Annotated in this window: 51 protein-coding genes and 1 tRNA gene (1 of these 52 running past the window's edge); 28 read left to right on the top strand and 24 right to left on the bottom strand. The window is 66.7% G+C overall.

Going from position 1 to position 56,198, the window contains the following annotated elements; translation table 11 throughout:
- A protein-coding gene (locus CHB86_RS22970; protein ID WP_141134974.1) for a dienelactone hydrolase family protein crosses the window boundary here: on the top strand, window positions 1-343 show its final stretch. The gene continues 548 nt to the left of window position 1, outside the view; the window shows 343 of its 891 coding nt (coding positions 549-891); the start codon falls outside the window, past its left edge; its stop codon occupies window positions 341-343.
- A gap of 13 nt (window positions 344-356) precedes the next feature.
- On the opposite strand, the gene CHB86_RS22965 is transcribed toward CHB86_RS22970, so the two are convergent.
- A complete protein-coding gene (locus CHB86_RS22965) occupies window positions 357-1,220 on the bottom strand; it encodes a class I SAM-dependent methyltransferase (protein ID WP_141134973.1) in 864 nt (287 codons plus the stop codon).
- Between the two features lie 143 nt (window positions 1,221-1,363).
- Between CHB86_RS22965 and CHB86_RS22960 the strand changes: the two genes are divergently transcribed.
- Window positions 1,364-1,439: transfer RNA gene (locus tag CHB86_RS22960), tRNA-Trp, on the top strand.
- Between the two features lie 378 nt (window positions 1,440-1,817).
- On the opposite strand, the gene CHB86_RS22955 is transcribed toward CHB86_RS22960, so the two are convergent.
- Window positions 1,818-3,332: a hypothetical protein gene (locus tag CHB86_RS22955; protein ID WP_141134972.1), complete on the bottom strand. Its 1,515-nt coding sequence runs from the start codon at window positions 3,330-3,332 to the stop codon at window positions 1,818-1,820.
- Here CHB86_RS22955 and secE point away from each other — a divergent pair.
- From secE to rplA, 4 genes are all read left to right on the top strand, one after another.
- Window positions 3,325-3,516 (top strand): preprotein translocase subunit SecE, encoded by a 192-nt coding sequence (gene secE / locus CHB86_RS22950; protein ID WP_089235455.1) that lies wholly within the window; start codon window positions 3,325-3,327, stop codon window positions 3,514-3,516. The two genes, CHB86_RS22955 and secE, sit on opposite strands and share 8 nt — an antisense overlap.
- Window positions 3,517-3,733: 217 nt before the next feature.
- The gene (gene nusG, locus CHB86_RS22945) at window positions 3,734-4,267 is read left to right on the top strand and encodes a transcription termination/antitermination protein NusG (protein ID WP_089235454.1); all 534 of its coding nucleotides are present in this window, start codon (window positions 3,734-3,736) and stop codon (window positions 4,265-4,267) included.
- Window positions 4,268-4,430: 163 nt separating this feature from the next.
- Window positions 4,431-4,859, top strand: a complete 429-nt coding sequence (gene rplK, locus CHB86_RS22940) for a 50S ribosomal protein L11 (RefSeq protein WP_089235453.1) — start codon at window positions 4,431-4,433, stop codon at window positions 4,857-4,859.
- Window positions 4,860-4,862: 3 nt separating this feature from the next.
- Window positions 4,863-5,564: a 50S ribosomal protein L1 gene (gene rplA / locus CHB86_RS22935; RefSeq protein ID WP_089235452.1), complete on the top strand. Its 702-nt coding sequence runs from the start codon at window positions 4,863-4,865 to the stop codon at window positions 5,562-5,564.
- Window positions 5,565-5,622: 58 nt separating this feature from the next.
- Here the strand turns inward: rplA and CHB86_RS22930 are convergent, their stop codons facing one another.
- The gene (locus CHB86_RS22930; protein WP_089235451.1) at window positions 5,623-5,919 is read right to left on the bottom strand and encodes an antibiotic biosynthesis monooxygenase family protein; all 297 of its coding nucleotides are present in this window, start codon (window positions 5,917-5,919) and stop codon (window positions 5,623-5,625) included.
- Window positions 5,920-6,014: 95 nt separating this feature from the next.
- Window positions 6,015-6,389 (bottom strand): rhodanese-like domain-containing protein, encoded by a 375-nt coding sequence (locus CHB86_RS22925; RefSeq protein WP_089235450.1) that lies wholly within the window; start codon window positions 6,387-6,389, stop codon window positions 6,015-6,017.
- 154 nt (window positions 6,390-6,543) lie between these two features.
- Here CHB86_RS22925 and CHB86_RS22920 point away from each other — a divergent pair, with 154 nt between their 5' ends.
- From CHB86_RS22920 to rpoC, 7 genes are all read left to right on the top strand, one after another.
- Window positions 6,544-7,779, top strand: coding sequence for a lytic murein transglycosylase (locus tag CHB86_RS22920; protein ID WP_089235449.1), 1,236 nt, complete (start codon window positions 6,544-6,546; stop codon window positions 7,777-7,779).
- A 74-nt stretch (window positions 7,780-7,853) separates the two neighbouring features.
- Window positions 7,854-8,189, top strand: a complete 336-nt coding sequence (locus tag CHB86_RS22915) for a hypothetical protein (protein WP_176442994.1) — start codon at window positions 7,854-7,856, stop codon at window positions 8,187-8,189.
- 48 nt (window positions 8,190-8,237) lie between these two features.
- The gene (locus tag CHB86_RS22910) at window positions 8,238-8,942 is read left to right on the top strand and encodes a L,D-transpeptidase (protein WP_245838307.1); all 705 of its coding nucleotides are present in this window, start codon (window positions 8,238-8,240) and stop codon (window positions 8,940-8,942) included.
- Window positions 8,943-9,236: 294 nt separating this feature from the next.
- Window positions 9,237-9,755, top strand: a complete 519-nt coding sequence (rplJ, locus tag CHB86_RS22905; RefSeq protein WP_089235446.1) for a 50S ribosomal protein L10 — start codon at window positions 9,237-9,239, stop codon at window positions 9,753-9,755.
- A gap of 66 nt (window positions 9,756-9,821) precedes the next feature.
- The gene (rplL, locus tag CHB86_RS22900) at window positions 9,822-10,202 is read left to right on the top strand and encodes a 50S ribosomal protein L7/L12 (protein WP_089235445.1); all 381 of its coding nucleotides are present in this window, start codon (window positions 9,822-9,824) and stop codon (window positions 10,200-10,202) included.
- Window positions 10,203-10,439: 237 nt separating this feature from the next.
- Window positions 10,440-14,576, top strand: a complete 4,137-nt coding sequence (gene rpoB, locus CHB86_RS22895) for a DNA-directed RNA polymerase subunit beta (protein ID WP_089235444.1) — start codon at window positions 10,440-10,442, stop codon at window positions 14,574-14,576.
- Between the two features lie 73 nt (window positions 14,577-14,649).
- The gene (gene rpoC, locus CHB86_RS22890) at window positions 14,650-18,897 is read left to right on the top strand and encodes a DNA-directed RNA polymerase subunit beta' (RefSeq protein ID WP_089235443.1); all 4,248 of its coding nucleotides are present in this window, start codon (window positions 14,650-14,652) and stop codon (window positions 18,895-18,897) included.
- A 126-nt stretch (window positions 18,898-19,023) separates the two neighbouring features.
- Here rpoC and CHB86_RS22885 read toward each other — a convergent pair whose 3' ends face one another.
- Window positions 19,024-19,878: an SDR family oxidoreductase gene (locus tag CHB86_RS22885; protein WP_089235442.1), complete on the bottom strand. Its 855-nt coding sequence runs from the start codon at window positions 19,876-19,878 to the stop codon at window positions 19,024-19,026.
- A 19-nt stretch (window positions 19,879-19,897) separates the two neighbouring features.
- On the bottom strand, window positions 19,898-20,473 hold the full coding sequence (locus tag CHB86_RS22880; protein WP_245838305.1) for a TetR/AcrR family transcriptional regulator: 576 nt from the start codon (window positions 20,471-20,473) through the stop codon (window positions 19,898-19,900).
- Window positions 20,474-20,612: 139 nt separating this feature from the next.
- On the opposite strand from CHB86_RS22880, the gene CHB86_RS22875 reads away from it, so the two are divergent.
- Window positions 20,613-21,521: a DMT family transporter gene (locus CHB86_RS22875; protein WP_245838303.1), complete on the top strand. Its 909-nt coding sequence runs from the start codon at window positions 20,613-20,615 to the stop codon at window positions 21,519-21,521.
- A gap of 5 nt (window positions 21,522-21,526) precedes the next feature.
- Here CHB86_RS22875 and CHB86_RS22870 read toward each other — a convergent pair whose 3' ends face one another.
- Both CHB86_RS22870 and glyA read right to left on the bottom strand, forming a co-directional pair.
- Window positions 21,527-22,240 carry a glutathione S-transferase gene (locus tag CHB86_RS22870; RefSeq protein WP_089235441.1) on the bottom strand — a complete coding sequence of 238 codons (714 nt, stop codon included), beginning with the start codon at window positions 22,238-22,240 and terminating at the stop codon, window positions 21,527-21,529.
- A gap of 70 nt (window positions 22,241-22,310) precedes the next feature.
- Window positions 22,311-23,597: a serine hydroxymethyltransferase gene (gene glyA, locus CHB86_RS22865; RefSeq protein ID WP_089235440.1), complete on the bottom strand. Its 1,287-nt coding sequence runs from the start codon at window positions 23,595-23,597 to the stop codon at window positions 22,311-22,313.
- Between the two features lie 197 nt (window positions 23,598-23,794).
- On the opposite strand from glyA, the gene CHB86_RS22860 reads away from it, so the two are divergent.
- Entirely contained in the window at window positions 23,795-24,556 is a 762-nt protein-coding gene (locus CHB86_RS22860) for an NAD kinase (protein WP_089235439.1), read from the top strand.
- Here CHB86_RS22860 and CHB86_RS22855 read toward each other — a convergent pair.
- The 4 genes from CHB86_RS22855 to CHB86_RS22840 all read right to left on the bottom strand — a co-directional run bounded on the left by CHB86_RS22855 (window position 24,553) and on the right by CHB86_RS22840 (window position 31,534).
- Window positions 24,553-25,953, bottom strand: a complete 1,401-nt coding sequence (locus CHB86_RS22855; protein ID WP_089235438.1) for a sigma-54-dependent transcriptional regulator — start codon at window positions 25,951-25,953, stop codon at window positions 24,553-24,555. The two genes, CHB86_RS22860 and CHB86_RS22855, sit on opposite strands and share 4 nt — an antisense overlap.
- Window positions 25,950-26,888, bottom strand: a complete 939-nt coding sequence (locus CHB86_RS22850; protein ID WP_089235437.1) for a response regulator — start codon at window positions 26,886-26,888, stop codon at window positions 25,950-25,952. The genes CHB86_RS22855 and CHB86_RS22850 overlap by 4 nt, the downstream gene beginning before the upstream one ends.
- 278 nt (window positions 26,889-27,166) lie before the next feature.
- On the bottom strand, window positions 27,167-29,065 hold the full coding sequence (locus CHB86_RS22845) for a propionyl-CoA synthetase (protein WP_089235436.1): 1,899 nt from the start codon (window positions 29,063-29,065) through the stop codon (window positions 27,167-27,169).
- A gap of 180 nt (window positions 29,066-29,245) precedes the next feature.
- Window positions 29,246-31,534 carry an NADP-dependent malic enzyme gene (locus tag CHB86_RS22840; RefSeq protein WP_089235435.1) on the bottom strand — a complete coding sequence of 763 codons (2,289 nt, stop codon included), beginning with the start codon at window positions 31,532-31,534 and terminating at the stop codon, window positions 29,246-29,248.
- A gap of 174 nt (window positions 31,535-31,708) precedes the next feature.
- Here CHB86_RS22840 and CHB86_RS22835 point away from each other — a divergent pair, with 174 nt between their 5' ends.
- From CHB86_RS22835 to CHB86_RS22810, 6 genes are all read left to right on the top strand, one after another.
- Complete coding sequence (locus tag CHB86_RS22835; protein ID WP_089235434.1) at window positions 31,709-32,107, top strand: cytidine deaminase; 399 nt, start codon at window positions 31,709-31,711, stop codon at window positions 32,105-32,107.
- Window positions 32,108-32,111: 4 nt separating this feature from the next.
- Window positions 32,112-33,422, top strand: coding sequence for a thymidine phosphorylase (locus CHB86_RS22830; protein ID WP_089235433.1), 1,311 nt, complete (start codon window positions 32,112-32,114; stop codon window positions 33,420-33,422).
- Window positions 33,419-34,630 (top strand): phosphopentomutase, encoded by a 1,212-nt coding sequence (locus CHB86_RS22825; protein WP_089235432.1) that lies wholly within the window; start codon window positions 33,419-33,421, stop codon window positions 34,628-34,630. Before CHB86_RS22830 ends, CHB86_RS22825 begins: the two co-directional genes overlap by 4 nt.
- Complete coding sequence (locus CHB86_RS22820) at window positions 34,630-35,616, top strand: adenosine deaminase (RefSeq protein WP_089235431.1); 987 nt, start codon at window positions 34,630-34,632, stop codon at window positions 35,614-35,616. Before CHB86_RS22825 ends, CHB86_RS22820 begins: the two co-directional genes overlap by 1 nt.
- Window positions 35,609-36,241 (top strand): uracil phosphoribosyltransferase, encoded by a 633-nt coding sequence (gene upp / locus CHB86_RS22815; protein ID WP_089235430.1) that lies wholly within the window; start codon window positions 35,609-35,611, stop codon window positions 36,239-36,241. The genes CHB86_RS22820 and upp overlap by 8 nt, the downstream gene beginning before the upstream one ends.
- A gap of 94 nt (window positions 36,242-36,335) precedes the next feature.
- The gene (locus tag CHB86_RS22810; RefSeq protein WP_141134970.1) at window positions 36,336-37,382 is read left to right on the top strand and encodes an SPOR domain-containing protein; all 1,047 of its coding nucleotides are present in this window, start codon (window positions 36,336-36,338) and stop codon (window positions 37,380-37,382) included.
- A gap of 122 nt (window positions 37,383-37,504) precedes the next feature.
- On the opposite strand, the gene CHB86_RS22805 is transcribed toward CHB86_RS22810, so the two are convergent.
- The gene (locus tag CHB86_RS22805; protein ID WP_089235428.1) at window positions 37,505-38,521 is read right to left on the bottom strand and encodes a hypothetical protein; all 1,017 of its coding nucleotides are present in this window, start codon (window positions 38,519-38,521) and stop codon (window positions 37,505-37,507) included.
- Window positions 38,522-38,855: 334 nt separating this feature from the next.
- Here CHB86_RS22805 and CHB86_RS22800 point away from each other — a divergent pair, with 334 nt between their 5' ends.
- Complete coding sequence (locus CHB86_RS22800; protein ID WP_176442993.1) at window positions 38,856-39,536, top strand: Hint domain-containing protein; 681 nt, start codon at window positions 38,856-38,858, stop codon at window positions 39,534-39,536.
- Window positions 39,537-39,651: 115 nt separating this feature from the next.
- On the opposite strand, the gene CHB86_RS22795 is transcribed toward CHB86_RS22800, so the two are convergent.
- From CHB86_RS22795 to CHB86_RS22765, 7 genes are all read right to left on the bottom strand, one after another.
- The gene (locus CHB86_RS22795) at window positions 39,652-41,850 is read right to left on the bottom strand and encodes a 3-hydroxyacyl-CoA dehydrogenase NAD-binding domain-containing protein (protein ID WP_089235426.1); all 2,199 of its coding nucleotides are present in this window, start codon (window positions 41,848-41,850) and stop codon (window positions 39,652-39,654) included.
- A gap of 42 nt (window positions 41,851-41,892) precedes the next feature.
- Entirely contained in the window at window positions 41,893-43,104 is a 1,212-nt protein-coding gene (locus CHB86_RS22790) for an acetyl-CoA C-acetyltransferase (protein WP_089235425.1), read from the bottom strand.
- A gap of 15 nt (window positions 43,105-43,119) precedes the next feature.
- Entirely contained in the window at window positions 43,120-43,755 is a 636-nt protein-coding gene (locus CHB86_RS22785) for a glutathione S-transferase family protein (protein ID WP_089235424.1), read from the bottom strand.
- Window positions 43,756-44,017: 262 nt separating this feature from the next.
- Window positions 44,018-44,230: a hypothetical protein gene (locus CHB86_RS22780; protein ID WP_089235423.1), complete on the bottom strand. Its 213-nt coding sequence runs from the start codon at window positions 44,228-44,230 to the stop codon at window positions 44,018-44,020.
- Window positions 44,231-44,246: 16 nt separating this feature from the next.
- Complete coding sequence (locus CHB86_RS22775; RefSeq protein ID WP_089235422.1) at window positions 44,247-46,025, bottom strand: acyl-CoA dehydrogenase C-terminal domain-containing protein; 1,779 nt, start codon at window positions 46,023-46,025, stop codon at window positions 44,247-44,249.
- Window positions 46,026-46,058: 33 nt separating this feature from the next.
- A complete protein-coding gene (locus CHB86_RS22770) occupies window positions 46,059-46,457 on the bottom strand; it encodes a MerR family transcriptional regulator (protein WP_089235460.1) in 399 nt (132 codons plus the stop codon).
- 218 nt (window positions 46,458-46,675) lie between these two features.
- Window positions 46,676-47,014 (bottom strand): MerR family transcriptional regulator, encoded by a 339-nt coding sequence (locus CHB86_RS22765; RefSeq protein WP_386076064.1) that lies wholly within the window; start codon window positions 47,012-47,014, stop codon window positions 46,676-46,678.
- Between the two features lie 175 nt (window positions 47,015-47,189).
- Between CHB86_RS22765 and CHB86_RS22760 the strand changes: the two genes are divergently transcribed.
- The 3 genes from CHB86_RS22760 to CHB86_RS22750 are packed head-to-tail and all read left to right on the top strand — an operon-like array spanning window position 47,190 to window position 49,448.
- Window positions 47,190-47,618, top strand: a complete 429-nt coding sequence (locus CHB86_RS22760; RefSeq protein ID WP_089235459.1) for a PaaI family thioesterase — start codon at window positions 47,190-47,192, stop codon at window positions 47,616-47,618.
- Entirely contained in the window at window positions 47,615-48,124 is a 510-nt protein-coding gene (locus CHB86_RS22755; RefSeq protein WP_089235420.1) for a PaaI family thioesterase, read from the top strand. Before CHB86_RS22760 ends, CHB86_RS22755 begins: the two co-directional genes overlap by 4 nt.
- Window positions 48,117-49,448 (top strand): MATE family efflux transporter, encoded by a 1,332-nt coding sequence (locus tag CHB86_RS22750; protein ID WP_089235419.1) that lies wholly within the window; start codon window positions 48,117-48,119, stop codon window positions 49,446-49,448. Before CHB86_RS22755 ends, CHB86_RS22750 begins: the two co-directional genes overlap by 8 nt.
- A gap of 18 nt (window positions 49,449-49,466) precedes the next feature.
- Here CHB86_RS22750 and CHB86_RS22745 read toward each other — a convergent pair whose 3' ends face one another.
- The 3 genes from CHB86_RS22745 to CHB86_RS22735 all read right to left on the bottom strand — a co-directional run bounded on the left by CHB86_RS22745 (window position 49,467) and on the right by CHB86_RS22735 (window position 51,305).
- The gene (locus tag CHB86_RS22745; RefSeq protein WP_089235418.1) at window positions 49,467-49,796 is read right to left on the bottom strand and encodes a nuclear transport factor 2 family protein; all 330 of its coding nucleotides are present in this window, start codon (window positions 49,794-49,796) and stop codon (window positions 49,467-49,469) included.
- Window positions 49,797-49,929: 133 nt separating this feature from the next.
- Window positions 49,930-50,970 (bottom strand): quinone-dependent dihydroorotate dehydrogenase, encoded by a 1,041-nt coding sequence (locus CHB86_RS22740; RefSeq protein WP_089235417.1) that lies wholly within the window; start codon window positions 50,968-50,970, stop codon window positions 49,930-49,932.
- Window positions 50,967-51,305 carry a DUF952 domain-containing protein gene (locus CHB86_RS22735; protein ID WP_089235416.1) on the bottom strand — a complete coding sequence of 113 codons (339 nt, stop codon included), beginning with the start codon at window positions 51,303-51,305 and terminating at the stop codon, window positions 50,967-50,969. Before CHB86_RS22735 ends, CHB86_RS22740 begins: the two co-directional genes overlap by 4 nt.
- 147 nt (window positions 51,306-51,452) lie before the next feature.
- Here CHB86_RS22735 and CHB86_RS22730 point away from each other — a divergent pair, with 147 nt between their 5' ends.
- From CHB86_RS22730 to CHB86_RS22720, 3 genes are all read left to right on the top strand, one after another.
- Window positions 51,453-53,051, top strand: coding sequence for a bifunctional metallophosphatase/5'-nucleotidase (locus CHB86_RS22730; protein WP_089235415.1), 1,599 nt, complete (start codon window positions 51,453-51,455; stop codon window positions 53,049-53,051).
- 113 nt (window positions 53,052-53,164) lie between these two features.
- The gene (locus CHB86_RS22725) at window positions 53,165-54,250 is read left to right on the top strand and encodes a polyamine ABC transporter substrate-binding protein (protein ID WP_089235414.1); all 1,086 of its coding nucleotides are present in this window, start codon (window positions 53,165-53,167) and stop codon (window positions 54,248-54,250) included.
- 44 nt (window positions 54,251-54,294) lie between these two features.
- Window positions 54,295-54,960 (top strand): SOS response-associated peptidase, encoded by a 666-nt coding sequence (locus tag CHB86_RS22720; RefSeq protein WP_089235413.1) that lies wholly within the window; start codon window positions 54,295-54,297, stop codon window positions 54,958-54,960.
- A gap of 9 nt (window positions 54,961-54,969) precedes the next feature.
- Here CHB86_RS22720 and mgrA read toward each other — a convergent pair whose 3' ends face one another.
- Entirely contained in the window at window positions 54,970-56,001 is a 1,032-nt protein-coding gene (mgrA, locus tag CHB86_RS22715; protein ID WP_089235412.1) for an L-glyceraldehyde 3-phosphate reductase, read from the bottom strand.
- Between the last annotated feature and the right edge of the window lie 197 nt (window positions 56,002-56,198).

Genomic DNA, 56,198 nt, shown 5'->3' with positions numbered 1-56,198 from the left:
TTTCGCGGAACAAGGGCTGGACGGGATCGTCGGAGCCGTTCTGTTCTATCCCTATTGCGGCGCCGGCAGCCAGGTGGCGCGCTTCGGCTGGACGACCGATGTCGCGACGCTCTTCCTGCTGGTCGAGGGCGACACCATTGCGAACGAGACCTCCTGCGAAGACCTGGTCGCGCGTATGGCGACGCAGGGCAACGACGTGACGTCGCTGGTTCTGGATGGCGCAACCCACGGCTTCGACCAGGCGGAGAAGAGCGCGTTCAGCCTTCTGCAGTTCTCGCCTGAAGCCACTCTCGCGGCACAGCTGGCCGTCGAACGGTTCGTCGAGCGCGTATCGCCGCGGTGACCCTGCGTTGCTGTCAGGGGCGCTTGAACTGGAACGCCCGCCGCTTCCCGGGATTGGCGCGCAGCCCGAGGATCGTCTCGTCCAGCCGCGCCGCCAGCCCCCAGTCGGCATAGCGCTCGTGCGCCATCTCGAGGTAGCTCAGCAACACCTCGTCCGACAGGTCCGCCGTCCGGGCAGCGCACAGCTCCTCTCGTGTCGGCCTGCGGTGGCACAGGAAGACGAGTGTGTCGCGCGGCACATGTACGAGCGGCGTGAAAAAGGCAGCGAGTCGCTCCATCTGCACCGGCACCCAGGGCTGGCTCCAGTGGAGAAAGTCCTGCTGCACGAGCAGTGACCGCCCCGGCACGAGATGCGGCAGGAACGTTTCCGCCATGCGGTCCATCGTGTCGGCCGCCTTTGAGGCATCCATGACCAGCAGCTCGATCGGATCGCCGCCCCAATCCATTCCGTCAATTTCGCCGCGATGAAACCGGATCCGTTCGCCCCAGGGCGCGAGGAGGTCCTGTGCCAGGGGCAGGATATCCGTGCCCTCGAAGGGGGCGATTCCCTGCGGGTACAAGATCGACCGCTTCACGTCCTCGCCGGCGGTGAAACGGTCGAAGGCATGCACGCGCACATCGTGGCCGGACACATCCAGCCCCTCGGCGAGTCGCGCCGTGGAGCCACCCGCGAAACACCCCAGATCGACGATCTCGCCGGCGCCCTCCGCCCAGAACGCGGTCAGCCAGTAGTACAGACGCTGCTCCTCGCCGCTGAGCATCGTGGGCACGGCGCGCGCCTTTCCAAGCGCCCGATCCATCAGCATCGACCAAGGCCGATCGCTCAGGGCTTGCGTCGCGGGGTCGGAATCGGCGGAAGGGGATGTCGGTGTCTGCATGAAACGGCGTTACCAAAGGCCTTGCATCAAGGCCATGCCGGAGGCGGCACCCCGGCGATCAAGGACGGTCGGTCGGGAAACTGTCGGGCGCTGTGATATGCGCTTGACGCTCCCGGGCGGAATACCTAAGAAACGCAGGCCGTAGGGGTATAGCTCAGCTGGTAGAGCGACGGTCTCCAAAACCGTAGGTCGCGGGTTCGAACCCTGCTGCCCCTGCCACTTCCCACATATCGAAAGCCTTGTCCGCGATTTGGCGGGCTTTGGAAGCACCTGCTGCCATGCGTTTTGACGCGCGGAACGCCTGTCGCGGGCGGCCAACCTGGACCTGGGGAAGCTGAAAGGTCGGAAGGGGCGCACGGCCGGTGCGGCAGCTACAGGCCGTGCATTCCATTCTCGGGTGGCGCAAGGGCAAACGCGCCGAACACAACAGGGCACTCTCGAACGTGTGCCCACCAGAGCAGAAACCAATACCAGCGACAGCCAACTGCCTGTCAAAATCTTTAAAACCCCGGTGGACACAAGCTTCTTTTCCCACTTCCAAGTGGCGGAATGGTGGCAAGCGTTCGGAGAGTTAATGGGAATTCCGAGGCAGTCGCCTCATGCGTGTTCCGGCTCCCGTTGCGGTCGCTTCGCACGGTCTTTTTCCGCGGCGGAACGCACGTCAACGGCGTTGATACCCAAGCCCTTCGGGCCTTTGCGCCGACGCGGTCGCGGAGCGGGCTCCGGCGCCCGCTGGAGAGACTGACGCAACGGCACAATGTCAGACACCGCGGCCGGATCGTCGGTTTTCGCCACGATTTCGTCCGTCTCTTGCGCCGCGAAGACCTTGCGGTCCCCGAATAGACCGGCGCGCGTCACGGTGCGCCCCTCCTTCGCCGCACGGACCCCGTTGCAGATCATCCGCAGCACGGCCCAGACCACGGCCGCCACGACGAAGGCCGGCACAAGCGACATCAGGATCACCCTGGGTGGCGAGCCGGTCGCGGAGGCAATGCCGATGAAGGCGAGCAGGATCAGCACCAGGGGCGAGCGGAGCCAGTTGGCCGCACCGGCTGGCGCGGCGGCCTCGGAAGCGTCTGGCGCGTCTTCGAGCTCCGGCAGCATCGGAACGCGCGCCTCGGTGGCAACGCGGACCTGAGGCGCGCCGAAGTCGTCCAGATCCTCCGGCGCGACTTCGGGCACGACGTTCGCCCGGTGCACCGCGCGGCTCCGGTCGAAATTGGAGATTGCCGCGAACAGCAGAACCATGCTCACCGCGCCCACGACGGCCGTGAGTTGCATCGTCATCGCCGGATCGGCCGCCAGCGCGACCTCGCGCCCCTCGAGGTAGGGGTCGATGAAGATGAAGTCGGGCGCGGGTGTCAGCCCCGCCCCGTCCATGGCGGCGATGGCCAGCTGCCCGAGGTCCGGCGATGCCACCGCGCGCCCGTTGAACTGATAGACGTCGCGCTCGTATCCCTGCGCGATCCGGGTCTGCCACACCTCCTGCGCCGGATTCGACCTGGCGACCCAGCCACGGAAATTCTGTTCTAGAGCCGAGGGAATCAGGATCGCCGCCCGTGCGATGCCGGCGGTCTCGCCATCTGCACCATCGAACAGGACAAACATGAGGCGTTCGCCGCCTCGCCCACCGTCGCCCTTGACCAGGTGGGTGTTGAACACGGGATTGATCCAGCCGAGCACGTTGACCTCGTCGGCGAGGTGGATGTCGCGTTGCTTCTGGAAGTCGGCCAGAGCAACGGGCGCCGGCGCCTGCTGCACCAGCGCGGCCTTCTTTTCCTGCTCCACGCGCACCAGGTCGCTGTGCATCCACACGGCAAACGCGGCGACAATCAGAGACAGCAGCAGATACCCGTGCCAAGGCATCCGAAACGTCCCTCCGAACATGACAACCTCCATTCGCAACAATTCGGTCGATTTGCGCTCATTGGAGATTTGACGGAACATCATGGCACAAAGTGGGCAACGGGCCGGATCCGGAAAGATACCTGTCGAAACCGGCGGATCTTTGCCGGTCGCGTTTTCGGCAGCCGGCTTGAATTCGCTGCCCGGGGCGCGTATGTGCAGCGCTCGAAGCAGATATCGCGACAGCTCGGGAAGACAGATGGCCAACCCCCTCCAGTTCATGCAGCAGGTGCGCACCGAAGTCGGCAAGGTCGTCTGGCCGACCCGTCGGGAAGTCCTCCTGACCACCATGATGGTCTTTGCCCTGGCAACGCTGACCGCGATCTTCTTCTTCGTGGTCGACCTTCTGATCCGCACCGGCCTGACACAGGTGCTCCGGTTCTTCGGCTGAACCAGGCAGGCCGACCAGGAACCGGGCGGTCGATCCGCCCTTGAAAACGGACAGTCCCGGCGCTAAAGCAGCCGAACTCTCCCCAGCAGGCGTGCATCGATTCGGGTCGCACGCCGCTTTTCTTTTGGGATGGGCCATCCCGATGGTCCGGGGACAGAGACAACAGGAATTCGCCTGAGCCAGCGGGCCCGGGCACGAAGCAAGGACAAGGCACGGCATGGCGAAGCGTTGGTATTCGGTTAGCGTCCTCTCGAACTTCGAGAAGAAGATCGCCGAACAGATCCGTCACGACGTGGCCCAGGCCGGCCTCGAGGAAGAGATCGACGAGGTGCTGGTGCCGACCGAAGAGGTCATCGAGGTGCGCCGCGGCAAGAAGGTGACGGCCGAGCGCCGCTTCATGCCGGGCTACGTGCTGGTGCACATGGAGATGACCGACCGCGGCTACCACCTGATCAACTCGATCAACCGGGTCACCGGATTCCTCGGCCCGCAGGGCAAGCCGATGCCGATGCGCGATGCCGAGGTGAACCAGATCCTCAACCGAGTAGAGGAAGGCGTCGAGGCGCCGCGTTCGCTGATCACCTACGAGGTCGGCGAGCAGGTCAACGTGACCGACGGCCCGTTCGAGGGCTTCTCGGGCATGGTCGAGGACGTGGACGACGACAATCAGCGCCTGAAGGTGACGGTGTCGATCTTCGGCCGGGCGACCCCGGTCGAGCTGGAATTCACTCAGGTCTCCAAGGAAACCTGAGCGACCGGTGCGTGGCAGCACGCACCATGCGGCGGCAACGCCGTTCGTTCGTGGGGGGCGAGGACGCGCGCGTCCGGACCACACCACGCTAACCAGTGAGGCGCGACGCGTCGTGTCTCGGTAGGGTGCGCAACCTGCGCACCGATGAAGAAGGAGAGGCCAGATGGCCAAGAAACTCGCCGGCAAGATGAAATTGCAGGTGCCTGCCGGTCAGGCAAACCCGTCCCCGCCCGTGGGCCCCGCCCTCGGTCAGCGCGGCATCAACATCATGGAATTCTGCAAGGCGTTCAACGCCAAGACGCAGGACATGGATCCGGGCGCGCCCTGCCCGACCGTCATCACCTACTATCAGGACAAGTCCTTCACGATGGACATCAAGACGCCGCCGGCGTCGTACTTCCTGAAGAAGGCCGCGAAGCTGAAGTCGGGCGCCAACAACCCCGGCAAGCAGACCGCAGGGACCGTCACCGTGGCTCAGGTCAAGGAAATTGCCGAAGCCAAGATGAAGGACCTCAACGCCAACGACGTCGACGCTGCAATGCAGATCATCCTGGGCTCCGCCCGGTCGATGGGTATCGAGGTGAAAGGGTAAGTCATGGCCAAGCTTGGAAAACGCACCCGCGCCGCCCGTGAAGCATTCGCCGGCAAGGAAGACGTCAGCGTCGAGGAAGCCGTTGCGCTCGTGAAGGGCAACGCCAAGGCGAAGTTCGACGAGACCGTCGAGATCGCGATGAACCTGGGCGTCGACACCCGCCACGCCGACCAGATGGTCCGCGGCACCGTCGTTCTGCCGAACGGCACCGGCAAGAGCGTTCGCGTCGCCGTGTTCGCCCGTGGCGACAAGGCCGATGAAGCCAAGGCCGCCGGCGCCGACATCGTGGGCGCCGAAGACCTGATGGAAACCATCCAGGGCGGCACCATCGAGTTCGATCGCTGCATCGCGACCCCGGACATGATGCCGATCGTCGGCCGCCTGGGTAAGATCCTCGGCCCGCGCAACCTGATGCCGAACCCGAAGGTCGGCACCGTGACCCCCGACGTGGCAGCCGCCGTGCAGGCCGCCAAGGGCGGTGAGGTGCAGTTCCGCGCCGAAAAGGGTGGCGTGGTTCACGCCGGCGTCGGCAAGGCCTCCTTCGACGAGGCCAAGCTGGTCGAGAACGTCCGCGCTTTCTGCGACGCTGTGGCCAAGGCCAAGCCGTCGGGCGCCAAGGGCACCTACATGCAGAAGGTCTCGCTGAGCTCCACCATGGGCCCGGGCGTCACCATCGACGTGGCTTCCACCACCGCCCAGGCCTGATCAACGGCCTGAAGGAATTCGGAAAGGGCGCCTTCGGGCGCCCCTTCTCGTTGGGGCCTCAGGTTTCGACCAGATCGTAATGGTGGATGGTCCGCGATTCGACGATTTCCGCCTCGGCCGGATCGACATGCGCGGAGCGGTAATCCTCGCCCACGAAGGCCTTCAGCGCCGCGAGATCGCGCCAGACCATGACGAAACTGAACTCGCGCGGGCTTTCGGGGCGCGCCGCGCCGGGAAGAACGGTCAGGCAGCCGTCGGTCGATTTCATCAGCGGAATGGCCGTCTCGTGAAAGAAGCGGCTGAACTCCGCCTCCTTCCCCGGGCGCGTGACGACCTGAAAGATGCGCATGATCATGCAGGAGCCTCCCTTTTTGCAGGGTTTCCGCCGCATGACCGCCCCGCGCGGCGTCTCCGGCCGCGCGGGGCAATGTTACCATATCCGGGACCGCCTCAGCCCTCGGTCGGGCCGCCGGCCTCTTTCCAGGCGTTGAACCCGCCGACGTTCGACACGTGCTTGTAGCCCATGTCGAGCAGGGTCTTGCCGGTCAGGGCCGCCTGACCACCGGCCCCGCAGACCAGCACGATATCGGCGTCGTAGTGCAGCCGGGTCTCGTGGAACGGGGTGTTCGGGTCGGCGGCGAACTCGATCATGCCGCGCGGAACGCGCACGGCCCCGGCAATCGTGCCCGAATGCGCGATGTCGGAGGAATCCCGTACGTCGAGGAAGACGGACTTGCCTTCCGCATGGCGCGAGATCCCCTCTTCCGGCGTGATCTTCGGCACAACCGCATGTGCCTCTTCGAGGTAGTCGTTGGCGCTCTTCATGGCCCGTCCTTTCGCTGTTTCCAGCCCGTAAACTGGGCATGCGCGAGCGATCCGTCAACGCGGCTTTCCGCTGCCGCCGCTCACGACGCTTTGATCGGCCCCGGCGCTCCGGTATGGAGGGGGAAACAGAACCAAGACCGGGCGGAGCAGTCCCATGCAGATTTCCAGACGCACCATTTCCCTCAGCCTTCTCGCAACCTTCGTGTCGGCCTGTTCGGGCGGCGGGGTCTCCAGCAGCCGCGACACGTCCTCCAGCATGCCCGCGGTGCCAAACCCGGCATTCGATAGCTGGGTGGCGGGCTTCAGGCAGCGCGCGGCCGCGGGCGGGATATCTCAGGCGACGCTCGACCAGGCGTTCCGCAATGTCGGCTACCTGCCCGGCGTGATCGAGCGCGACCGCAACCAGACCGAGTTCACCCGCACCCTCGAGGATTACATGGCGATCGCCGCCTCCGACGAGCGGGTCAGCATGGGCAAGACGGCGCTGCGTCAGCACGGAAGCACCCTCGCGGCGATCGAATCGCGTTACGGGGTAGAGCGGCAGGTGGTGACCGCGATCTGGGGGCTCGAGAGCCGCTACGGCACCCGTCGGGGCGATATCCCGACCATCTCGGCGCTTTCGACCCTGGCCTACGACGGCCGCCGCGGTGCTTTCATGGAGAAGCAGCTGATGGCGGCGCTGCGGATTCTCCAGCGCGGCGATATCTCCGCCGACCGGATGGTCGGCAGCTGGGCCGGCGCCATGGGCCACACGCAGTTCATCCCGACTTCCTTCGAGGCCTTCGCGGTGGACTTCACCGGCGACGGGCGGCGGGACATCTGGTCGGACAATCCCGCCGACGCGCTCGCCTCGACCGCCGCCTACCTGCAGCGCAACGGCTGGCAAACGGGGCAACCTTGGGGCATGGAAGTGCGCCTGCCGGCCGGGTTCAGCACCGGCCTCGCCGGGCGCGGCAACGCCCGCAGCGCCGCCAGCTGGGCCGGCATGGGCGTGACCGACACCCGCGGCCGCCCGGTGCCGAACCACGGCAGCGCCTCGATCCTGATGCCCGACGGCGCCGCCGGACCCGCCTTCATCGTCTACCGGAACTTCAGCGTGATCCTGCGCTACAACAACGCCGAGAGCTATGCCCTTGGCGTGGGGCACCTGTCCGACCGCATCCTCGGCGGCGCGCCGATCCAGGCCGCCTTCCCGCCCGATGCGCAGGGCATGACGATCGACGACCGCAAGGAGCTGCAACGGCTGCTGACCGCCAAGGGCTTCGACACCCAGGGTACCGACGGCGTGATCGGCTCCAACACCGAGGCCGCGATCTCCGCATACCAGCGCAGCGTGGGGCTCCCGGTCACCGGCCAGCCCTCGATGGACCTTCTGCGGCGGCTGCGCTGACAGGGGAAGGCGCTCACGGCAAGTTGCACGCGGGCCGGCTCGACCGGGCCGCGGAGCTCTGGCAGGGTCGGGCCATGCGACCGTGGCGCCTGATATCCTTGCTCCTCCTCGTGCTGTGCCTGCTGCCGTGGGGCGCCTATAGCGGCGCGCACGCGGCCGGCGCGACAGCATTGCAGGAGCTGATGCCCGCCCCGACGGTCGACCCGACCCCGGAACGGGCATCGCCACCACCGCACGAATGCCGGATCGCCACGCTGCCCGGCGCCACCTGCGGACCGGACCTCGCCCTGGTGGCGGCCCTGACCAAGTGGCCCGCCACCGCTGGTGCGGCGCCCCTGCGACCGGCGCCCGGAACCCTGCGGCGCGGACTGCATCCGCCCGGTCTCCTCGATCCGCCCAGAGACGTCTGATCGCTGTTTCGTCCCTGGCGCCCGATCAACGAAGAATGGACCAATCCAATGTCAATGAACCGACGCAGCTTCCTGGCTGCCGGCGCCGCGGCCTCGCTCGCGGCCTGCACGCAACCGACCTCGGAGGTCGTCTCCCGCCAGCCCTCCCCGGTTTCGGAGCCCATCCCGCCGCTTCCGGCGTTTTACGGCGCGGTGGAGGGCGAGCCCTATCCCGTGCCCGCCGTGCCCGAAGGGATCGTCCCGCAGCGGCTCTGGCGGCAGGAGGTGGACAACCCCTACCCGCAGGAGCCCGAGGGCACGATCGTCGTGGACCCGGACGCGGGCTACCTGCACCTCGTGCTCTCACCGGAACGCGCCCTGCGCTACGGCGCCGGCACCGGCGCGGCCGCCTTCTCCTGGAGCGGCATCGCACGGTTGCAATATGCGCGGGAATGGCCCCGCTGGAAGGTCCCAGAGTCGATGGCCGAGCGCCGCCCCGAACTCGAACCCTACACCGTGGCCAACGGCGGCATGGATCCCGGGCCCGGCAACCCGCTGGGCGCGCGGGCGCTCTACCTGTTCCAGAACGGCCAGGACACGCTCTACCGCATTCACGGCGCCTGCGAACCCGAACACCTCGGCAAGGCGGTGTCCTCGGGCTGCATCCGCCTGCTGGACCAGGACGCGATCGACCTCTACAATCGTGCGAAGCACGGCACGCGGGTCTGGGTTCTTCCCTCCATGAAGCCCCAGAGGCTGGGCGCGCTCTATTGAGTGCGCGGCTTCCGGCCCGCGGCGGAACTTCCGCCCTTGGCAAGCGCCGTGTTTCCGACTAATTAAGCCTCTCGCTGATCAGCGTGCGATTCGTCGTGCGCTGATTTGCGTTTCGTCCAAGACGGTGGGTGGCACCCGTGCCTTAATACCCTGCCCGAGACGGGATACGACAAGATTGGCCAGAGGGTTTTCCTCGGGCGGTTTGGCGCAGACCCGTAAACGGACCTGAACGCCGGAGAAATCCGGCAAACATGAGCCGGGGGGTCAAAAGCCTCCCATACTTGGAGTGAAACTGTGGATAGAGCCCAGAAAGAGAAAGTGGTCGACGAACTCGGCCAGATCTTCGAAAGCTCTGGCGTCGTGGTGGTTGCCCGCTACGAAGGTCTCACGGTTGCCGAAATGCAGGATCTTCGTGCTCGCGCCCGCGACGCCGAAGCATCCGTTCGCGTCGCCAAGAACAGGCTCGCCAAGATCGCCCTCGACGGAAAGCCCTGCGCAAGCATCGGCGAGTATCTGACGGGCATGACCGTTCTCACCTTCTCGGAAGACCCCGTGGCTGCGGCCAAGGTTGCCGAGGACTTCGCCAAGGACAACTCGAAGTTCGAGATCCTCGGCGGTGCCATGGGAGAGAACGCCCTGGACCGTGCTGGTGTCACGGCCGTGTCGAAAATGCCGTCGCGCGAGGAGCTCATTGCCTCCATCGTCGGCTGCATCGGCGCGCCTGCATCCAACATTGCCGGGGCCATTGGCGCACCTGCTTCGAACATCGCGAGCATTCTCAGCACCATCGAGGAGCGCGGCGAAGCCGCCTGATCGCGAGACCTTCGTGGGGTTGCATTCCTCGCGTTGGAACACATCTAGGAAAACGGAAACAGTACAATGGCTGATCTGAAGAAACTTGCTGAAGAGATCGTGGGTCTGACCCTTCTCGAAGCCCAGGAACTGAAAACCATCCTCAAGGACGAGTACGGCATCGAGCCCGCCGCTGGCGGCGCTGTGATGATGGCCGGCCCGGCTGGCGACGCCGGTGGCGCTGCCGAGGAAGAGAAGACCGAATTCGACGTGATCCTGAAGTCCGCTGGCGACAAGAAGATCAACGTCATCAAGGAAGTCCGCGCCATCACCGGTCTTGGCCTGAAAGAAGCCAAGGAACTGGTCGAAGCTGGTGGCAAGGCCGTCAAGGAGCAGGTCTCCAAGGACGAAGCCGAGGACATCAAGAAGAAGCTCGAAGAGGCTGGCGCCGAAGTCGAGCTCAAGTAATCGGAATGTGATTCCGGTTGCGGGCCGGGTCCGGTTAATCCGGGCCCGGCCGAACCTGTCTTGGAGAGGCCCCGCGGCCAGCCCTCGGGGCCTCTCCAAGGCGCGGTTCAACAGGTTCGGGAGTTGCCGGTGGGACGGCAGCGGGAATGGAACCTGGCCCCCTTCATTCGTGAGCGGCACGCGGCCGAACCCCGACGGCCTGCGTGCTCCGCAACAGACGAAAGGTGCATAGACCACATGGCGCAGACCTTCCTCGGCCAGAAGCGACTCCGCAAATATTACGGCAAGATCCGGGAAGTCCTGGAAATGCCGAACCTCATCGAGGTTCAGAAATCCTCCTACGACCTGTTCCTGAAATCCGGCGACGGCGAGCAGCCGCGCGACGGCGAAGGCATCATGGGCGTCTTCCAGTCGGTCTTCCCGATCAAGGATTTCAACGAGACCGCCGTGCTTGAATTCGTCAAGTACGAGCTCGAGAAGCCCAAGTACGACGTCGAGGAGTGCATGCAGCGCGACATGACCTACAGCGCCCCGCTGAAGGTCACCCTGCGCCTCATCGTGTTCGATGTGGACGAGGATACCGGCGCCAAGTCGGTCAAGGACATCAAGGAGCAGGACGTCTTCATGGGCGACATGCCCCTGATGACCCCGAACGGCACCTTCATCGTCAACGGCACCGAGCGCGTCATCGTTTCCCAGATGCACCGCTCCCCCGGCGTGTTCTTCGACCACGACAAGGGCAAGACGCACAGCTCGGGCAAGCTGCTCTTCGCCTGCCGCATCATCCCCTACCGCGGCTCGTGGCTCGACTTCGAATTCGACGCCAAGGACATCGTCTTCGCCCGTATCGACCGTCGCCGGAAGCTGCCGGTCACGACCCTGCTCTATGCGCTCGGTCTGGACCAGGAAGGCATCTGCGACGCCTATTACGACACGGTTTCCTACAAGCTGGAAAAGGGCAAGGGCTGGGTCACCAAGTTCTTCCCCGAGCGCGTGCGCGGCACCCGTCCGACCTTCGACCTCGTCGATGCTGGCACCGGCGAAGTGATCTGCAAGGCCACCGAGAAGGTGACCCCGCGGGCGGTCAAGAAGATCCTCGAGGAAGGCAAGATCACCGAGCTGCTCGTGCCCTTCGACCAGATCGTCGGCCGTTTCGTCGCCAAGGACATCATCAACGAGGACACCGGCGCGATCTACGTCGAGGCCGGTGACGAGCTGACCTGGGAAGTCGACAAGGACGGCGACGTGACCGGCGGCACGCTCAAGGAGCTGCTGGACGCGGGCATCACCGACATCCCGGTTCTCGACATCGACAACGTCAACGTCGGCCCCTACATCCGCAACACCATGGCCGCGGACAAGAACATGAACCGCGACGGCGCGCTCATGGACATCTACCGCGTCATGCGTCCGGGCGAGCCGCCCACCGTCGAGGCCGCTTCGGCGCTGTTCGACACGCTGTTCTTCGACGGTGAGCGCTATGACCTTTCGGCCGTCGGCCGGGTCAAGATGAACATGCGCCTCGACCTCGATGCCGAGGACACCCAGCGGACCCTGCGCAAAGAAGACATCATCGCCTGCATCAAGGCGCTGGTCGAACTGCGCGACGGCAAGGGCGAAGTGGACGACATCGACCACCTCGGCAACCGCCGCGTCCGCTCCGTCGGCGAGCTGATGGAAAACCAGTACCGCGTCGGCCTGCTCCGCATGGAGCGCGCGATCAAGGAGCGCATGTCTTCGGTCGAGATCGACACGGTGATGCCGCAGGACCTGATCAACGCCAAGCCCGCCGCCGCCTCGGTGCGCGAGTTCTTCGGCTCGTCGCAGCTCAGCCAGTTCATGGACCAGACCAACCCGCTCTCCGAGGTCACGCACAAGCGTCGTCTCTCGGCGCTTGGCCCGGGCGGTCTGACCCGCGAGCGCGCCGGCTTCGAGGTCCGCGACGTGCACCCGACCCACTACGGCCGGATGTGCCCGATCGAGACGCCGGAAGGCCCGAACATCGGTCTGATCAACTCGCTGGCCACCTTCGCCCGCGTCAACAAGTACGGCTTCATCGAGACCCCCTACCGGGTGGTCAAGGACGGGCAGGTGACCGACGAGGTCCACTACATGTCCGCCACCGAGGAAATGCGCCACACGGTCGCCCAGGCCAACGCGCATCTCGACGACCAGGGCCGCTTCGAGAACGAGCTGGTGAACACCCGCCAGGCCGGTGAATACACCATGGCCCCGCGCGAAAGCGTCGACCTGATCGACGTGTCGCCCAAGCAGCTGGTCTCGGTCGCTGCCTCGCTGATCCCGTTCCTCGAGAACGACGACGCCAACCGCGCTCTGATGGGCTCGAACATGCAGCGTCAGGCGGTTCCGCTCCTGCAGGCCACCGCGCCTCTGGTCGGCACCGGCATCGAGGAAGTCGTGGCCCGGGATTCCGGTGCCGCGATCATGGCGAAGCGTGCCGGCATCATCGACCAGGTGGACGCACAGCGGATCGTTATCCGCGCCACGGAAGACCTCGAAGTGGGCGATCCGGGCGTGGACATCTACCGCCTGCGCAAGTTCCAGCGTTCGAACCAGAACACCTGCATCAACCAGCGTCCGCTGGTGAAGGTGGGCGACACCGTGGGCAAGGGCGAGGTTATCGCCGACGGCCCGTCGACTGACCTGGGCGAACTGGCGCTCGGCAAGAACGTGATCGTCGCGTTCATGCCGTGGAACGGCTACAACTACGAGGACTCGATCCTGATCTCCGAGCGCATCGCCCGCGATGACGTGTTCACGAGCATCCACATCGAGGAATTCGAAGTGGCCGCCCGCGACACCAAGCTCGGCCCGGAAGAGATCACCCGCGACATCCCGAACGTCGGCGAGGAAGCCCTGCGCAACCTCGACGAGGCCGGCATCGTCTACATCGGCGCCGAGGTCGGACCTGCGGACATCCTCGTGGGCAAGATCACGCCCAAGGGCGAAAGCCCGATGACCCCGGAAGAGAAGCTGCTGCGCGCGATCTTCGGCGAAAAGGCCTCCGACGTGCGCGACACGTCGCTCCGCCTGCCGCCGGGCGATTTCGGCACGGTGGTCGAGGTCCGCGTGTTCAACCGTCACGGCGTCGACAAGGACGAGCGTGCCCTGCAGATCGAGCGGGAAGAGGTCGAGCGCCTCGCCCGTGACCGCGACGACGAGATGGCGATCCTGGATCGTAACATCTACGCGCGTCTGAAGGACATGATCCTCGGCAAGACCGCGGTGAAGGGTCCGAAGGGCGTTCCGGCGAACTCGCAGATCACCGAAGAGCTGCTGGGCTCCCTGTCCAAGGGCCAGTGGTGGCAGCTGGCGCTGGCCGAAGAGGCCGACGCACAGATCGTCGAGGCGCTGAACGAGCAGTACGAGGCGCAGAAACGCGCGCTCGAGGCCCGTTTCGAGGACAAGGTCGAGAAAGTCCGCCGCGGCGACGACCTGCCGCCGGGCGTGATGAAGATGGTCAAGGTCTTCATCGCGGTGAAGCGCAAGCTTCAGCCGGGCGACAAGATGGCTGGCCGTCACGGCAACAAGGGTGTCATCTCCCGCGTTGTTCCGATGGAGGACATGCCGTTCCTCGCCGACGGGACCCCGGTCGACTTCGTGCTCAACCCGCTCGGCGTGCCGAGCCGGATGAACGTCGGTCAGATCCTCGAGACCCACATGGGCTGGGCCGCGCGCGGCCTCGGCATCAAGGTCGACGAGGCGCTGGACGAGTACCGCCGGTCGGGCGACCTGACCCCGGTGCGCGATGCGATGAAGATCGTCTATGGCGATGATGTCTATGAAGAGGGCATTGCCGACATGGACGAGGCTCGCCTCGTGGAAGCCGCCGGCAACGTCGTCAACGGTGTTCCGATCGCGACGCCGGTCTTCGACGGTGCCCGGGAAGAGGGCGTCAACGACGCACTTGCCCGTGCCGGCTTTGACCTGTCCGGTCAGTCCGATCTCTACGACGGCCGGACCGGCGAGAAGTTCAGCCGGCAGGTCACCGTGGGGGTCAAGTACCTGCTCAAGCTGCACCACCTGGTGGACGACAAGATCCACGCCCGCTCCACGGGCCCGTACTCGCTCGTCACCCAGCAGCCGCTCGGTGGTAAGGCGCAGTTCGGCGGTCAGCGTTTCGGGGAGATGGAGGTCTGGGCCCTGGAAGCCTATGGCGCCGCCTACACCCTGCAGGAGATGCTGACGGTCAAGTCGGACGACGTGGCGGGCCGGACCAAGGTCTACGAGAGCATCGTCAAGGGCGAGGACAACTTCGAGGCCGGCGTGCCGGAATCGTTCAACGTTCTCGTCAAGGAAGTGCGCGGCCTCGGCCTGAACATGGAACTCCTGGATGCCGAGGGCGAGGAATAGGGCCCCGGCCTGAAACGGGCGGCGTCACCGTCGCCCGGCTCCTCCCCTCCCGCACCATTTCAAGGATTTGAAGATGAACCAGGAACTGACCAACAACCCGTTCAACCCGCTCACCCCGCCGAAGGTCTTCGACGAGATCAAGGTGTCGCTGGCGAGCCCGGAACGGATTCTCAGCTGGTCCTACGGCGAGATCAAGAAGCCCGAGACCATCAACTACCGGACCTTCAAGCCCGAGCGCGACGGCCTGTTCTGCGCCCGGATCTTCGGCCCGATCAAGGACTACGAGTGCCTTTGCGGCAAGTACAAGCGCATGAAGTATCGCGGCGTCGTCTGCGAGAAATGCGGCGTGGAAGTCACGCTGCAGAAGGTGCGCCGTGAACGCATGGGCCACATCGAACTGGCCGCGCCCGTCGCGCACATCTGGTTCCTGAAGTCCCTGCCCTCCCGCATCGGCCTGATGCTGGACATGACCCTGCGCGACCTCGAGCGGATTCTCTACTTCGAGAACTACGTCGTGATCGAGCCGGGCCTCACGGACCTCACCTACGGTCAGCTGATGACCGAGGAAGAGTTCATGGACGCCCAGGACACCTACGGCATGGACGCCTTCACGGCGAACATCGGCGCCGAGGCGATCCGCGAGATGCTCTCCATGATCGACCTCGAAGCCACCGCCGAGCAGCTCCGCGAGGAGCTCAAGGAGGCGACCGGCGAGCTGAAGCCCAAGAAGATCATCAAGCGGCTGAAGATCGTCGAGAACTTCATCGAATCCGGCAACCGTCCGGAGTGGATGATCCTCACTGTCGTACCGGTCATTCCGCCCGAACTGCGCCCGCTGGTGCCGCTCGACGGCGGTCGCTTCGCCACGTCGGACCTCAACGACCTGTACCGCCGGGTGATCAACCGGAACAACCGCCTCAAGCGGCTTATCGAGCTGCGCGCGCCGGACATCATCATCCGTAACGAAAAGCGGATGCTGCAGGAATCGGTCGACGCGCTGTTCGACAACGGCCGCCGCGGCCGGGTCATCACCGGTGCCAACAAGCGTCCGCTCAAGTCGCTGTCCGACATGCTCAAGGGCAAGCAGGGCCGCTTCCGCCAGAACCTTCTGGGCAAGCGCGTCGACTTCTCGGGCCGTTCGGTCATCGTGACGGGCCCGGAACTCAAGCTGCACCAGTGCGGCCTGCCCAAGAAGATGGCGCTCGAGCTGTTCAAGCCGTTCATCTACTCGCGGCTGGAGGCCAAGGGCCTCTCCTCGACCGTGAAGCAGGCGAAGAAGCTGGTGGAGAAGGAGCGTCCGGAAGTCTGGGACATCCTCGACGAGGTGATCCGCGAGCACCCGGTTCTGCTGAACCGCGCGCCCACGCTGCACCGTCTCGGCATCCAGGCCTTCGAACCGGTCCTGATCGAAGGCAAGGCGATCCAGCTTCACCCGCTGGTCTGCTCGGCCTTCAACGCCGACTTCGACGGTGACCAGATGGCCGTGCACGTGCCGCTTTCGCTGGAAGCCCAGCTGGAAGCGCGCGTTCTGATGATGTCGACCAACAACGTGCTGTCGCCCGCCAACGGCGCGCCGATCATCGTGCCGTCGCAGGACATGATCCTCGGCCTCTACTATGTCTCGCTGATGCGCGAAGGCATGAAGGGCGAAGGCATGGTCTTTGGCGGCATCGAGGAAGTCGAGCACGCGCTGAACGCCGGCGAAGTGCACATGCACGCCAAGATCCAGTGCCGCGTGCCGCAGATCGACGAGCATGGCCAGGAAGTGCTGAAGCGCTACGAGACCACGCCCGGCCGGGTGCGGCTTGGCGCGCTGCTGCCGAAGAACGCCAAGGCGCCGTTCGAGCTGGTCAACAAGCTCCTGAAAAAGGGCGAAGTCCAGAAGGTCATCGACACCGTCTACCGCTACTGCGGCCAGAAGGAATCGGTCATCTTCTGCGATCAGATCATGTCCATGGGCTTCAAGGAGGCCTTCAAGGGCGGCATCTCCTTCGGCAAGGACGACATGGTCATCCCCGACAACAAGTGGGAGATCGTCGACAGCGTCAAGGAGCAGGTCAAGGACTTCGAACAGCAGTACATGGACGGCCTGATCACCCAGGGTGAGAAGTACAACAAGGTCGTCGATGCCTGGTCGAAGTGTAACGACCGCGTCACCGAAGCCATGATGTCCACCATCTCGGCCAAGCGGTTCGACGAGAACGGCGCCGAACTCGAGCCCAACTCGGTCTACATGATGGCCGACTCCAAGGCGCGGGGCTCGGTGACCCAGATGAAGCAGCTGGGCGCCATGCGCGGCCTGATGGCCAAGCCGTCCGGCGAGATCATCGAGACGCCGATCATCTCGAACTTCAAGGAAGGTCTGACCGTGCTGGAGTACTTCAACTCCACCCACGGCGCCCGGAAGGGTCTGTCGGACACCGCCCTGAAGACCGCGAACTCGGGCTACCTGACCCGCCGCCTGGTGGACGTCGCGCAGGACTGCATCGTGCGTCAGCACGATTGCGGCACCGAAAACGCGATCACCGCCGAAGCGGCCGTCAACGACGGTGAAGTGGTTGCCTCGCTCGGCGAGCGCATCCTCGGCCGCGTGGCCGCGGACGACATCCTGCGTCCGGGCACGGACGAGGTGATCGTGGCCAAGAACGAGCTGATCGACGAGCGCAAGGCCGACGAGATCGAGCAGTCCGGCCTGGCCAGCATCCGCATGCGGAGCCCGCTGACCTGCGAGGCCGAGGAAGGCGTCTGCGCCATGTGCTACGGGCGCGACCTTGCCCGCGGCACCATGGTCAACATCGGCGAAGCGGTGGGCATCATCGCCGCCCAGTCGATCGGCGAGCCCGGCACCCAGCTGACGATGCGGACCTTCCACATCGGCGGCGTTGCCCAGGGTGGCCAGCAGTCGTTCCAGGAGGCCAACCAGGACGGCATCATCGAGTTCCGGAACCCGAACCTTCTGGAAAACGAGGCCGGCGACCAGATCGTCATGGGCCGCAACATGCAGATCGCCATCATGGACGATCACGGCGTGGAGCGCGGCAGCTTCAAGATCGGCTACGGCACCAAGGTCTTCGTCAAGGACGGCGCCAAGGTCGCCCGCGGCGAGAAGCTCTACGAGTGGGACCCGTACACCCTGCCGATCATCGCCGAAAAGGCCGGTACCGCGAAGTTCGTGGACCTCATCTCCGGCATCTCGGTCCGCGAGGACACCGACGAAGCGACCGGCATGACCCAGAAGATCGTTTCCGACTGGCGTTCCGCGCCCAAGGGCAACGAACTGAAGCCGGAAATCATCATCGTCGATCCGGAAACCGGTGAGCCCGTGCGCAACGAGGCCGGCAACCCGGTGACCTACCCGATGTCGGTGGACGCGATCCTCTCGGTCGAGGAAGGCACGCAGGTCAAGGCCGGCGACGTCGTCGCGCGTATCCCGCGCGAAGGTGCGAAGACGAAGGACATCACCGGTGGTCTGCCGCGTGTGGCCGAACTCTTCGAGGCGCGTCGTCCGAAGGACCACGCGATCATCGCCGAGGCCGACGGCTACGTGAAGTTCGGGCGCGACTACAAGAACAAGCGCCGGATCTCGATCGTGCCTGCGGACGAGACGATGGAGCCTGTCGAGTACATGGTGCCCAAGGGCAAGCACATCCCGGTGCAGGAAGGCGACTTCGTGCAGAAGGGCGACTACATCATGGACGGCAACCCCGCGCCGCATGACATCCTGTCGATCATGGGTGTCGAGGCGCTGGCCGATTACATGATCGACGAGGTGCAGGACGTCTATCGACTGCAGGGTGTGAAGATCAACGACAAGCACATCGAGGTGATCGTTCGCCAGATGCTGCAGAAGTGGGAGATCCTCGACTCGGGCGAGACGACGTTGCTCAAGGGCGAACATGTCGACAAGTCGGAGTTCGACGCGGCCAACGAGAAGGCGATCAAGGACGGGCGGCGCCCGGCCGAGGGCGAGCCGATCCTGCTCGGGATCACCAAGGCCTCGCTGCAGACCCGGTCGTTCATCTCGGCGGCGTCCTTCCAGGAGACCACCCGCGTGCTCACCGAGGCATCTGTCCAGGGCAAGCGCGACAAGCTGGTGGGCCTCAAGGAGAACGTTATCGTCGGCCGCCTGATCCCGGCGGGCACCGGTGGGGCCACGCAGCGCGTGCGCCGCATCGCCCAGGAGCGGGACCAGAAGGTCATCGAGGCGCGCCAGGCCGAGGCCGAAGCCGCTGCGGCCCTGGCCGCTCCGGTGGACGACATGGCCGGCAGCGACCTCGACGATGCCTTCATCGTCGACACTCCGGAGAGCCGCGATCTCTGATCGCGACGCCCGGTAACGGCACCGGCCTCGGCCCCATCGGCCGAGGCACACCGAACAAAAGAAAAGGACGGCGGAGCAATTCGCCGTCCTTCTTGTTTGTGCAACCGGGCTGGTCGGCGGCCGTGCCTATCCGAGGATCTGCTCGGTCACCATCCGCTGCAGCTTGCGCCCGTCCGGGTCCAGACCGGTCTTGAGCCGTGTGAACTCCTCGCCCCAGTCCGACGTCCGGCAGCGCAGGGCCGGCGCCTCCGATTCCATTTCGCGCAGCACGACCGCCGCGACCTCGTCCGCGGTCTGGTAGACCCCGCTGCCCTGGCGACTTTGCGCGTTGGCCACGTATTTCTGCAGGATCGGCAGGTACTCGTCTTCCAGCATCCCGCCGGTGTCCGCGATTTGCTTCAGCACCGTGTTGGCGAATTCCGAGGCGATCCCGCCTGACTCCACAGCGGTGAAGTTGATGCCGAACGAGGGCGTGATGTAGGAGGCCATCGCCTCGGTCAGCCCCTCGACTGCGAATTTGGCGCCGCAATAGACCTCGTTGAACGGCTGCCCGACGAGCCCGCCGACCGAGGAGATGTTGATGACATGGCCCGACCGCGCCTTGCGCATGTGGGGCATGACCGCCTTGGTGCAGCGCACGACGCCCATGTAGTTGATGTCCAGGATCCGGGCGACGTCGGCCTCCTCGGCCTGTTCCAGGCTGCGCGCGTACCCCATGCCGGCGTTGTTGACGAGGGTGTCGATCCGGCCCTGCTCCTCGATCACCTGCGCGACGGCGGCGTCGACACTGTCGGTGTCCTGCACGTCGAGCGGGAGCACCTTGAGGGTCACGCCGGCGGCTTCGGCGGCGGCGTCCAGCGCCTCTCGCTTGGCGAGATTGAGCATCGTGGCATAGACCGTATGGCCCGCCTGGGCGGCCTGCACGGCAATGGATATTCCGAGCCCGGTGGAGGTCCCGGTGATGAGGACGATCTTGGTCATGGGGAGTCCTTGTCAGATGTCAGGAGTTTGCGATCGACAGCCAGACCCGTTCGAAGGTCTGCTCGACGATGTCGTCAGTGATGGGACGGCCGGCGAGCGCCGCGCCGCGCGCCAGTTGCAGTGCGGGAGCGACCAGCAGGAGCGAGAGGAGGCCACTGTCCAGCGGGGCCAGCGTGCCGTCATCGACGCCCCGCTGCAGGAGGTCTGCGATGTCCCGCGCGTAACCATCGGTAATCGCCTTTTGCTCCGGGGTCAGGATGCCCGCGGCATTGCCGAACTCGAGAAACAGGAAGGCCTTGGGGTCCTCGCGCACGAAATCGAACATGGCGCGCCACATGCCGTGGATCATTGTCCGGGTGTCGGGCTCGCCACGCGGCTCCGTCACCCGGTCGTGGAACTCGGCCTTGAGCTCGAGATAGACGCGTCGCAGCATTTCGTCCTTGTTCTCGAAATGCACATAGATCGTGCCGGCCGAAACCTTCGCCCGGTTCACGACCCCCGCGACACCGGTGCCGGCAAAGCCCTTCTCAACGGCTTCCTCGACCACCGCCCGGCGGAGCTTCTGATAGGTCTGATCCTTGGTCATGCGAGGCATGGCATGCCTTCCCTTGCTGTCGGACCTCCAGATATGATAATGAATATTCATTATCAAGCCTGAACCCCCTGCCCCGTGAGAATTCTTTTCAGTCCCACGCATGGCGCGGCTTGCTACCGGCGACCGATCGGCTAAGCCCATGAGCATGTTTGAGAAACGCATCACCGCCGTGGCTTCGGCCATCGTCATCGCGACGGGCGCACTCTGGGGCTTCTACTGGCTCCCGGTGCGCAGCCTGATGGATCTGGGTCTCGGCGGCCCCTGGGGCACGGTCGGAATCACGCTCGGGGCCGCACTGCTGCTCGCCCCGCTGGCGCTCGCCGATCTCCGGCAGATCGCTCGCGCCGGGCCTGTGGTGCTGATCTCCATCGCGCTCGGCGGCGCGGCCTTCGCGCTCTATTCCATCGGATTCGTCTATGGCCGGGTCGCCATCATCATCCTGCTCTACTTCCTGACACCGGTCTGGAGCACGCTGATCGGCCGTTTCGTCATGGGCTGGATGACGCCGCGCCTGCGCTACATCGCCATCGGCGTAGGATTGCTGGGGCTCGCGGTGATGCTCGGCGCGGAAGGGGCTGTGCCGATCCCGCGCGGGCTGGGCGAGTGGATGGCACTTGCCGCCGGCATTCTCTGGTCGGTCTCCACCACCGGGATCCGCGCGAAATCCGAGCTCGGCGCCGCCGCCTCCTCGTTCGTCTTCGCGCTTGGCGGGCTCGCCGCGTCCCTCGCCCTCGCCCTCGCGCTCTCGCCGCTGCCAACCCTGCCCCTGGGCACGGATCTGCTGAAGGCGACCGGCATCGCCCTGCTGACCGGCGGCCTCTGGTGGGGCCTGTCGCTCGCCGGGCTGATGTGGGCCGCGGTCCGGCTGGAGCCGGCGCGGGTCGGCCTCCTGCTGATGATGGAAGTCCTCGTGGGCGCGGTCTCCGCCGCCATGCTCGCAGGGGAAACCCTGCATCCGCTGGAGATCGTGGGCGGCGCGCTCGTGCTCTGCGCCGGTATCCTGGAGGTCTGGCCGGTCCGCCCGCGCCGCGCGCCCCCGGTGCGCTGACCCGATCAGTCGGCTGCGAGCACGTCGCGCAGCGACGCCTCGATATGGCCGCCACAATAGCTCGAGCCCCCGAAGCGCCTATCAAAATCGCGCCGCATTTCCGCAATGCGGGGCGTATCGGCGACCCGTCGTGACAGCGCCGCAACGGCCGGGGCGTGCGTGTCGAGCAAGGGCGCGAGGGCGGGAAGCCGTTCTGTCATGGTGACCCAGAGCGCCGCCGTCGCAAGGTCGGCCAGCGTCGGCGCGTCGGTGCCAAGCAAGCTGCCGCCGCCCACCGTCAGCCCGTGGCGACGGCCGGTCTCCTCGAATATCTCCATCCAGCGCGGCAGGCGGCTTTCCGCGAAGTCGTCCCACGCCTCCTGCGTCCACATCTCGCGGCCGCAGTTGCAGCTGACCTCCTCCAGTACGTCATTGGCGTCGCCGAGGACCTTGAGCGTCAGAGCGCGCAGCTCCGGGGCCTCCGGAAGCAGGCCATGCTTCTGCCCGAGATAGGCAAGGATCGCCGGAAGCTGGGAGAGCCAGAGCCCGGCACCGTGATCGTGCAGAAACGGCGGCGCCATGAAGGGGGTCGGCTGCTCGGAGGCCGGCGCCTCCTTCAGCGCCATCAGCGCCTCGGTCGGGGCTTCCTCCCAGCTTGCTCCGGCGTGGGCCAGAACGTAGCGGATGAAATGCCCCCGGAACGGGATGGGCCAGTAGTAGAGCGTGTAATCGGCCGCCATTCTTCCCTCCCTGCGCCCGTCCTCCGGCGCGGCACCGCCCCCGGGGACACCCCGGGAGCGGCGGTCTGTCTCAGAGGCTCGGGTAGACCGGGAAGCGGGCGCAGAGCTCCATCGCTTCCGCCTTCACCTTTTCCTCGACCTCGGAATTGCCGTCCTCGCCGTTGGCCGCGAGGCCATCGACCACCGCGACGATCATCCGGGCGATCTGGCGGAACTCCTCCTCGCCGAAGCCTCGGGTGGTGCCGGCGGGCGTGCCGAGGCGGACGCCGGAGGTGACCATGGGCTTCTCCGGGTCGAACGGGATGCCGTTCTTGTTGCAGGTGATGTGCGCGCGGCCGAGCGCCTTCTCGGTGGCGTTGCCCTTCACCGACTTGGGACGCAGATCGACCAGCATGACATGGGTGTCGGTGCCCCCGGTGACGATATCCAGCCCACCCTTCATCAGCTCGTCGGCCAGCGCAACGGCGTTGGCGCGCACCTGGCGCTGGTAGGCCTTGAACTCGGGACGCAGCGCCTCGCCGAAGGCCACGGCCTTGGCAGCGATTACGTGCATCAGCGGGCCGCCCTGGATGCCGGGGAAGATCGCCGAGTTGACCTTCTTGGCGATCGCCTCGTCGTTGGTGAGGATCATGCCGCCGCGCGGGCCGCGCAGGGTCTTGTGCGTGGTCGTGGTGGCGACGTCGGCATAGGGGAAGGGCGACGGGTGCTCGCCCGCGGCAACGAGGCCGGCGAAGTGGGCCATGTCGACCAGCAGGTAGGCGCCGACGCTGTCGGCGATCTCGCGGAAGCGCGCGAAGTCGATCTGGCGCGGAATGGCCGAGCCGCCGGCGATGATCAGCTTGGGCTGATGCTCGGTCGCCAGTTGCTGGACCTGGTCGTAGTCGATCAGGCTGTCCTGCTGGCGCACACCGTACTGGATGGCGTTGAACCACTTGCCCGACTGGTTGGGCGCCGCGCCGTGGGTCAGGTGGCCGCCGGAGGCGAGATTCATCCCGAGGATCGTGTCGCCCGGCTTGATCAGCGCGGTGAACACCCCCTGGTTGGCCTGGCTGCCCGAGTTCGGCTGCACGTTGGCGAAGCCGCAGCCGAACAGCTCCTTGGCGCGCTCGATGGCAAGGTTCTCGGCGATGTCGACGAACTGGCAGCCGCCGTAGTAGCGCCGGCCCGGATAGCCTTCGGCATACTTGTTGGTCATCACCGAGCCCTGGGCTTCCATCACCGCGCGGCTGACGATGTTCTCCGAGGCGATCAGTTCGATCTCGTCACGCTGGCGACCGAGCTCCAGCTGGATGGCCTTTGCGATTTCGGGATCGCTGTCGGCAAGGGTCTCGGTGAAGAATCCGGTATCAAGGCTCATTGGCAGGCTCTCCAGCTCAGGCGCCCGATCCGCGGGCGTATGTTTCCTTGGGGGGATGTAGCCCAAGCCGGGCGAGGACAAAAGGCCCCGAACCGACCGACAGGGGCCGGTGCGCGTCAATATGCAAGGCTTGCGTTTCCGATCCCGGCAGGAGACCAATGATGCGGAAACCTCCGCCACTCGCCCGGGAGCGCCTCATGACCAAGATCGCCTTCATGGCCAGCCGTGCGGAGATCGCGGAATCGGCGCGCAAGACGCTGATCGAGGCCTATGGCAACCACGACCCGGAGGATGCCGATTTCATCGTCGCCCTCGGCGGCGACGGTTTCATGCTGCAGACCCTGCACGACACCCAGCATCTCGACACGCCCGTCTACGGGATGAACTGCGGCACCGTCGGCTTCCTGATGAACGAATACGCCCCAGGCGGGCTGATCGAACGGCTCGACGTGGCGGAGGAGGAGGTGATCCACCCGCTGGCGATGCGGGCAGTCACCCCCGACGGCGCCGTGCACGACGCGCTGGCGATCAACGAGGTCTCTCTGCTGCGGCAGGGCCCACAGGTCGCCAAGCTCAGGATCTCCGTCGACGGCCGGGTGCGGATGGAGGAGCTGGTGGCCGACGGCGCGCTGGTCAGCACGCCGGCGGGCTCGACCGCCTACAACTATTCCGCGCACGGCCCCATCGTGCCGATCGGCAGCCAGGTGCTCGCGCTGACCGCGATGTCGGCCTTCCGCCCGCGCCGCTGGCGCGGTGCGCTGCTGCCGAGCGCGGCCGAGGTCCGGTTCGATGTCCTGCAGCACGAGAAACGCCCGGTGATGGCCGAGGCCGACAGCCGCTCGGCAGTGCGCAACGTGCTGACCGTGGTGATCCGGAGCCGCCCCGAGGTCCGCCACCGGATCCTGTTCGATCCCGGCCACGGGCTGGAAGAACGGCTGATCCGCGAACAATTCGTCTAGTCGCTCCCCGAGCGCCGCACCCCGTCGGCATCGTCGCCCCGCCCCCAGGCCTCGCGCTTGCGATAGATCGTGGAAGGCGCGACGTCGAGCTCCCGCGCCGCCTGCGGCACCGACCCGCCGTTGCGCCCGATAGCGGCCTCGATGGCAATACGTTCGATCTCGGCGAGGGTTCGCCCGGCCAGCGCGCTGCTCACGCCACCGCCGATCTCCACGCCGTTGCGCGCCGCGGGCGGGAGAGACGGGGGGCAGCCCATGTCGGGGGGGAGCATCTCCGGCTCCACCAGGGGCCCGCCGTTCTGCGCAACGACCGCGCGCAGCACATTGGCCATCTGCCGCAAATTGCCCGGCCAGGGGCAGTCAAGCAGCGCCTGCTTCGCGCTCTCGGACAATCCGGTGAACGGCTTGCCTTCTTCCCGGGCAAACTCGCCCAGCAGGTCTTCGGCAACCTCCACGATGTCTCCCTGCCGGTCCCGCATGGGCGGCAGGTGAAGCGGGATCACGTGCAGGTGGTAGAAGAGGTCCTTGCGGAACCGCCCGGCGCGCATCTCCTCGAGCGGATCGAGGTGGGTGCCGCAGATCAGCCGGACATTCACCTTCCGCATGAACGGCGACCCGACCGGACGGATCGTGGCGGATTCCAGGAAACGCAGGAGCTTGAACTGCAAGCCGCTGTCCAGCGCGCAGATCCCGCCGAGATAGAGCGTCCCCCCGTCGGCGGCCGCGATGGCGCCGTCCGTCTCTCGGCCAACGACGTCCCCGACGCGGCCGAAAAGCTCGGCTTCGGTTTCCTCGGACGATGCCCCCTTGAACTCCAGCGGCACGAACGGGCCGTCGGCGCGGCCCGAGGCAGCGTGGATTGCCCGGGCGCAATCCCGCTTCCCGGTGCCCGGCTCGCCGGAGAGAAAGACCGTCGCCATGGACCGGGCCACCGTCTCGACGGTCGCGCGGATTTCCGAGATCTCCGGCGAGCGCCCGCCCAGCCCGCCGAGGCGGAACAGCCTGGTCTTGCGCTCGGCGGCCTCGCCCTCGGCGCGGACTGGCCCGCGCGCCGCGTTCTCCACCGCATTCAGCAGGTGACGCTCATCGAAGGGCTTGAGCAGGAAGTCGAACGCGCCGTCCCGCATCGCCTGCACGGCGCCCGTGACCGAGCCGTTCGCGGTGACGACGATGACATTGCTCTCGGGGCGCAGCGCCAGGCATTGCCGCATCAGCTCCAGCCCGTCGCCGTCCGGCAGCCCGAGGTCGAGCAGGATCACCTCGAACGGCCGCCTGCGGATCTCCGCCAGCCCCTCCGCCATGGTGCTGGTGCAGGTCACGCGATGGCCGGCCCGCTGCAGCACGGCCTTGTAGAGCAGGCAGTGGGTCTTGGTGTCCTCGACGGCCAGCACATCCGTCATGGGCGATCCCCCGCCCCGGCGCCGTCGTGACGTGCCACGAGTTTGCGAATGCTCGCCCGCAGCCCATCGATGTCCTGCCGCATTCGACAGGCGAGCCCCCGGATCTCCGGCATTGCGTCCCCTTCCCGGGCGAGCTGGCCGATATCCCGCGCGGCTTCCTCGAGCCCGACCGCGCCCGCCGTGCCCGCCAAGGCGACCAGCACATGCGCCGCCTTCCGGATCGGTTCGAAATCGCCCGATTTTACCGCTTCCTGCAGCGCCTCATGGGTGGCGGCGAGGTCGCTCTCCAGCTGAACCAGGATCTCCGTCCGCGGCCCGTCGCCGGCGAGGTGAAGCAAGTGCTCGAGCCTCAGGGCGCAGGACGGATCGGGGTCGGGACCTTTCTCCCGGCCCAGCGCGCAGGCCAGCGTCCGGCCAAGCACCCCGACATCCATAATCGGTGTTTCCAGCACCGCGCCGACGCCGAGAACTCCGAGCATCTCCGCATCCGGCACGCCCCGGCCGGTCGCGACCGCCACCACGGGGATCGCCGCCTGCGGCCCATCCATCTTGCGGATCTCGCCGAGCATGCCGTCCACCGCCCCGGGTCGGTCCGGAAGCTGCAGGATCATCACGTCAAACGTTTGCGTCGCCAGACGGTTCATCGCGTCCGCGACGTCGACGGCGGGTGTCACGATCGCGCCGAGGTGGCGGAGCATCTGGCCGAGCGCCGCCTGCCCCGACCCTTCCGGCCGGCAGAGCAGCACCCGGATGCCGGAAACATCCGCCTCGGTGCATGACGTGGCAGGCACGGTGCGGAAGGGCGGCTCGGCAGACCAGCGCACGGGCGCCGGATCCGGCGCTCCTCTGGCATCGAGCACCCGGCCGATCGTCCGGGCCAGCTCCGTCGCCTGGCCGCGCAGCACTTCGAGCTCCCGGCGCGCGCCCGGCGCCAATGGCCGGTTCCCCAGCGCCAGCGCAGAACGGCTCGCGGCTTCGAGGCCCTGGCGTATGGCGTCGATGGATGGCGCTTCCTCACCCGGCGCCGAGGCTGTTTCGGCCGGGCGGGACGGTGCTGGAGGCGGATTCGGATTCACGTGTGTCTCGGCAGCGAAGACTTGGATGCCCGGAACGAAACATGTTCAGGCGCGTGCTCTCAACTCACAAATTCCCGGGCCCGGTCGAACCGCCCGGCGCGTGGCCGGGCGGTGACAGGTCAGGAATTCCGTACGTTTCAGGCGGGTTGCTTTGCGTAACCGGCCTTCTGGAGCGCCTCCGCGATCTCGTCGAGGATCGCCGGATCGTCGATCGTCGCCGGCATCTTGTAGCTCTCGCCGTCCGCGATCTTCTGCATCGTCCCGCGCAGGATCTTGCCCGAGCGGGTCTTGGGCAGGCGGTCCACGACGCAGGCGTTCTTGAACGCGGCGACCGGGCCGATCTGCTGGCGCACCAGGCCGACGCATTCGGCGATCACCTCCTCCGGCGAACGTTCGTGGCTGGAGTTCAGGCACAGGAAGCCGAGCGGCAACTGCCCCTTGAGGGTGTCTGCCACGCCGATCACGGCGCATTCGGCGACATCGGGATGCCCCGCCAGTACCTCTTCCATCGCGCCGGTCGAAAGCCGGTGTCCGGCGACGTTGATGACGTCGTCGGTGCGCGCCATGATGTAAAGATAGCCGTCCTCGTCCTTGTAGCCCGCGTCGCCCGTCTCGTAGTAGCCGGGGAAGTGGCTGAGGTAGGACTTCCGATAGCGCTCCTCGGCGTTCCAGAGCGTCTGCAACGTGCCCGGCGGCAGCGGCAGCTTGATGGCGATGGCGCCCATCTCGCCGGCGGGCAACTCGTGGCCGCCCTCGTCGAGCACATGCACCTCGTAGCCCGGCATCGGCACCGAGGGCGAGCCGAGCTTCACCGGCAGTTCCTCGATCCCGATCGGGTTGGCCGCGATCGCCCAGCCGGTCTCGGTCTGCCACCAGTGGTCGATCACCGGCACGCCGAGATGCTCCTGCGCCCACTTGATCGTGTCGGGGTCGGCCCGCTCACCGGCCAGGAACAGCGCCTGCAGGTCGTGCAGCTTGTAGCGCTTGATCCACTCGCCTTTCGGGTCCTCTCGCTTGATCGCCCGCAGCGCGGTCGGGGCGGTGAAGAAGCTCTTCACCCGGTGGTTCTGGATGATCTTCCAGAAGACGCCCGCGTGGGGCGTGCCGATCGGCTTGCCCTCGAAGACGAGCGTCTCCGCCCCGGCCAGCAGCGGGCCGTAGGCGATGTAGGAATGGCCCACCACCCAGCCGACGTCCGATGCCGCCCAGAACCGCTCGCCCGGGCCGACGTTGTAGATGTTCTCCATCGACCATTGCAGCGCCACGAGGTGGCCGGCGGTGGAGCGTACGACGCCCTTGGGCTGGCCGGTGGTGCCGGAGGTATAGAGGATGTAGGCGGGGTGATTGCCCTCCACCGGCAGGCAGTCGGCCGGCTTCACGCCGTACTGGAAGCCGTGCCAGGAGAAATCGCGCCCCTCCACCAGCTTGGCCACCTCCTGCTCGCGCTGGAAGATCACGCAGAACTCGGGCTTGTGGCTGGCCTGTTCGATCGCCTCGTCGAGCAACGGCTTGTAATGGACCACGCGACCCGGCTCGAGGCCGCAGGAGGCGGCGATGATCGCCTTGGGCGTCGCGTCGTCGATCCGCACGGCAAGCTCGTTCGCCGCGAAGCCGCCGAACACCACCGAGTGGATCGCGCCGATCCGCGCACAGGCCAGCATCGCCTCCAGCGCCTCGGGGATCATCGGCATGTAGATGATCACCCGGTCGCCCTTTTCGATGCCGCGCATCTTGAGCGCCCCGGCCAGCGACGCCACGCGATCGCGCAGCTCACGATAGGTGATTCCCTTGGTCGAATGGGTGATCGGGCTTTCGTGCATGATGGCGAGGTTGTCGCCGCGGCCCGCTTCCACGTGCCGGTCCACCGCGTTGTAGCACGTGTTCACCATCGCGTCGGAGAACCACTCGTACATCGGGGCCTTGTCGTCGAACAGCGCCTTGGACGGGGGACGGTACCAGTCCACCGCCTCGGCGGCCTTCATCCAGAACGCTTCAGGATCGGCCTGCCACGCACCATAGATGTCGGAATATCCCATATGCTCTCTCCCTGAAACCCTTCGCAGGAGTTACGCAAACGGGGGGCTGCCGCGCAAGTCTGTTGCGCGGGCAACTTCGTCACGTTTGGACGCTAACGGAAGCCGGACACCCGAGGCATGACGCCGCACCGCAGCATTTCCACTCCCGGTTGCGGCGCGGCCGCCCCGGGAGCGTCTGCGTCAGCCGTAATGGGCGACAGGCGTGCCCGCGATGGCCGACATGTTGAGCAGGCCACGCGCGGTGATCGACGGGGTCACGACGTGGGCGCGGTTGCCCATGCCCATCAGGATCGGACCGACCTCCAGCCCGCCGGCCTTGAACTTGAGAACGTTGCGCACCGCGCTCGCGGCGTCGACATTGGCAAAGACCAGCGCGTTGGCGGAGCCTTCCATCCGGTTGTCCGGCAGCAGGCGGGCGCGGATCTCGGGGTCGAGCGCCGCGTCGACATGCATCTCGCCCTCGTAGCAGAAGTCCGGCTGCCAGCGATCCAGGATCGCAAGCGCCTCCCGCATCCGCAGGCCGCTTTCGACATCGACGTTCCCGAACTGCGAGAAGGCGCAGAGCGCGATCTTGGGTTCGATGCCGAACCGGCGGATATGGCGTGCACAGCCCAGCACCGTTTCGGCGATCTGCTGCGGGGTCGGCTGGTGGTGCACCTGGGTGTCGGCGATGAACAGCGGGCCGTCCTCGAGGATCATCATCGACAGCGCACCCACCGGGTAGAGCGTGCCGTGCTGAAGAAGCTGGGTGACGTAGTTCAGGTGCCAGCGATACTGCCCGAAGGTGCCGCAGATCAGGCTGTCGGCCTCGTCGCGGTGCACCATGATGGCGGCAATCGCCGTGGTGTTGGTCCGCATGATCGTCCGCGCCAGTTCCGGCGTCACGCCGCGGCGCGCCATCACCGTGTGGTAGTTCTCCCAGTAGTCGCGATAGCGGGGGTCGTTCTCCGGGTTGACGATGTGGAAGTCGCGATCCGGCCGGATCGACAGGCCGGCCCGTTCGCAACGCGCGGTCACGACATCCGGGCGGCCGATCAGGATCGGCACGTCGGTCGTCTCTTCCAGCATCGCGTTGGCGGCGCGCAGAACCCGCTCGTCCTCGCCCTCGGCAAAGACGATCCGCCGCTCCGCCTTGGCGGCCGCGGCAAAGACCGGGCGCATCAGCAGCGCGGACTTGAAGACCGAGCCGTCCAGCTTTGCCTTGTAAGCGTTCAGGTCTTCCAGCGGCCGGGTGGCGACACCGGACTCCATCGCCGCCTTCGCCACGGCGCTGGCCACCACGCCGATCAGCCGCGGGTCGAAGGGCTTGGGGATCAGGTAATCCGGCCCGAAGGTCAGTTGCTCGTCCTTGTAGGCCGCCGCGGCCTCGGCGCTCGTCGTGGCGCGGGCCAGCGCCGCGATCCCCTCGATGCAGCCAAGCTGCATCGCGTCGTTGATCTCGGTCGCGCCCACGTCCAGCGCCCCGCGGAAGATGAACGGGAAGCAGAGCACGTTGTTGACCTGGTTCGGATAGTCCGACCGGCCGGTGGCGATGATCGCGTTCGGCGCGACTTCCCGCACCTCGTCCGGAAGGATCTCGGGCGTCGGGTTGGCCAGGGCGAAGACGATCGGACGTTCCGCCATCTTGCCGACCATCGACTGGGTCAGCACCCGCGGACCGGAAAGCCCGAGGAACAGGTCCGCCCCGTCGATCACGTCGTCGAGCGTCCGCAGGTCGCTGGCCTGGGCATAGGCGGCCTTCTGCGGGTTCATGTCGATCTCGCGGCCCTGGTGAACCAGCCCGTGGATGTCGCAGAGCCAGACGTTCTCACGCTTCACCCCCAGCTTCAGCAGCATGTTGAGGCAGGCGATGCCCGCCGCGCCGCCGCCGGTGGAGACGACCTTGATGTCCTCGAACCGCTTGCCGGCGACCCGCAGCGCGTTGGTCGCCGCCGCGCCAACGACGATGGCGGTGCCGTGCTGGTCGTCGTGGAAGACCGGGATGTTCATCCGTTCGCGGCAGATCTTCTCGACGATGAAGCAATCCGGCGCCTTGATGTCCTCGAGGTTGATCGCACCGAAGGTCGGCTCCAGCGCGCAGACGATCTCGGCCAGCTTCTCCGGGTCCTGCTCGTCCACCTCGAGGTCGAAACAGTCGATGTTGGCGAATTTCTTGAAGAGCACCGCCTTGCCCTCCATCACCGGCTTGGAGGCCAGCGCGCCGATGTTGCCGAGCCCGAGAACGGCCGAGCCGTTGGAGACCACCGCGACGAGGTTGCCCCGCGCAGTGTAGCGTGTCGCGTCCGCCGGATTGGCCGCGATCTCGGTGCAGGCCTCGGCGACGCCCGGCGAATAGGCCAGCGACAGGTCACGGCCGTTGGCCAGCGGCTTGGTTGCCCGGACCTCGAGTTTCCCCGGCCTCGGGAATTCGTGGTACTGCAGCGGTGCGCTCTGCACCGGGGTCTCGCCGTTCCTGCCGCTGTCGTTCATCTTGCCGTCCCGCCCTTGCCGGCGCCTCCTGGAAATCGCTGGCCCGGCCTTAGACCACCTTGCCCGCCGTGGGAAGCCGCCACGATTACGCAAGGTGAGCGTCACCCGCGCCCTGCGCGCGCCCTTGCATCCCCGCCGCCGCCCGAACAGAGTGACCGAAAAGGGAGGTTCCCCATGTCCGACACCCCGCTTCTGGACGCCGCGCGGGCGGTACAGCCGAAGGCCTACGCGCCCTATTCGAACTTCAAGGTCGGCGCCGCCCTGCGCACGCCTTCCGGCGCCGTTTTTTCCGGCTGCAACGTCGAGAACGTGGCCTACCCGGAAGGCACCTGCGCCGAGGCCGGCGCGATCGCCGCGATGGCGGCGGCGGGCGAATACCGCATTACCGAGGTCGCCGTGATCGCCGACAGCCCCAGCCCGGTGCCCCCCTGCGGCGGCTGCCGCCAGAAGCTCAAGGAATTCGCGGACCCCGACGTCCGGGTGACCATGGCCACGACCGGCGGCGCGGAACTGACGATGACGGTGGCCGAACTGCTGCCCGGCGCCTTCGGGGCCGAGCACATGGAGACATAGGATCATGGACGCCAAGGATATCCTCGGCCATCTCCGCCAGGGCGAGCCGCCCACGCCTGAGCAGGTGGCCTGGTTCGGCAAGGCAATCGGCGCGGACGCCGTGACCGATGCGCAGGTCGGCGCCTTTGCCATGGGCATCTGCCGCGCGCCGCTGTCGGTCAAGGCCCGCGTGGCGCTCACCGAGGCGATGCGCGACAGCGGCGAGGTGCTGAGCTGGGACATGCCCGGCCCGGTCCTCGACAAGCATTCCACCGGCGGCGTCGGCGACGCGGTGTCGCTGCCGCTCGCGCCCGCGCTGGCAGCCTGCGGCGCCTATGTGCCGATGATCTCCGGGCGCGGGCTGGGCCATACCGGCGGCACACTCGACAAGCTGGAGGCAATCCCCGGCTACACCGCCGAGGTCACCCAGGACCGCCTGCGCGAGATCGTGGGCGACATCGGCTGCGCCATCGTCGGCGCCTCGGCCGAAATCGCGCCCTCCGACAAGCGCCTCTACGCGGTCCGCGACGTGACCGGCACGGTCGAGAGCATCGACCTCATCACCGCCTCGATCCTGTCGAAGAAGCTCGCCGCCGGGCTCGAGGGGCTGGTGCTCGACGTCAAGGTCGGCTCCGGCGCCTTCATGCCCGACGCGGAGAGCGCCCGCGCGCTGGCGCAATCGCTGGTCGGCACCGCGACGGGGGCGGGCTGCCGCACGGCGGCGCTCATCACCGACATGAGCCAGCCGCTGATCGACAGCGCCGGCAACGGGCTCGAGGTGGCCGAATGCATGCGCCTGCTGACCGGCGAGGCCGTGACCGAGCCGCTCTGGCAGCTCACCGTGCAACTTGGCGGGTGCCTGCTGGCGCTCGGCGGGCTGGCCGACAACAGCGTGGACGGCGAAGCGAAGATCGAGGAGGCGCTGCGCTCCGGCCGCGCCGTGGAAAGCTTCGAGCGGATGATCGCGGCGCTCGGCGGGCCTTCGGATTTCGTCGGCGGATGGCGGCGCTACCTGGCGCAGGCGCCCGTGGTGCGCGACGTCTTCCCCGAGCACGCCGGCATCGTTCAGAGCGTCGACACCCGCGCGGTCGGAATGGCGGTGGTGCACCTCGGCGGCGGGCGGCTGCGGGAGGGCGACGTGCTCGACCCCTCGGTCGGCTTCGACCGGCTCGCCCGCATCGGCACCGAGGTCTCGCAGAGCTGGCCGCTGGCACAGGTCCATGCCGCGAGCGAGGCCGACGCCGATGCCGCCGAGGCGGCGATCCGGGCCGCCTACGAGATCGGCGACGCGGGCGTGGACACGCCCCCGCTGGTGCATGAAAGGATCGAGCCATGACCCGCGCCTTCCTTGTGGTTATGGATTCCGTCGGGTGCGGCGGCGCGCCCGATGCGGCGGAGTTCTTCAATGGCGCCACGCCCGACACCGGGGCCAACACCCTGCTCCACATCGCGCAGGCCTGCGCCGAGGGCCGGGCCGAGGAGGGCCGCAGCGGCCCGCTGAAGATGCCGGTGCTGGATGCGCTCGGGCTCGGCGAAGCGGTCCGCCTGGCTTCGGGCGAGCGCGCGCCGGGGCTGGACGCAGCCCCCACCGGCCGCTTCGGCGCCGCGACAGAGGTCTCGCCCGGCAAGGACACGCCCTCGGGCCATTGGGAACTCGCCGGCGTGCCGGTTCCGTGGGACTGGCACTATTTCCCCAACACCCACCCGGCCTTTCCGGAGGAGGTCACCCGCGCGGCCTGCGAGGCGGCGGGGACGGAGGGCATCCTCGGCAATTGCCATGCCTCAGGCACCCGGATCCTCGCCGATCTCGGGGCCGAGCACATGAGGACCGGCTGGCCGATCTGCTACACCTCCGCCGACAGCGTGTTCCAGATCGCCGCCCACGAGGAAACCTTTGGCGAGGCGCGGCTGCAGGACCTCTGCAAGACCCTCGCGCCGATGCTGCACCAGATGAAGGTCGGCCGCGTGATCTCCCGCCCCTTCGTCGGCTCCGCGGAGGAGGGCTTCACCCGCACCACCAACCGCCACGACTACGCAATCGCCCCGCCCGAGCCCACGCTGTGCGACTGGGTGCAGGGCGCGGGCCGGCGCGTTCAGGCGGTCGGCAAGATCGGCGATATCTTCTCGATGCAGGGCATCGACGAGGTCCGCAAGGGGCGCGATGCAGTGCTGATGGACCACCTCTTCGACTTCGTCGACGAGGCCCCGGACGGCAGCCTGACCTTCGCCAATTTCGTCGAGTTCGACAGCCTCTACGGCCACCGCCGCGATGTCTCGGGCTACGCCGCCGCGCTGGAATGGTTCGACGCGTGCATCGGGCGGCTGCTGCCGAAACTCCGCGAAGGCGACCTGCTGCTGCTCACCGCCGACCACGGCAACGACCCGACTTGGACAGGCACCGACCACACGCGGGAGCGCGTGCCGGTGCTCTGCGCGGGCGTCGGCGCGGGCTCCATCGGCCAGGTCGCCTTTGCCGATGTCGCGGCCAGCGTCGCGGCCCATCTCGGCGTGCCCTCCCGTGGCCCGGGACGGAGTTTCCTCTGATGCGCGATCTTCCCAAGGTAGAACTGCACCTTCACCTCGAAGGGGCGGCCCCACCGTCCTTCGTGCGCGGCCTCGCGGCCGAGAAGAAGGAGGACCTGAGCGGTATCTTCAGCGAGTCCGGCGCCTATGCCTACGACGGGTTCGTCGATTTCCTGCGCGTCTACGAGGCCGCGACCTCGGTGATCCGGACGCCGGAAGACTACGGGCGGCTGGTCACGACCGTGCTGGAGGAACTGGCCAGCCAGGGCGTGATCTATGCCGAAACCTTCGTGTCGCCCGACTTCTGCGGTGGCGGCGACCTTGCCGCCTGGCGCGAGTATCTCGCCGCGATGGAGGAAGCCTCGGCGCGGGCCGAGGCGCGCGACGGCATCATCCTGAAAGGCATTGTCACCCCGATCCGCCATTTCGGCCCCGAACGCGCCAAGGCCCCCGCGATCTGCGCCGCCGAGACGGCGGGGGAGTGGATCGTGGGGCTTGGCATGGGCGGCAACGAGGCCGTGGGCAAGCCGGGCGATTTCGCCTGGGCCTTCGACTGCGCCCGCGAAGCCGGCCTGCGGCTGACGTGTCATGCGGGCGAGTTCGGCGGTCCGGAGAGCGTGCGCGCCGCGATCGAGGATCTCGGCGTCGAGCGGATCGGCCATGGCGTGCGCGCCATCGAGGACCTCGCGCTGGTGGACGACCTTGCCGAGCGCGGCATCGTTCTCGAGGTCTGCCCGGGCTCCAACGTGGCGCTCGGCCTCTACCCCGACTGGCGCGCCCACCCGATCGAGAAGCTGCGGGAGCGTGAGGTAAAGGTCACGATTTCCACCGACGACCCGCCCTTCTTCCACACCACCATGACGCACGAATACGAGCGCCTCGCCGATGCCTTCGGATGGGACGTGGCGGATTTTGCCGCGCTCAACCGGGTTGCCGCCGAGGCCGCCTTCTGCGATGCCGGAACGCGTGACAAGATCCTCAAGAGACTGGAGGCAGCCGATGTATGACCACCTGACCGTCGTGGACCACCCGCTGGTGCAGCACAAGCTGACGTTGATGCGGGAGAAGGACGCCTCCACCGCCAAGTTCCGCCAGCTGCTGCGCGAGATCAGCCAGCTGCTCGCCTACGAGGTGACCTTCGACATGGAAATGGAAGAGGTCGAGATCGAGACGCCGCTCTGCAAGATGATGGCGCCCAAGCTATCGGGCAAGAAGATGGCGCTGATCTCGATCCTGCGGGCCGGCAACGGGCTGCTCGACGGAATCCTCGAGCTCATCCCCGGTGCGCGCGTGGGCTTTGTCGGGCTCTACCGCGACCCGGACACGCTGCAGCCGGTGCAGTACTACTTCAAGGTGCCCGAGGATCTCGCCGACCGCCTGATCATCGTGGTCGACCCGATGCTCGCGACCGGCAACTCCTCGGCCGCGGCGATCGACCTGCTGAAAAAGGCCGGCGCGACCAACATCCGCTTCCTCTGCCTCCTCGCCGCGCCCGAGGGTGTCGCCCGGATGAAGGAGGCGCATCCCGATGTGCCCATCGTCACCGCCTCGCTCGACAACCACCTGAACGATCACGGTTATATCGTCCCCGGTCTCGGCGACGCCGGCGACCGGATGTTCGGCACCAAATAGCACCTGCGAATCAGCGGCAAATCCGCAACAAAAAAGACTTTACTCAAATAGGGTCCTCCGGCATCCTCGCCCGCAACATCTTGTGGGGACAGTGATGAATTTCCGGGCTATTTCCATGGCCCTGCGGGCGACTGCCATCGCCGTGGGTACCTATCCGGTAGCAGTGCTGGGCGCGGTTGGCGCGCCGGCCGAAGCGCCGCCTGCCAGTTTCACCGGTCCTCAGTTCGTGGACAGCGACGGCTGCGTCTTCGTGCGCGCCACGCTGGACGGACAGGTGACCTGGGTGCCGCGCGTGACGCGGGAGCGGCAGCCGGTCTGCGGCATGGAGCCGACCTTCACCAAGGCGCCGTCCACGCCCGCGCCGGTTGCAGCCGCGCCCGCGCCGCAGCCCGCGAAACCCGCCCCCGCCAAGCCGACCACGACAGTCGCCGCAGCCCCCAAGCCCGTGGCCACGCCGAGCCCGGCGCCGGTTGCGGCACCCAAGGCGGAGCCGCAACTGATCCGCGTCGAATGCCCGGGCATGCAGCCGGTGACCTATCGTTACACCGCCAAGCCCAACGTCTCCCTGCGCTGCGCGAACGTGCCGGGGACACCCCGCGCCAAGGTCAGCTACGTCTATCTCGACCAGTCCGGCACGCGCCGGGTGCCCGTCGCCGCCGCGGCGCCGGCGAGCGCGGCCAAGCCGGTCTATGGCCTTCCGACCCCGCCGAGCGGCTACGAATACGCCTTCGAGAAAGGCCGCTACAATCCGAACCGCGGCCCGCGCACGGCCACCGGCGATGCCGAGATGAACCGGGTCTGGACCCGGAATGTGCCGCAGGACCTCGTGGACCCGGACAAGGGCCGGTACCTGACCCAGCCCGCCCCGCAGACGCAGATGCGCACCTCGTCCAAGTCGCCCGCGGCTATGGCCGGCCATCGCTACGTCCAGGTCGGCACCTTCGCCTCGCCCGACAACGTCCGCGCCGCCGCCCTGCGGCTGCAGAACTCCGGACTGCCCGTGAGCACCGCGCCCGTCACAAGCGGCGGGCGGCAGCTCCAGGTTGTCCTTGCCGGTCCGTTCGACACCGGCCAACAGGTGCAGGCAGCGGTCCTTACCGCCCGCCGCGCCGGGTTCGAGGACGCATTCCCGAGGCAATAGATCCCAGATAACAACCAAGAAGAAGAACAGAGAACCGAAGCAGGTCTCATCCAGGCTAACGCCCCGCCCTCCGACAAGAGGGCGGGGCGTCGCCGTTCAGGGTGGTGGGTATCGGCCTCGGGTCAGCTGCCGCAGATCCCCTGCAGGGCGACCCAGTCGCCATCGTCCAGCACGGTCCGCGCTCCGCCGCCGCGCATCGGATCGGCTTCGATCAGGTTCAGCGTGGTCTCGCCAGTGACGTCCAGCGCATAGGCATAGGGCGTCGATGGCAGCGCCGCCTGCTCGAACCGCGTGATCAGCAGGGCGTCCGGCACGCGCTCCGGCGTCGCCGCGGTCAGCGTCTCCGCGTAGTCCCTGAGAGCCGCGTCGGGCAGGTGGCCGGTGGTCAGCAGGCGAAAGATCGCCCCGGGCCCCGCCCCTCTCAACAGATCCGCCAGCGGGTCATGCAGCCCGCGCCGCACGTCCTCGGCCAGGATGAACCCCGCCACGACATCCGGCGTCTCGTGATCCTCGACCAGCCGGCTGTGCACCAGCATCGCGCCGCCGGGCAGCGAGATCGTGTCGGGGATGCCCCCGGGCACCACCAGCAGCCCGCCGCCGCCGGGGGCGAGCAGCCGCGAAGACAGCCGAGCCAGCGCCTGATCGCCCCGCGGCGAGCGGCATGGCGCCCCCGAAACCCGACCGATCGCGGTGAACAGCCGCGTGCCGATCTCGATCCGGGTGGGTTCGGGCACCACGCTCAGCGTATGGCGCAACAGCGCGCCCGGCAGCCAGAGAGCTCCTGCCGCCAGCATCCCCGCGCCCAGGCCAGCCAGCAGCAGCAGGCGCAGCCGCCCGCGCCGGGGCCTGGACTTCTGGATCGCGCCGCGCACCTGTTCGATGGCGTCGATCATCGTCTCGTCGTCGATTTCGAGCGTCTCGGTCCCCTCGGCGGAGGGCGTGTAGAGCGCCGGCATCTCGCCACGGTTGACCCGCACGACAGCCGCCAGCGACCAATGGCTGAGCGCCATACCCTTCTGATCGGCAATCACCAGCGATGCATCGCCGAAGGAGACGATGACATTCTGCCTCTGGACGTCAGGGTCTGGTCGCCAGACGCCCGGGCATTCCAGCCTGGCGTATTGCTTGAGCGCTGTCATTGAACTGCTCTGCCTGTGTTGCCGCGAGGATAGCCCACACGGCAGGCGGGAACAATCGGCCGTATGCCGTCCGGGATCCACCGGAAAAGACGGGCGAATCTGTGTCATCCGGGGTTGGTAGATTTACCTAGCCGGGCGATGGAGACCCTGCTCTATGGTTAGGTTAACGGACCATTTACAGCATCAATGGTAGCGTGCGCCCATTCAGTATCCGCAAAAGGGAAACAATGCCTCATTTTGGACGTGATCTGACCGAATTCACGTCGGGTCAATAAGGCTTTCTTAAGGTTAACCGCGGTCGGCCACTCCCGACCCGCAGGACAGGATGGATCGCATGTTGGATTGGCTTTACGGAAAATCCGGATACTCCTCCGCCCCCCGCAAATCCGCGGCGGCCATGTTGCCCGAGATGACGGGCGGCCTGACAGCCGGGACGCTGGTCGCAACAGCCGAGGGATGGCGCCTCGCCGAAACCATCTCGGCAGGCGACAAGCTGGTCACCTTCGATGACGGCGTCCGGACGGTCACCGGCGTCACCCGCCGGCAACACGCCCTGAAACCCTCGCCGATCCATTCCGTCGCGCCGCTTCTGTCGCTCCCCGAGGGCGCCGTGGGCAACCGTCGCGCCCTTCTGGTGCCGGAAGGCCAGGCCCTGGTTGTCGAAAGCGACCTGGCCGAGAGCGTCCTTGGCGACCCGTTCGCCCTGGTCGACGCCAGCCACATGATGCGGATGCAGGGTGCCCGCCGCGTGCTGCCGAAAGATCCGGTGGTGCTCGTCACCCTGAGTTTCGAAGAAGACCAGATGATCTATATCGAGGGCAACGCCGTCGCGCTCTGCCCTGCGGACCGCCATACGACGCCCGAAACGATCGAGGACGCGATCTGGGGAACGTCGCAACCGCGCTACAAGGTGCTGCCCAAGGAGACCGCGCAGATGGTCGTGGCAGGCGCTGGCATGGAAGCGGAGCTGGCCAAGCGCCAGTTCCGCGGATCCCCATCCCCGCACCACGCCTGAGGCACCGAACCCTACCCGGCAAGACAAACGAGCAGCCCAGCGACAGCCAACACCGCACTTGGGGAGCGGCGCGCCATATCGGCGCGCCGTTTTTCGTACTTGATATGCGCGGCCCTCAGGCCGCCCGCGCCGCATCTCCGAAACGGCCGTAGAAGGTCTGGCCCTTGCGGCCCATCTCTTCCAGCAGCGCCGGCGTCGCGAACCGCGCGCCATGCGTCTCGGCCAGCTCCGCCGTGCGTGCCGCAGCGTAGGGCGTTCCCAGCATGTCGAGCCAGGAGAACGGGCCGCCGGACCAGGGGGCGAAGCCCCAGCCAAGGATCGCGCCGACATCGCCTTCGCGGATGTCCTCCAGCACGCCCTCTTCCAGCGCCCGGACCGCTTCCAGCGTCTGGATGAACAGAAGCCGGTGCTGCACCTCGATCAGCTCGGGCTGCTCCTCGGCACGGGGATATTTCTCCTCGAGCCCTTTCCACAGCCCCTGCCGCTTGCCGGCCTCGTCATACTCGTAGAACCCCGCCTTGGCCTTGCGACCCAGCCGGCCCTCGTCGGCCATCCAGAACACCACCTCGTCCACCGCGCCGTCGGGATAAGCATCGCCCATCGCCGCCCGCGTCGCCTTGGCGATCTTGACGCCGAGGTCGATGGAGGTCTCGTCCACCAGCTGCAGCGGCCCCAGCGGCATGCCCACCAGCTTCGCGGCATGCTCGATCAGTGCCGGGTTCACCCCCTCGGCGACCATGCGGATGCCCTCGTTGATGTAGGGGATGATGCACCGGTTGGCGTAGAAGAACCGGGCGTCGTTGACCACGATCGGCGTCTTCTTGATCTGCCGCACGTAGTCGAGCGCCTTGGCAACAGCGCGATCCCCGGTTTCCTTGCCCTTGATGATCTCCACCAGCAGCATCCGCTCGACTGGCGAGAAGAAGTGGATGCCGATGTATTGCTCCGGCCGCTTGCTGGCCTTGGCCAGCTCGGTGATCGGCAGGGTCGAGGTATTGGTGGCAAAGATGCAGTCCTCGCCGACGACCGCTTCGACCTTGGCGGTGACCTCGGCCTTCACGCCCGGATCCTCGAACACGGCCTCGATGATCAGGTCGCAACCTGCGAGCGCGTTGTAATCCGTGGTCGCCGTGATCCGGTCGAGCAGCGCCTGCTTCTTCTCCGGCGTGGTCTTGCCGCGCTTGATGCCCTTGTCGGCATAGCTCTCGGTATAGGCCTTGCCGCGGTCGGCCGCGGCCTGGTCCTGATCGAGCAGCACCACGTCGATGCCGGCCTGCGCCGAGACCAGCGCGATGCCCGCACCCATCATGCCCGCGCCGAGCACGCCCACCTTGGAGACCTTCTGATCGGGCTGGTCGGGGCGGTTCGCCCCCTTCTCCAGCGCTTCCTTGTTGATGAACAGCGACCGGATCATCGCCGAGGACGACGGGTTCAGGAGCACGTTGGTAAACCAGCGGGCCTCGATCTTCAGCGCGGTATCGAAGGGCACCAGCGCCCCCTCGTAGACCGCCGACAGAAGCGCCTTGGCCGCCGGATAGACGCCCTGCGTCTTGCCGTTCACCATCGCGGAGGCCCCCACGAAGGTCATGAAGCCCGCCGGGTGATAGGGCGCGCCGCCGGGCATCTTGTAGCCCTTCTCGTCCCACGGCTTGACGATCTTCGGCTCCGACAGCACCCAGTCGCGGGCCTTGTCGAGCAGCTCCTCCGGAGCCACCACCTCGTCGACCACGCCGGCGGATTTCGCCTTCTTCGGGTCGTTCAGCTTGCCTTCCAGCAGCAGCGGCGAGGCGCCCATCGCGCCCAGCTTGCGCACCAGACGGGTCGTGCCGCCGGCGCCGGGGAAGATGCCGACCATGATCTCCGGCAGGCCGATCTTGGCCTTCGGGTTGTCGGCGGCAAAGATGCGGTGGCAGGAGAGCGGAATCTCCAGCCCGATGCCGAGCGCGGTGCCCGGAAGCGCCGCGGCGATCGGCTTGCCGCCCTTGTTGGTCTTGGGGTCCATGCCCGCGCGTTCGATCTTCCGCAGAATGGAGTGGATCTTCATGATCCCGTCAAAGATCGACGCCGCCGGATCGTCGCCCCCGGCTTCCTTCATACGGGCGATGACGTTGAGGTCCATCCCGCCGGCAAAGCTGCCCTCCTTGCCGGAGGTGATGACGGCGCCCTTGATGGCCTCGTCGGCCAGCACCTGGTCGATCAGCGCGTCGAGGTCGATGAACCCCTGCTCGCTCATCACGTTCATGGACTTGCCCTGGGTGTCCCAGGTGATGATCGCGACGCCGTCGGCGCCGACATTCATGGAAAAATCGCTCATATCGCGTGTTCCTTGATCCTGTATCGCTTCGGCTGCGCGGGGTCAGACCCGCTCGATGATCGTCGCGGCGCCCATGCCGGAGGCGACGCAGAGGGTGGCGAGGCCCACCTCCTTGTCGCTGCGCTCCAGCTCGTCGAGCAGCGTGCCGATGATGATCGCGCCGGTGGCCCCCAGCGGGTGCCCCATGGCGATGGCGCCGCCGTTGACGTTGACGACCTCGGGCGAGACGTCGAAGGCCTGCTGGAAGCGCAGCACCACCGAGGAGAACGCCTCGTTGACCTCGAACAGGTCGATGTCGCCGATCTTCATGCCGCTGTCGGCCAGGATCTTCTCGGTCGCCGGCACCGGGCCGGTGAGCATGATCGTCGGGTCGGTGCCGATCTTGGCCGTGGCGCGGATCCGCGCACGCGGCTTCAGGTCGTGCTTCTTGCCGAACTTCTTGGAGCCGATCAGGATCGCCGCCGAGCCGTCCACGATCCCCGAGGAATTGCCGGCGTGGTGGATGTGGCGGATCTCCTCCAGGTGCGGATATTTCATTAGCGCCACCTTGTCGAAGCCGGGCATCACCTTGCCCATCTGCTCGAAGGAAGCGTTAAGCGCGCCAAGCGCCTGCATGTCGGTGCCGGGGCGCATGTATTCGTCGTGATCGAGAATGGTCAGCCCGTTCTGGTCCCGCACCGGCACGATGGATTTCGCGAAACGCCCATCGTCCCAGGCCGCCTTGGCGCGGCGCTGGCTCTCGACCGCCAGCGCGTCCGCGTCATCGCGGGTAAAGCCGTACTCGGTCGCGATGATGTCGGCCGAAATGCCCTGCGGCACGAAATAGGTCTCCATGGCGATGGAGGGGTCGACGGCGATCGCCGCCCCGTCCGATCCCATCGCCACGCGGCCCATCATCTCGACCCCGCCGGCGATATAGGCTTCGCCCGCGCCGCCGCGTACCTGGTTGGCGGCAAGGTTCACCGCCTCGATGCCGCTGGCGCAGAACCGGTTGATCGAGAGGCCGGGGATGCGCTCGTCAAGGTCGGAGGCCAGCACGGCCGTCCGCGCCAGGCAGCCGCCCTGCTCCATCACCTGGGTCGCGTTGCCCCAGATCACGTCTTCCACCGCATGGCCCTTGAGACCGTTGCGCTCCTTGATCGCGTTGAGCATCTGCGCCGAAAGCCGCGCCGCCGTCACCTCGTGAAGCGACCCGTCCTTCCGGCCCTTGCCGCGCGGGCTGCGCACGGCGTCGTAGATGTAGGCTTCGGTCATGTCTGATCCTTCCTCTCAGGCCCGGTCCGCAGGGGAGCCGGGCATCAGGTCGTAGGGGTGTTTCCAGCCGGGCAGGCCCGCGATGCGGTCCAGCCAGGCGTCGATGTTGGGATAGGCCGTCCGGTCGAAACCGAAGGGCTCGGGATAGAAGAGGTAGCCGCAATTGGCGATGTCGGCGATCGTGGGCCCATTGCCCACCAGCCAGTCCCGCCCCTCGAGGCAACCGTCCAGAACCTTCATCGCGGAGCCGTGCCGCGCGACGAGGTAGGCGTTGACGTCGTCGTTGCGCTTGTCCTCGGGCAGGAAGTTCATGTTGAACCGGACCGGCCCGCCGACACCGGAATTCTTGTGGTTGTCGAACAGCACCCAGCGCAGGATCTCCCGGCGCTCCGCCTCGTCGCGCCAGCCGAGCTTGCCCGACCTGCCGACCACGTAATCCTGGATCACGCCCGACTGCGTCAGCGTCAGATCGCCGTCCACCATCACCGGCACCTCCCCCATGGGATTGAGCGCCCGGTACTCCGGCGTCCGCGTCTCGCCGTGAAAGAAGTCCACGTAGACGGGCTCCCACTCGAGCCCGGACAGCTCCAGCGTCAGCGCCGCCTTGTAGGCGTTGCCGGATTCACCAAAGCAGTAGAGTCTGATCGTCATGCACGTTTCTCCTGGCCGCGCCGTCGGATTTGGGTATTTGGACCAAGAAGAAGAACGGGAAACGCGCCGTTAACCGCGTTCGGCCTAGGCTGACCGGGCGGTACAGGCTGGGGAGCCGATGACCGCCCAAGGAGACGCCCTGCCCCGCAGGCCCCGCGTGCGGCCCGGATCCGTGAACCGGCCGGGGGCAGGGTGCAATCCTTGATCTTCTTGGCGAAAATACCCTCGCCGAAGGCGTTCCTCCCTATCCGATGTTCCTTGGTCAGCGTTTTCTGTCCGGCAGCTCCGCCTTGAACAGACGCAGCCGGTGCGGCAGCGCCTCGTCATCGGTGACGCTGCCGAAATGCTCGAAGAGGAAGCACAGCGCCTCGTCCTGCGAAAGCCCCGCCTCCTCGGAGAAGCGCCGGAGGGTGCGGTAGGCATCCTCGCTCATGGCGACATTCAGGCGGCGGGTGAAGTGCAGGCGTTTGGGCATGTGCGTCCTTTCCGGTTCAGAAGGCCTCGGCGGCCAGGTCCATCACCGGCGCGGCGCCACTCTCGATGCGCGCGAGGTGCATCTTGGTGGCCGGTAGCTGGCGGGCCATGTAGTAGCGGCCGGTGGCCAGCTTGGTCTCGTAAAAGGACGCATCGCCCTCGCCCGAGGCGAGCGCCTCGGTCGCGGCCTTCGCCATCTGAGCCCACATCAGGCCAAGGCAGACATGGCCGAAGAGGTGCATGAAGTCATAGGACCCGGCGAGCGCGGCGTTCGGGTTCTTCATGCCGTTCTGCATGAAGAACATCCCCGCGGCCTGAAGATCCTTGCTGGCCGACTTCAGCGGCTCCAGGAAATCCTTCTTCAGCGCCTCGTCGCCCTCGTTCTCCTTGATGAACCCCTTCACCAGCTCGAAGAAGCCCATCACGTGCTTGCCGCCGTCCGCGGCGAGCTTGCGGCCCACGAGGTCGAGCGCCTGGACGCCGTTGGCGCCTTCGTAGATCTGGGTGATGCGGGCGTCGCGGACGAACTGCGACATGCCCCATTCCTCGATGTAGCCGTGGCCGCCATAGACCTGCTGGGCCTGCACGGTCATGTCCAGCCCCTTGTCGGTCAGGAAGCCCTTGAGCACCGGGGTCAGCAGCGAGATCAGCCCCTCGGCCTCGGCATCGCCGGAGCGGTGGGACTTGTCGAGCAGGTAGGCCCCCCAGAGCATGAAGGCGCGCGCGCCCTCGATGAAGCTCTTCTGATCAAGCAGGTTGCGGCGGATATCGGGGTGCACGATCAGCGGATCGGCCGGCCCGTCGGGGTTCTCCGCGCCGGTGACGGCACGACCCTGCAGCCGGTCCTTGGCGTAGATCACCGCGTTCTGGTAGGCGGCCTCGGCCTGGGCCATGCCCTGCATCGCCACCCCGAGACGGGCCTCGTTCATCATGGTGAACATCGCCCGCATCCCCTTGTGCTCCTGCCCCAGCAGGTAGCCCTCGGCCTCGTCGTAGTTCATGACGCAGGTCGAGTTGCCGTGGATGCCCATCTTCTCTTCGAGCTTGCCGACGGACACGCCATTGCGGGCGCCGATGTTGCCTTCGTCATCGACGAGGAACTTCGGCACGATGAAGAGCGAGACGCCCTTGATGCCGTCCGGCCCGCCGGGGATCTTGGCCAGCACGAGGTGGACGACGTTCTCCGACATGTCGTGGTCGCCGGCGGAGATGAAGATCTTCTGGCCCGAGATCCGGTAGGACCCGTCCTCCTGCAGCACTGCCTTGGTGCGCATCAGGCCGAGATCCGTGCCGCAATGCGGCTCGGTCAGGTTCATGGTGCCGGTCCAGTCGCAGGAGACCATCTTCGGCAGCCACTTGGCCTTCTGCGCATCCGAGCCGTGGGCATGGATCGCCGAATAGGCGCCATGGGTCAGGCCCTGGTACATGGTGAAGGCCTGGTTCGCGCCGGAGAACAGCTCCCCGACAGCGGTTCCGAGGAGGACGGGCATGCCTTGCCCGCCATACTCGGGGTCGCAGTCCAGCGCGGTCCAGCCGCCCTGTTTCATCTGCTCGAAGGCGTCCTTGAACCCCGAGGGGGTGCGGACAACACCGTTCTCGAGCACACAGCCCTCCGCGTCGCCCACGGCATTCAGCGGTGCGAGCACGTTTCCGGCAATCTTTCCGGCCTCTTCGAGCACGGCGGCGGTGAAGTCCGCCTCAAGCTCGTCGTAGCCGGGAATGTCCTGCGCGGATGCCTTCAGCAGCGCGTGCAGGACAAATTGAATGTCGTTCACAGGGGCCGTGTAGCTCGGCATTTCTCGGTGTCCTCCCTCGGGGTATCACAGTGATTACTCCGCCGCCTCCTTGGAGGTCAGCGACTCGAGCATCTGCTTGCCCCAGTCCAGCTGGGATTTGAGCTCGTCGATCGCCTCGTCAAGCTCGCTGCGCTGACGCTCCATGTCGGCCAGGCGTGCGGTGGCCAGCTCGTAGGTCTTGGAGAGCTGGGTGACCTGCTGGTCGCCAATGTCGTAGAGGTCGAGAAGCTGCCGGATTTCCTCCAGGCTGAAGCCGAAGCGCTTGCCGCGCAGGATCAGCTTGAGCCGGGCGCGGTCGCGGCGGGTGAACAGCCGCTTGGTGCCCTGGCGGATGGGGAACAGCAGTTCCTTCGCCTCGTAGAAACGCAACGTGCGCGGCGTTACATCGTAAGCGTCGCACATTTCCCGGATTGTCATCAGGTCTTCGGTCATCGTCATCTTTCTCCGCCGTCCGCGGATTTCCAATATGACCCCGGTTTGCGTTCGGGGTCTTCCTACATCAAGGCTTGACGTGCGCGTAAGCCAAACGCTGCGTCACACCTCATCTCTCAAGAATTGGCTGGCTGGCGAACCGGTCCCGAACGGGATGGCCGTCGTGCTTGCCGAATGGGTTTCGGGGCCCGATCTCACGCCGGACTGCTGCAGTCCGATCATGTCTTTACGCCGGCCGTCTGGTCCCGAAGCTGTTGAAGGTCGGCGATGGTTTCGGCCAGCTCCGCCTGCTGTCGGCGCAGGTCGGCAAGCTGCCGGTCGGCGAGTTCGACCCAGGCATCGAGCTGCGGGCCGGTTCCGTGTTCCTCGTAGATGAGCAGCCACTGGCGGATCTCCTCAAGGCTGAACCCGAACCTCCGCCCACGCAGAATCAGCGTCATCCGGGCCACCTCGCGCGGGTGATACCACCGCGTGCGGCCGTCCTTTTCCGGTTGCAGAAGCTCGATGTACTCATAGTACCGCAACGTCCGGGGCGTCACCTCGAACTTCGCGCACATTTCCTTGAAACTGAGCCTAGATCCAGGCACCCCGAACCACTCCCTGCTGCCTCTTTACCCAAGGGTAAGCCTCCCGTGAGCAATGTTCAATGGGGGAAGAACAGGATTCCCGCCCTTGCGCGAGGCCTCGCTGAACTTGATAAGCGCAGGAGGAATCGCAATGCGGAGCGAGCCGATGGACAGCACCATAAGCAGCCGGACCTTCATCGAGGCCCTGCCCTTCTCGAAGGCCCTCGGGATGAAGCTGGAGGCGATCGGCGAGGGGCATGCGATCATCTCCATGCCCTATGACGAACGGCTGATCGGCGATCCGCGGACCGGGGTGATCCACGGCGGGGCGGTCTCGGCCCTGATGGACACCACGAGCGGCGCGTCGGTGATGTCCGCCAAGGGCGGCTCCGGCGTGACCGCGACGCTCGACCTGCGGATCGACTACATGCGCCCCGCCCGGCCCGGCCAGCGGATCACCTGCGAGGCTTTCTGCTACCACACCACCCGCACCGTGGCCTTCGTGCGCGCCACCGCGATGGACGAGGAGGACGGCTCGCAGGTGGCCTCCTCGGTCGGCGCCTTCACCTTCCAGCGGAAGGAGGCAAGGTCATGAGCGGCGCGAACCGCCCGGAACCGGTCCAGGTGGTCAAGGAACGGCGCGACCGGGCGCTGCATGCGCTGGTCGCCGGCGTGCCCTACATCTCGTTTCTCGGGATCGAGTTCGACCGCAAGGGCGACGAGCTCACCGCGATCCTGCCCTATCGCGATGCCCATATCGGCAACCCGGTGCTGCCGGCGCTGCACGGCGGGGCGACGGCGTCCTTCCTGGAGGTCACGGCCATCGTCGGCCTCGGCTGGTCGATCCTGTGGGAAGAGATCGAGACCGGCGCCGTCGACCTCGCCGAGATCGGGCCCGACTGGATGCCGCGCCTGCCAAAGACCATCGACATGACCGTCGACTACCTGCGCACCGGCCTGCCGCGCGACGCCTATGCCCGCGCCCGCGTCAACCGCTCCGGCCGCCGCTACGCCAGCGTCCACGTGGAGGCCTGGCAGGACAACCGCGCGCGCCTCTTCGCGCAGGCCACCGGCCACTTCCTGATGCCCACCCGTGACTGACGCGGCGCTCGGAACGGGACCGGTCTCTCACCGGCGCATCCTCGCGGTGGCGCTGCCCATCGTGCTTTCCAACGCGACCGTGCCGATCCTCGGCATTGTCGACACCGGCGTCGTGGGTCAGCTCGGCGAAGCCGCCCCGATCGGCGCGGTCGGCATCGGCGCGATCATCCTGACCACGATCTACTGGATCTTCGGCTTCCTGCGGATGGGCACAACCGGGCTGGTGGGCCAGGCGCATGGCGCCGGCAATTCGGCCGAGGTCGCGGCGCTCCTCACCCGTGCGATCCTGATCGCCTGGACGGCGGGGCTTGTCCTGATCCTGCTGCAGAAGCCGATCTTTGCCGGCGCCTTCATGATCTCGCCCGCCTCGGAGGAGGTCGAGACGCTGGCCCGGCAATACATGTCGATCCGCGTCTGGTCCTCGCCTGCCGCCATCGCCGTCTTCGGCTTCACCGGCTGGCTGATCGCGCAGGAGCGCACGCGCTCCGTTCTGGCGATCCAGCTCGCCATGAACGGCCTCAACATCGGGCTCGATTTCCTCTTCGTTCTCGGCTTCGACTGGGGCGTCCAGGGCGTGGCCTATGCGACCTTCATCGCCGAATGGTCGGGCATGGCGCTGGCCATCTGGCTGTGCCGCGACGCCTTCGCGATCCCCTCCTGGCGCGATCCGGGCCGGGTCTTCGACCGCGAACGGCTGGTCCACATGGCCTCGGTCAACACCGACATCCTGATCCGCTCGCTGCTGCTGCAGATCGTCTTCGTCTCGTTCCTGTTCTACGGCGCCGATCTGGGCGACGTGGAGCTGGCCGCCAACCAGGTGCTTTTGCAGTTCCTCGAGGTCACCGCCTACGCGATGGACGGCTTCGCCTTCGCCGCCGAGGCGCTGGTCGCGCAGGCGCTCGGGGCGCACCGTCGCGACCTGCTGCGCCGGAGCGCGATCGCGACAAGCCAGTGGGGCATCGGCTGCTGCGTGGTGCTCTCGCTTGCCTTCGCGCTCTTCGGCGGCGCGATCATCGACACCATGACCACCGCCGAGGACGTGCGCGCGGCCGCACGGCTCTACCTGCCCTGGATGGCGCTCGCGCCGCTGCTCGGCGGGCCGGCCTGGATGCTCGACGGCATCTTCATCGGCGCCACCCGCTCGCGGGACATGCGCAACATGATGATCGTCTCGGTGGCGATCTACGGCGCCGCGCTGGCCGTCCTGATGCCGGCCTTCGGCAACCACGGGCTCTGGATGGCGCTGCTGATCTCCTTCGTCGCACGTGGCGCGACGCTCGGCACCCGCTACGGCGCGCTGGAGCGGACCGCGGTCGTCGGCTGACCGCGGCCCGCCCGGCGATCAGGCCTTGAGCGGCGTGGCGCCGGTCTCGAGCCGGGTGATCTTGCCGTCCTTCAGGCTGTAGGCCGCCAGAACGGCCTCGCGCGACCCGTCGGGATAATCGTTGATCGAGTGGACGACCATGATGTCGTCGTTCTCGTAGACGCAGCGCTCCTCCCCGAAATTGCCGCCGTTCTGCATCATGTTGTCCAGCAGATCGGTGATCTCGGCCTTGTTCATCGTCGTGCCGCTCTGGTGCCGCACGAAAACGCAATCTTCCGCCATCAGATCGGTATAGGCCTTCACGTCGCGAGCGCGTCTCGCGGCAGCCATCTTCTCGAATACGGCCATGGTGGTCCTCCCCTTGCCAGTCAGATCCGACTTCTTGTTGGAGACTCGTTACGGACGGGCGCGCCCGTCGACGTGGCAACGGGGAGAAGTATAGCACAGGTGAGGTATCGGACCGATATGCGCCCTGCGGGGCTCAGGCGCCCACCGCCTCGGCGACGGTGGCAAAGCCGTCACGCTTCAGCAGCGCCTCCAGATCGCGCAGGATCGTCTCCACCAGCCCGATCCCGCCATAGACCAGCGCGGTGTAGAGCTGCACCGCCGTCGCCCCGGCGCGGATCTTGGCATAGGCCTGCGCGCCCGAGCCGACGCCGCCGACGCCGATCAGCGGGATCGCCCCGCCGGTCTCCGCATGGAGCCGGCCCAGCACGGCGGTGGATTTCTCGAACAGCGGCGCGCCCGAAAGCCCGCCCGTCTCGGCGGCATGGGCCCCGCGCAGCCTCTCGCGGGAGAGCGTGGTGTTGGTGGCGACGATGCCGTCGATGCCGACCTGCCCGGCAACGGTCGCGATGTCGGCGATCTCGGCCTCGGTCAGGTCCGGCGCGATCTTGAGGAAGATCGGGATCGGCCGCGCCAGCCCGTCACGCACCCCGAGCACGCCGCGCAACAGCGCCTCGAGCGCCGCCTTGCCCTGCAGGTCCCGCAGATTCTCGGTGTTGGGCGAGGAGACGTTGACGGTCGCGAAATCGAGCATCGGCCCGCAGGTCTCCAGCACCGTGGCGAAATCGGCCGCCCGGTCGGCGCTGTCCTTGTTGGCCCCGAGGTTCAGCCCGATCACCGTGCCCTGCGGCCGCTTCTCCAGCCGCGCGGCCATCGCCGCCATGCCCTCGTTGTTGAAGCCGAACCGGTTGATGACGGCATGGTCCTCCGGCAGGCGGAAGAGCCGCGGCTTCGGGTTGCCCGGCTGCGGCCGCGGCGTCGTCGCCCCGACTTCGAGGAAACCGAACCCCGCCCGTGAGAGCGGACCGAGCGCGACAGCGTTCTTGTCCATCCCCGCCGCGAGCCCCACCGGGTTCGGCAGGTCGAGCCCGGCCAGTTGCACCCGCAGCCGCGGCGAGGTGATCTGCCCCGGCAGGCGCACCAGCCCCGCGTTCAGCGCACGCAGCGACAGCCCGTGGCCGGTTTCGGGATCGAACATCCGGATCAGGCGCAGGCCCGCCTCGTCGTACCAGCTCACACCACGCCCTCGGGAAAGATATGTCCGCTGGCGCCCAGCGGCAGGGACTTGTCCCAGACCACGTCGCCGCTCTTCAGCGCCCGGTAGAGATGCGGGAACAGCGCCCCGCCGCGCGACGGCTCCCAGCGGAGTTCCGCGCCGAGCCGGTCGGTGTCGACCGCCACCAGCACGAGATCGCTCTCGGTCGAGAAATGCTTCGCCGCGGTCTCCGCGACCTGGCTCGCGGTGGACAGGTGGATGAAGCCATCGGCGAGGTCGACGGGCGCGCCCAGGGTCTGCCCTTCCTTGCGAAAGGATTCCCACTCGGCACGGCGGAAGATCTTGAATACCAGCATGCGAGACCTCTGCCCGCTGCGGGCCGCGCGGTCAAGCATCGGCGGCCCGGGCAGGGCACCTTTCCCTATCGTCACGCACACGCTTGGGATTTGACCCGCCGGTCAAGGCCGTCCAATCTGTGCAAAACTTCAACCGGGAGATTCTTGATGCCCACGCGTTTTCTGACCACGGTTGCCGCGACCGCGCTGCTCGCCAGCCCGGCCGCCGCCGACTACACGCTGCACATTCTTCACATCAACGACCTGCACAGCCGCCTCGAGTCGATCAACAAGTACGACTCGACCTGCTCGGCCGAGGACGAGACGGAAGGCGCGTGCTTCGGCGGTGTCGCGCGGCTCAAGACCCTGATCGACAGCAAGCGCGCCGAACTTGACGGCCAGAACGTCGTGACCCTCGACGCGGGCGACCAGTTCCAGGGCTCGCTGATGTACACCACCTACAAGGGCGCGGCCGAGGCCGAGTTCATGGAAGCCATCGGTTTCGACGCCATGGCCGTGGGCAACCACGAGTTCGACGACGGTCCCGCGGCGCTCTCCGCCTTCGCCGACAAGGTGAGCTTCCCGATCATCTCGGGCAACCTCGACCTCACCAAGGAAGACCTGCTGAAGGACAAGATCGGCAACGCCGTCGTGCTCGAAGTGGGCGGCGAAAAGATCGGCCTCGTTTCCGCGCTGGCCACCGACACAGCCGAAACCGCCTCGCCCGGCCCCAACGTCGGCTTCGAGGACGAGATCGCGGCGCTCACCGCCGATGTCGCTGCGCTGGAAGCCGAGGGCGTCAACAAGATCATCGCGCTGACCCACGTCGGCCTGCCCAAGGACATCGAGATCGCCCGCGCCGTGCCCGGGATCGACCTGATCGTCGGCGGGCACTCGCACACCTATCTCTCGGCCACCGACCCCAGTCGCGCCGGCGCCTACCCGACCTGGGTCAGCCAGGAAGACGGCACGCTGGTTCCGGTCGTGCAGGCCTATGCCTATTCGAAATACCTCGGCCATCTCGAGGCGACTTTCGACGACGACGGCAAGCTGGTCTACGCCGCCGGCGACACCATCCTGATCGACAATTCCGTCGAGAAGAACGCCGAGATCGAAGCCCGTGTGAAGGAACTCGCCGGCCCGATCGAGGAGATCAAGCAGAAGGTCGTCGCCGAAAGCTCCGACATCATCGACGGCAGCCGCGAGAACTGCCGCGCCATGGAATGCCAGATGGGCAACCTCGTGGCCGACGCCATGCTGGACCGCGTCCGCGACCAGGGCGTGCAGATCGCGATCCAGAACGGCGGCGGCCTTCGTGCCTCGATCGACGGCGGCGAGGTGACGATGGGCGAGGTGCTGACCGTGCTTCCGTTCCAGAACACCATCGCGACCTTCGAACTCACCGGCGCTGACGTGATCGCCGCGCTCGAGAACGGCCTCAGCCAGGTCGAGGAAGGCGCCGGCCGCTTCCCGCAGGTCTCCGGCATGAAATACACCTGGGACAAGGAATCCGAGCCCGGCAGCCGTGTGCTCGAGGTGCAGGTCATGGAAGGCGACGCCTGGGCGCCGCTCGACCCCGAGAAGGTCTATGGAGTCGTGTCCAACAACTACATGCGCTCCGGCGGCGACGGTTACCGGATCTTCGCCGACAACGGCATGAACGCCTATGACTTCGGCCCCGGCCTCGAAGTCGTGGTGGCCGACTACCTTGCCGAGAAGGGCCCCTACGAGCCCTATCTCGACGGGCGGATCACCGAGGTCGACTGACCCGATCCATCGATTGACAATCCGGTCCGGCGGGGGCATCCGCGCCCCTGCCGGACCGGCCCCTTCCGGTCCGGCTCCCCACACCTGATTCCAGCTGCCAGAGTGCCAAGACCATGCCTTCCAAAGTCCTTTGCCTGACAGCCGCCCTGTCCCTCGCCGCCACCGGCGCCCGGGCAGACGAAGTCCACGTCTACAACTGGTCCGACTACATCGACAGCGAGTTGCTGCAGAAGTTCCAGGACGAGACCGGCATCAAGGTCGTCTACGACGTCTTCGATTCCAACGAGATCCTCGAAACGAAGCTGCTCGCCGGCGGTTCCGGCTACGACGTTGTCGTCCCGTCCGACAGCTTCCTGCGCCGTCAGATCCTGGCCGGCGCGTTCCAGGAACTCGACCCCGCCAAGCTGCCCAATGCCGGCAACCAGTGGGACCTTATCACTGACCGCACCGCCGATTTCGACCCCGGGAATGCCTATTCGGTCAACTATCTCTGGGGCACGACCGGCGTCGGCATCAACGTCGCCAAGGTGACCGAGGCCCTCGGCACCGACGCGCCGGTCGAAAGCCTCGCGCTCGTCTTCGACCCGGCCAATATGGAAAAGCTCAGCGCCTGCGGCGTCTACTTCCTCGACGCGCCGGTCGAGATGATCCCCGCCGCGATGAACTACGCCGGCCTCGACCCGAATTCCAAGGACAAGGCCGCCTTCGACGCCGCCGAAGAGGTGCTTGCGGCGGTGCGCCCCTACGTGCGCAAGTTCCACTCCTCCGAGTACATCACCGCCCTCGCCAACGGCGAGATCTGCGTGGCCGTCGGCTGGTCCGGCGACATCCTGCAGGCGCGCGACCGGGCCGACGAGGCCGACAACGGCGTCGAGATCGCCTATCACGCGTTCCGCGAAGGCTCGGCCATGTGGTTCGACCAGATGGCGATCCCGGCCGACGCGCCGAACTCCGACGCCGCCCATGCCTTCGTGAACTTCATGCTCGACCCGGAGAACATCGCGGCCGTCTCCAACTACGTCTATTACGCGAACGGCAACCTGCCGGCACAGGAGTTCCTCGAGGCAGAGGTGATCGGCGACCCGGCGATCTACCCCGACAGCGAGACACTCGAGTCGCTCTGGGTCTTCAACGGCTGGGATCCCAAGACGCTGCGCCTCGGCACACGGCTCTGGACAAAGATCAAGTCCGGCATCTGATCGGCCCCCTGCCCTTCGGGGCCGGGATCGCCTAGACTGGTTTCATGTGCGGACGCCTCGTGAACACCATGCCCGTGGACGCAATGGCACGGCTCTTCGATGCCGTGCCGTCCAACGACCTGCCGGACGAGTCGCGCTACAACATCTGCCCGACCAACCAGCTCGCCGTTGCGGTCTCCGACAGCGGCCAGCGCCGGCTCCGCGCCATGCGTTGGGGCTTCCTGCCCCATTGGTACAAGAGCCCGACCGACGGCCCCCTGCTCATCAACGCCCGTGCCGAAACGATCGCCGAGAAACCCGCCTTCCGCACCGCCGTGCGCGAGTGCCGCTGCCTGGTGCCGGCTGACGGTTTCTATGAATGGACCAAAGGCCCCGAGGGCGAGCGCCTTCCCTGGTACATCCACCCCGCCGGCACCGCGCCGATGGTGATGGCGGGGATCTGGCAGGACTGGGAGCGGGAGGGCGATCGGCTGACCACGCTCGCCATCGTGACCTGCGAGGCGGGCAACGGGATGGAAAGCCTGCACCACCGGATGCCGGTGATCCTGGATCCGGCGGACTGGCCGATGTGGCTCGGCGAGGCCGGCAAGGGCGCGGCGCGGTTGATGCGCCCGGCGCCCGAAGGCAGCCTCGCCTGGCACCGCGTCGATCCGGTTGTCAATTCCAACCGCGCGCGGGGAGCGGAGCTGATCGCCCCGCTCCCCGCCTGACGCGACGGCTCAGACGCCTTCCGAGGATTGCGCCCAGATGTTGATGTCCTCTTCCGAGGACAGGCGGTCGATCTCGGCCAGTTCCTCCTCGGTGAACTCGAGGTTCTCCACCACCTTCGCGCAATCCACCACCTGCTCGGGCCTGCTGGCCCCGATCAGTGCCGTGGTGATCCCGCCACCGCGTAGCACCCAGGCAATCGCCATCTGGGCCAGGGTCTGCCCCCGGCTTTCCGCCAGCGCGTTGAGGTTGCGGATGCTCTGCAGCGCGCTTTCGGTCAGGAACCCGTCCCGGAACGAGCCACCCTTGGTCGCCCGGCTGCCCTCGGGCACGCCCTTGAGATACTTGTTGGTCAACATCCCCTGCGCCAGCGGCGAGAAAGCGATGGAGCCGACGCCGAGTTCGGACAGCGTCTCCCGCAGCCCGTCACGCTCGACCCAGCGGTTGAGCATCGAATAGCTCGGCTGGTGAATGAGGCAGGGCACGCCGAGATCCTTCAGGATCGCCACCGCTTCCCGCGTCCGCGCCGAATTGTAGGATGAAACCCCGACATAGAGCGCCTTGCCCGCACGCACGATGTCGGCCAGCGCCCCCATGGTCTCCTCCAGCGGCGTGTTGGGGTCGAAGCGGTGAGAATAAAAGATGTCGACATAGTCGATCCCCATCCGCTTCAGGCTCTGGTCGCAGCTCGCGATCAGGTATTTCCGGCTGCCCATCTCCCCATAGGGCCCGTCCCACATCCGGTAACCGGCCTTGGACGAGATGATCATCTCGTCCCGGTGGTCGCGGAAATCGGTCCGCAGCAGCTCGCCGAAGGCTTCCTCGGCCGAACCGGGAGGCGGGCCGTAGTTGTTCGCCAGGTCGAAATGGGTGATCCCGTGGTCGAAGGCCGTGCGGCAGATATCGCGCTTGGTCTGGTGCGGAGTGTCGTGTCCGAAATTGTGCCAGAGCCCGAGCGAGATCGCGGGCAGCAACAGTCCGGACTGGCCACAACGGCGGTATTTCATACGCTCGTAACGGTCGGCGGCGGCGACATAGGTCATGACTCTCTCTCCCGGGATTGCTGGCGCGGAAATTCGCACCCTGTCACGCGGCACCCTCGCGAAAACATCGGAGGATTTCAAGTTGGTCCTGAAATGCGATCACTACCCGTGAGACGGGAACAGCCCTGGTTGGGTTTTGTCCAACTGGGGCTGTTTTATGTTTGGGATATCGTATTGAGAGTTTTTGGATTTTTTCT

This window comes from Tropicimonas sediminicola, assembly GCF_900188335.1.
In the GTDB taxonomy this organism is placed as follows: Bacteria; Pseudomonadota; Alphaproteobacteria; order Rhodobacterales; family Rhodobacteraceae; genus Tropicimonas; species Tropicimonas sediminicola.
This window is presented reverse-complemented; position numbering and strand designations above follow the sequence as displayed.

Excerpts from the sequence above, each read along its gene's own strand:
- CHB86_RS22795 (WP_089235426.1), bottom strand. The coding sequence starts at position 41,850 with ATGAGCGATTTTTCCATGAATGTCGGCGCCGACGGCGTCGCGATCATC.
- CHB86_RS22920 (WP_089235449.1), top strand. The coding sequence starts at position 6,544 with ATGCAGATTTCCAGACGCACCATTTCCCTCAGCCTTCTCGCAACCTTC.
- rplK (WP_089235453.1), top strand. The coding sequence starts at position 4,431 with ATGGCCAAGAAACTCGCCGGCAAGATGAAATTGCAGGTGCCTGCCGGT.
- CHB86_RS22870 (WP_089235441.1), bottom strand. The coding sequence starts at position 22,240 with ATGGCGGCCGATTACACGCTCTACTACTGGCCCATCCCGTTCCGGGGG.
- CHB86_RS22800 (WP_176442993.1), top strand. The coding sequence starts at position 38,856 with ATGTTGGATTGGCTTTACGGAAAATCCGGATACTCCTCCGCCCCCCGC.
- CHB86_RS22730 (WP_089235415.1), top strand. The coding sequence starts at position 51,453 with ATGCCCACGCGTTTTCTGACCACGGTTGCCGCGACCGCGCTGCTCGCC.
- CHB86_RS22835 (WP_089235434.1), top strand. The coding sequence starts at position 31,709 with ATGTCCGACACCCCGCTTCTGGACGCCGCGCGGGCGGTACAGCCGAAG.
- CHB86_RS22910 (WP_245838307.1), top strand. The coding sequence starts at position 8,238 with ATGTCAATGAACCGACGCAGCTTCCTGGCTGCCGGCGCCGCGGCCTCG.
- CHB86_RS22885 (WP_089235442.1), bottom strand. The coding sequence starts at position 19,878 with ATGACCAAGATCGTCCTCATCACCGGGACCTCCACCGGGCTCGGAATA.
- CHB86_RS22965 (WP_141134973.1), bottom strand. The coding sequence starts at position 1,220 with ATGCAGACACCGACATCCCCTTCCGCCGATTCCGACCCCGCGACGCAA.
- rpoB (WP_089235444.1), top strand. The coding sequence starts at position 10,440 with ATGGCGCAGACCTTCCTCGGCCAGAAGCGACTCCGCAAATATTACGGC.
- CHB86_RS22875 (WP_245838303.1), top strand. The coding sequence starts at position 20,613 with ATGAGCATGTTTGAGAAACGCATCACCGCCGTGGCTTCGGCCATCGTC.
- CHB86_RS22770 (WP_089235460.1), bottom strand. The coding sequence starts at position 46,457 with ATGACCGAAGACCTGATGACAATCCGGGAAATGTGCGACGCTTACGAT.
- CHB86_RS22880 (WP_245838305.1), bottom strand. The coding sequence starts at position 20,473 with ATGCCTCGCATGACCAAGGATCAGACCTATCAGAAGCTCCGCCGGGCG.
- CHB86_RS22735 (WP_089235416.1), bottom strand. The coding sequence starts at position 51,305 with ATGCTGGTATTCAAGATCTTCCGCCGTGCCGAGTGGGAATCCTTTCGC.
- CHB86_RS22825 (WP_089235432.1), top strand. The coding sequence starts at position 33,419 with ATGACCCGCGCCTTCCTTGTGGTTATGGATTCCGTCGGGTGCGGCGGC.
- CHB86_RS22855 (WP_089235438.1), bottom strand. The coding sequence starts at position 25,953 with ATGACGGATGTGCTGGCCGTCGAGGACACCAAGACCCACTGCCTGCTC.
- CHB86_RS22845 (WP_089235436.1), bottom strand. The coding sequence starts at position 29,065 with ATGGGATATTCCGACATCTATGGTGCGTGGCAGGCCGATCCTGAAGCG.
- mgrA (WP_089235412.1), bottom strand. The coding sequence starts at position 56,001 with ATGACCTATGTCGCCGCCGCCGACCGTTACGAGCGTATGAAATACCGC.
- CHB86_RS22915 (WP_176442994.1), top strand. The coding sequence starts at position 7,854 with ATGCGACCGTGGCGCCTGATATCCTTGCTCCTCCTCGTGCTGTGCCTG.
- CHB86_RS22930 (WP_089235451.1), bottom strand. The coding sequence starts at position 5,919 with ATGATCATGCGCATCTTTCAGGTCGTCACGCGCCCGGGGAAGGAGGCG.
- nusG (WP_089235454.1), top strand. The coding sequence starts at position 3,734 with ATGGCGAAGCGTTGGTATTCGGTTAGCGTCCTCTCGAACTTCGAGAAG.
- CHB86_RS22925 (WP_089235450.1), bottom strand. The coding sequence starts at position 6,389 with ATGAAGAGCGCCAACGACTACCTCGAAGAGGCACATGCGGTTGTGCCG.
- CHB86_RS22790 (WP_089235425.1), bottom strand. The coding sequence starts at position 43,104 with ATGACCGAAGCCTACATCTACGACGCCGTGCGCAGCCCGCGCGGCAAG.
- CHB86_RS22720 (WP_089235413.1), top strand. The coding sequence starts at position 54,295 with ATGTGCGGACGCCTCGTGAACACCATGCCCGTGGACGCAATGGCACGG.
- CHB86_RS22725 (WP_089235414.1), top strand. The coding sequence starts at position 53,165 with ATGCCTTCCAAAGTCCTTTGCCTGACAGCCGCCCTGTCCCTCGCCGCC.
- CHB86_RS22775 (WP_089235422.1), bottom strand. The coding sequence starts at position 46,025 with ATGCCGAGCTACACGGCCCCTGTGAACGACATTCAATTTGTCCTGCAC.
- glyA (WP_089235440.1), bottom strand. The coding sequence starts at position 23,597 with ATGAGCCTTGATACCGGATTCTTCACCGAGACCCTTGCCGACAGCGAT.
- secE (WP_089235455.1), top strand. The coding sequence starts at position 3,325 with ATGGCCAACCCCCTCCAGTTCATGCAGCAGGTGCGCACCGAAGTCGGC.
- rpoC (WP_089235443.1), top strand. The coding sequence starts at position 14,650 with ATGAACCAGGAACTGACCAACAACCCGTTCAACCCGCTCACCCCGCCG.
- rplL (WP_089235445.1), top strand. The coding sequence starts at position 9,822 with ATGGCTGATCTGAAGAAACTTGCTGAAGAGATCGTGGGTCTGACCCTT.
- CHB86_RS22805 (WP_089235428.1), bottom strand. The coding sequence starts at position 38,521 with ATGACAGCGCTCAAGCAATACGCCAGGCTGGAATGCCCGGGCGTCTGG.
- rplA (WP_089235452.1), top strand. The coding sequence starts at position 4,863 with ATGGCCAAGCTTGGAAAACGCACCCGCGCCGCCCGTGAAGCATTCGCC.
- CHB86_RS22745 (WP_089235418.1), bottom strand. The coding sequence starts at position 49,796 with ATGGCCGTATTCGAGAAGATGGCTGCCGCGAGACGCGCTCGCGACGTG.
- CHB86_RS22810 (WP_141134970.1), top strand. The coding sequence starts at position 36,336 with ATGAATTTCCGGGCTATTTCCATGGCCCTGCGGGCGACTGCCATCGCC.
- CHB86_RS22780 (WP_089235423.1), bottom strand. The coding sequence starts at position 44,230 with ATGCCCAAACGCCTGCACTTCACCCGCCGCCTGAATGTCGCCATGAGC.
- CHB86_RS22840 (WP_089235435.1), bottom strand. The coding sequence starts at position 31,534 with ATGAACGACAGCGGCAGGAACGGCGAGACCCCGGTGCAGAGCGCACCG.
- CHB86_RS22755 (WP_089235420.1), top strand. The coding sequence starts at position 47,615 with ATGAGCGGCGCGAACCGCCCGGAACCGGTCCAGGTGGTCAAGGAACGG.
- CHB86_RS22760 (WP_089235459.1), top strand. The coding sequence starts at position 47,190 with ATGGACAGCACCATAAGCAGCCGGACCTTCATCGAGGCCCTGCCCTTC.
- CHB86_RS22785 (WP_089235424.1), bottom strand. The coding sequence starts at position 43,755 with ATGACGATCAGACTCTACTGCTTTGGTGAATCCGGCAACGCCTACAAG.
- CHB86_RS22765 (WP_386076064.1), bottom strand. The coding sequence starts at position 47,014 with ATGTGCGCGAAGTTCGAGGTGACGCCCCGGACGTTGCGGTACTATGAG.
- CHB86_RS22860 (WP_089235439.1), top strand. The coding sequence starts at position 23,795 with ATGACCAAGATCGCCTTCATGGCCAGCCGTGCGGAGATCGCGGAATCG.
- CHB86_RS22820 (WP_089235431.1), top strand. The coding sequence starts at position 34,630 with ATGCGCGATCTTCCCAAGGTAGAACTGCACCTTCACCTCGAAGGGGCG.
- CHB86_RS22830 (WP_089235433.1), top strand. The coding sequence starts at position 32,112 with ATGGACGCCAAGGATATCCTCGGCCATCTCCGCCAGGGCGAGCCGCCC.
- upp (WP_089235430.1), top strand. The coding sequence starts at position 35,609 with ATGTATGACCACCTGACCGTCGTGGACCACCCGCTGGTGCAGCACAAG.